The 55,477-nt window shown below is 35.2% G+C and carries 51 protein-coding genes, 1 rRNA gene, 1 pseudogene and 1 riboswitch; of the genes and pseudogenes, 22 read left to right on the top strand and 31 right to left on the bottom strand.

Annotation, left to right across the window (positions count from 1 at the left end):
- The first annotated feature begins 308 nt into the window (after positions 1-308).
- The gene (locus HF990_RS09300) at positions 309-1,088 is read left to right on the top strand and encodes a DUF4097 family beta strand repeat-containing protein (RefSeq protein WP_168412466.1); all 780 of its coding nucleotides are present in this window, start codon (positions 309-311) and stop codon (positions 1,086-1,088) included.
- Positions 1,089-1,150: 62 nt separating this feature from the next.
- On the opposite strand, the gene HF990_RS09305 is transcribed toward HF990_RS09300, so the two are convergent.
- The 5 genes from HF990_RS09305 to HF990_RS09325 form a co-directional block, all read right to left on the bottom strand.
- Complete coding sequence (locus HF990_RS09305; protein WP_168412467.1) at positions 1,151-2,506, bottom strand: IS1096 element passenger TnpR family protein; 1,356 nt, start codon at positions 2,504-2,506, stop codon at positions 1,151-1,153.
- A 142-nt stretch (positions 2,507-2,648) separates the two neighbouring features.
- The gene (locus HF990_RS09310) at positions 2,649-3,398 is read right to left on the bottom strand and encodes a hypothetical protein (protein ID WP_168412468.1); all 750 of its coding nucleotides are present in this window, start codon (positions 3,396-3,398) and stop codon (positions 2,649-2,651) included.
- 344 nt (positions 3,399-3,742) lie between these two features.
- Positions 3,743-4,240: a DinB family protein gene (locus HF990_RS09315; RefSeq protein ID WP_016837614.1), complete on the bottom strand. Its 498-nt coding sequence runs from the start codon at positions 4,238-4,240 to the stop codon at positions 3,743-3,745.
- Between the two features lie 191 nt (positions 4,241-4,431).
- On the bottom strand, positions 4,432-5,022 hold the full coding sequence (locus HF990_RS09320; RefSeq protein WP_311733638.1) for a hypothetical protein: 591 nt from the start codon (positions 5,020-5,022) through the stop codon (positions 4,432-4,434).
- A 369-nt stretch (positions 5,023-5,391) separates the two neighbouring features.
- Complete coding sequence (locus HF990_RS09325; protein ID WP_168412469.1) at positions 5,392-6,984, bottom strand: S-layer homology domain-containing protein; 1,593 nt, start codon at positions 6,982-6,984, stop codon at positions 5,392-5,394.
- Positions 6,985-7,450: 466 nt separating this feature from the next.
- Here HF990_RS09325 and HF990_RS09330 point away from each other — a divergent pair, with 466 nt between their 5' ends.
- Positions 7,451-8,221 carry a serine/threonine protein kinase gene (locus tag HF990_RS09330; protein WP_168412470.1) on the top strand — a complete coding sequence of 257 codons (771 nt, stop codon included), beginning with the start codon at positions 7,451-7,453 and terminating at the stop codon, positions 8,219-8,221.
- A gap of 158 nt (positions 8,222-8,379) precedes the next feature.
- Here the strand turns inward: HF990_RS09330 and HF990_RS09335 are convergent, their stop codons facing one another.
- The 3 genes from HF990_RS09335 to menC form a co-directional block, all read right to left on the bottom strand.
- Complete coding sequence (locus tag HF990_RS09335; protein ID WP_168412471.1) at positions 8,380-9,144, bottom strand: VCBS repeat-containing protein; 765 nt, start codon at positions 9,142-9,144, stop codon at positions 8,380-8,382.
- A 96-nt stretch (positions 9,145-9,240) separates the two neighbouring features.
- Entirely contained in the window at positions 9,241-10,287 is a 1,047-nt protein-coding gene (locus tag HF990_RS09340) for a YkvI family membrane protein (RefSeq protein ID WP_168412472.1), read from the bottom strand.
- A 47-nt stretch (positions 10,288-10,334) separates the two neighbouring features.
- Positions 10,335-11,441, bottom strand: coding sequence for an o-succinylbenzoate synthase (gene menC / locus HF990_RS09345; protein ID WP_168412473.1), 1,107 nt, complete (start codon positions 11,439-11,441; stop codon positions 10,335-10,337).
- 991 nt (positions 11,442-12,432) lie between these two features.
- On the opposite strand from menC, the gene HF990_RS09350 reads away from it, so the two are divergent.
- The 4 genes from HF990_RS09350 to fumC all read left to right on the top strand — a co-directional run bounded on the left by HF990_RS09350 (position 12,433) and on the right by fumC (position 17,432).
- Entirely contained in the window at positions 12,433-13,602 is a 1,170-nt protein-coding gene (locus HF990_RS09350) for an MFS transporter (protein WP_016837607.1), read from the top strand.
- Positions 13,603-13,848: 246 nt separating this feature from the next.
- On the top strand, positions 13,849-15,060 hold the full coding sequence (locus HF990_RS09355; RefSeq protein ID WP_016837606.1) for an ornithine--oxo-acid transaminase: 1,212 nt from the start codon (positions 13,849-13,851) through the stop codon (positions 15,058-15,060).
- Between the two features lie 168 nt (positions 15,061-15,228).
- A complete protein-coding gene (locus tag HF990_RS09360; RefSeq protein ID WP_168412474.1) occupies positions 15,229-15,783 on the top strand; it encodes a DUF1273 domain-containing protein in 555 nt (184 codons plus the stop codon).
- Positions 15,784-16,043: 260 nt separating this feature from the next.
- Positions 16,044-17,432, top strand: a complete 1,389-nt coding sequence (gene fumC, locus HF990_RS09365; protein ID WP_016837604.1) for a class II fumarate hydratase — start codon at positions 16,044-16,046, stop codon at positions 17,430-17,432.
- Positions 17,433-17,520: 88 nt separating this feature from the next.
- Here the strand turns inward: fumC and HF990_RS09370 are convergent, their stop codons facing one another.
- The 4 genes from HF990_RS09370 to HF990_RS09385 form a co-directional block, all read right to left on the bottom strand.
- Entirely contained in the window at positions 17,521-18,819 is a 1,299-nt protein-coding gene (locus HF990_RS09370) for a nucleobase:cation symporter-2 family protein (RefSeq protein WP_016837603.1), read from the bottom strand.
- A gap of 37 nt (positions 18,820-18,856) precedes the next feature.
- On the bottom strand, positions 18,857-19,429 hold the full coding sequence (locus tag HF990_RS09375; protein ID WP_016837602.1) for a xanthine phosphoribosyltransferase: 573 nt from the start codon (positions 19,427-19,429) through the stop codon (positions 18,857-18,859).
- A gap of 121 nt (positions 19,430-19,550) precedes the next feature.
- Positions 19,551-19,652, bottom strand: a riboswitch (purine riboswitch).
- 145 nt (positions 19,653-19,797) lie between these two features.
- On the bottom strand, positions 19,798-20,490 hold the full coding sequence (locus HF990_RS09380; protein ID WP_168412475.1) for a hypothetical protein: 693 nt from the start codon (positions 20,488-20,490) through the stop codon (positions 19,798-19,800).
- A gap of 124 nt (positions 20,491-20,614) precedes the next feature.
- Positions 20,615-22,060, bottom strand: coding sequence for an amino acid permease (locus tag HF990_RS09385; RefSeq protein WP_168412476.1), 1,446 nt, complete (start codon positions 22,058-22,060; stop codon positions 20,615-20,617).
- Between the two features lie 198 nt (positions 22,061-22,258).
- Here HF990_RS09385 and HF990_RS09390 point away from each other — a divergent pair, with 198 nt between their 5' ends.
- Complete coding sequence (locus HF990_RS09390) at positions 22,259-23,458, top strand: CynX/NimT family MFS transporter (RefSeq protein ID WP_168412477.1); 1,200 nt, start codon at positions 22,259-22,261, stop codon at positions 23,456-23,458.
- Positions 23,459-23,529: 71 nt separating this feature from the next.
- Positions 23,530-24,084, top strand: a complete 555-nt coding sequence (locus HF990_RS09395) for a restriction endonuclease (RefSeq protein WP_168412478.1) — start codon at positions 23,530-23,532, stop codon at positions 24,082-24,084.
- A gap of 38 nt (positions 24,085-24,122) precedes the next feature.
- Here HF990_RS09395 and HF990_RS09400 read toward each other — a convergent pair whose 3' ends face one another.
- Entirely contained in the window at positions 24,123-25,967 is a 1,845-nt protein-coding gene (locus HF990_RS09400) for an SLC13 family permease (RefSeq protein ID WP_168412479.1), read from the bottom strand.
- Positions 25,968-26,329: 362 nt separating this feature from the next.
- On the opposite strand from HF990_RS09400, the gene HF990_RS09405 reads away from it, so the two are divergent.
- Entirely contained in the window at positions 26,330-27,832 is a 1,503-nt protein-coding gene (locus HF990_RS09405) for a catalase (RefSeq protein ID WP_016837596.1), read from the top strand.
- A 190-nt stretch (positions 27,833-28,022) separates the two neighbouring features.
- Here HF990_RS09405 and HF990_RS09410 read toward each other — a convergent pair whose 3' ends face one another.
- Complete coding sequence (locus tag HF990_RS09410; protein WP_016837595.1) at positions 28,023-28,952, bottom strand: AEC family transporter; 930 nt, start codon at positions 28,950-28,952, stop codon at positions 28,023-28,025.
- A 254-nt stretch (positions 28,953-29,206) separates the two neighbouring features.
- Between HF990_RS09410 and HF990_RS09415 the strand changes: the two genes are divergently transcribed.
- Positions 29,207-30,658, top strand: coding sequence for a hypothetical protein (locus HF990_RS09415; protein WP_016837594.1), 1,452 nt, complete (start codon positions 29,207-29,209; stop codon positions 30,656-30,658).
- 39 nt (positions 30,659-30,697) lie between these two features.
- Here the strand turns inward: HF990_RS09415 and HF990_RS09420 are convergent, their stop codons facing one another.
- The 10 genes from HF990_RS09420 to HF990_RS09465 all read right to left on the bottom strand — a co-directional run bounded on the left by HF990_RS09420 (position 30,698) and on the right by HF990_RS09465 (position 39,409).
- Positions 30,698-31,882 (bottom strand): CaiB/BaiF CoA transferase family protein, encoded by a 1,185-nt coding sequence (locus HF990_RS09420; protein WP_168412480.1) that lies wholly within the window; start codon positions 31,880-31,882, stop codon positions 30,698-30,700.
- A gap of 407 nt (positions 31,883-32,289) precedes the next feature.
- Entirely contained in the window at positions 32,290-32,583 is a 294-nt protein-coding gene (locus HF990_RS09425) for a DUF6509 family protein (RefSeq protein WP_168412481.1), read from the bottom strand.
- 150 nt (positions 32,584-32,733) lie between these two features.
- Positions 32,734-33,549 (bottom strand): metallophosphoesterase, encoded by an 816-nt coding sequence (locus tag HF990_RS09430; RefSeq protein ID WP_168412482.1) that lies wholly within the window; start codon positions 33,547-33,549, stop codon positions 32,734-32,736.
- Positions 33,550-33,633: 84 nt separating this feature from the next.
- Positions 33,634-34,017: a Na+/H+ antiporter subunit G gene (locus tag HF990_RS09435; RefSeq protein WP_016837590.1), complete on the bottom strand. Its 384-nt coding sequence runs from the start codon at positions 34,015-34,017 to the stop codon at positions 33,634-33,636.
- Positions 33,995-34,279 carry a Na(+)/H(+) antiporter subunit F1 gene (locus tag HF990_RS09440; RefSeq protein ID WP_016837589.1) on the bottom strand — a complete coding sequence of 95 codons (285 nt, stop codon included), beginning with the start codon at positions 34,277-34,279 and terminating at the stop codon, positions 33,995-33,997. The genes HF990_RS09435 and HF990_RS09440 overlap by 23 nt, the downstream gene beginning before the upstream one ends.
- The gene (locus HF990_RS09445) at positions 34,279-34,761 is read right to left on the bottom strand and encodes a Na+/H+ antiporter subunit E (protein WP_016837588.1); all 483 of its coding nucleotides are present in this window, start codon (positions 34,759-34,761) and stop codon (positions 34,279-34,281) included. The genes HF990_RS09440 and HF990_RS09445 overlap by 1 nt, the downstream gene beginning before the upstream one ends.
- Positions 34,762-34,772: 11 nt before the next feature.
- Positions 34,773-36,254: a Na+/H+ antiporter subunit D gene (locus HF990_RS09450; RefSeq protein ID WP_016837587.1), complete on the bottom strand. Its 1,482-nt coding sequence runs from the start codon at positions 36,252-36,254 to the stop codon at positions 34,773-34,775.
- The gene (locus HF990_RS09455; protein ID WP_016837586.1) at positions 36,247-36,585 is read right to left on the bottom strand and encodes a Na(+)/H(+) antiporter subunit C; all 339 of its coding nucleotides are present in this window, start codon (positions 36,583-36,585) and stop codon (positions 36,247-36,249) included. Before HF990_RS09455 ends, HF990_RS09450 begins: the two co-directional genes overlap by 8 nt.
- A 3-nt stretch (positions 36,586-36,588) precedes the next feature.
- Complete coding sequence (locus HF990_RS09460) at positions 36,589-37,011, bottom strand: Na(+)/H(+) antiporter subunit B (RefSeq protein WP_016837585.1); 423 nt, start codon at positions 37,009-37,011, stop codon at positions 36,589-36,591.
- Entirely contained in the window at positions 37,001-39,409 is a 2,409-nt protein-coding gene (locus HF990_RS09465) for a Na+/H+ antiporter subunit A (RefSeq protein ID WP_168412483.1), read from the bottom strand. The genes HF990_RS09460 and HF990_RS09465 overlap by 11 nt, the downstream gene beginning before the upstream one ends.
- Before the next feature lie 229 nt (positions 39,410-39,638).
- On the opposite strand from HF990_RS09465, the gene HF990_RS09470 reads away from it, so the two are divergent.
- Together HF990_RS09470 and HF990_RS09475 are read left to right on the top strand one after the other, a co-directional pair.
- Entirely contained in the window at positions 39,639-40,322 is a 684-nt protein-coding gene (locus HF990_RS09470; RefSeq protein WP_026019010.1) for an adenine nucleotide alpha hydrolase family protein, read from the top strand.
- A 105-nt stretch (positions 40,323-40,427) separates the two neighbouring features.
- Positions 40,428-41,156 (top strand): DUF421 domain-containing protein, encoded by a 729-nt coding sequence (locus HF990_RS09475; protein ID WP_016837581.1) that lies wholly within the window; start codon positions 40,428-40,430, stop codon positions 41,154-41,156.
- 45 nt (positions 41,157-41,201) lie between these two features.
- Here HF990_RS09475 and HF990_RS09480 read toward each other — a convergent pair whose 3' ends face one another.
- Entirely contained in the window at positions 41,202-41,900 is a 699-nt protein-coding gene (locus tag HF990_RS09480; RefSeq protein ID WP_096549905.1) for a CBS domain-containing protein, read from the bottom strand.
- Between the two features lie 241 nt (positions 41,901-42,141).
- Here HF990_RS09480 and HF990_RS09485 point away from each other — a divergent pair, with 241 nt between their 5' ends.
- The 3 genes from HF990_RS09485 to HF990_RS09495 all read left to right on the top strand — a co-directional run bounded on the left by HF990_RS09485 (position 42,142) and on the right by HF990_RS09495 (position 45,585).
- A complete protein-coding gene (locus HF990_RS09485) occupies positions 42,142-43,062 on the top strand; it encodes an EamA family transporter (RefSeq protein WP_016837579.1) in 921 nt (306 codons plus the stop codon).
- Between the two features lie 67 nt (positions 43,063-43,129).
- Entirely contained in the window at positions 43,130-44,653 is a 1,524-nt protein-coding gene (gene argH / locus HF990_RS09490; protein ID WP_026019009.1) for an argininosuccinate lyase, read from the top strand.
- The gene (locus HF990_RS09495; RefSeq protein ID WP_016837577.1) at positions 44,650-45,585 is read left to right on the top strand and encodes an N-acetylglucosamine kinase; all 936 of its coding nucleotides are present in this window, start codon (positions 44,650-44,652) and stop codon (positions 45,583-45,585) included. Before argH ends, HF990_RS09495 begins: the two co-directional genes overlap by 4 nt.
- Before the next feature lie 84 nt (positions 45,586-45,669).
- On the opposite strand, the gene HF990_RS09500 is transcribed toward HF990_RS09495, so the two are convergent.
- The 4 genes from HF990_RS09500 to aceA all read right to left on the bottom strand — a co-directional run bounded on the left by HF990_RS09500 (position 45,670) and on the right by aceA (position 50,928).
- Positions 45,670-46,935: a transglutaminase domain-containing protein gene (locus tag HF990_RS09500; protein WP_016837576.1), complete on the bottom strand. Its 1,266-nt coding sequence runs from the start codon at positions 46,933-46,935 to the stop codon at positions 45,670-45,672.
- A gap of 153 nt (positions 46,936-47,088) precedes the next feature.
- Positions 47,089-47,805: a glycosyltransferase family 2 protein gene (locus HF990_RS09505; protein WP_016837575.1), complete on the bottom strand. Its 717-nt coding sequence runs from the start codon at positions 47,803-47,805 to the stop codon at positions 47,089-47,091.
- 183 nt (positions 47,806-47,988) lie between these two features.
- The gene (locus tag HF990_RS09510) at positions 47,989-49,161 is read right to left on the bottom strand and encodes a pyridoxal-phosphate-dependent aminotransferase family protein (RefSeq protein ID WP_096549907.1); all 1,173 of its coding nucleotides are present in this window, start codon (positions 49,159-49,161) and stop codon (positions 47,989-47,991) included.
- 474 nt (positions 49,162-49,635) lie between these two features.
- Positions 49,636-50,928: an isocitrate lyase gene (aceA, locus tag HF990_RS09515; protein WP_168412484.1), complete on the bottom strand. Its 1,293-nt coding sequence runs from the start codon at positions 50,926-50,928 to the stop codon at positions 49,636-49,638.
- A 219-nt stretch (positions 50,929-51,147) separates the two neighbouring features.
- Here aceA and HF990_RS09520 point away from each other — a divergent pair, with 219 nt between their 5' ends.
- A complete protein-coding gene (locus HF990_RS09520; RefSeq protein WP_016837572.1) occupies positions 51,148-51,813 on the top strand; it encodes a LytR/AlgR family response regulator transcription factor in 666 nt (221 codons plus the stop codon).
- 122 nt (positions 51,814-51,935) lie between these two features.
- Here the strand turns inward: HF990_RS09520 and HF990_RS09525 are convergent.
- Positions 51,936-52,160 (bottom strand): annotated as a pseudogene (locus tag HF990_RS09525) (transposase domain-containing protein); the annotation flags it as partial.
- Positions 52,161-52,288: 128 nt separating this feature from the next.
- Between HF990_RS09525 and HF990_RS09530 the strand changes: the two are divergent.
- The 6 genes from HF990_RS09530 (at position 52,289) to tnpC (ending at position 54,835) form a co-directional block, all read left to right on the top strand.
- The gene (locus HF990_RS09530) at positions 52,289-52,564 is read left to right on the top strand and encodes a hypothetical protein (RefSeq protein ID WP_168412485.1); all 276 of its coding nucleotides are present in this window, start codon (positions 52,289-52,291) and stop codon (positions 52,562-52,564) included.
- A gap of 262 nt (positions 52,565-52,826) precedes the next feature.
- Positions 52,827-53,207, top strand: a complete 381-nt coding sequence (locus HF990_RS09535; RefSeq protein WP_168412486.1) for a hypothetical protein — start codon at positions 52,827-52,829, stop codon at positions 53,205-53,207.
- A 303-nt stretch (positions 53,208-53,510) separates the two neighbouring features.
- Entirely contained in the window at positions 53,511-53,645 is a 135-nt protein-coding gene (locus HF990_RS15235) for a hypothetical protein (RefSeq protein WP_260320084.1), read from the top strand.
- Positions 53,642-53,995 (top strand): transposase, encoded by a 354-nt coding sequence (locus HF990_RS15115; RefSeq protein ID WP_247595872.1) that lies wholly within the window; start codon positions 53,642-53,644, stop codon positions 53,993-53,995. Before HF990_RS15235 ends, HF990_RS15115 begins: the two co-directional genes overlap by 4 nt.
- An 83-nt stretch (positions 53,996-54,078) precedes the next feature.
- The gene (locus HF990_RS15380) at positions 54,079-54,228 is read left to right on the top strand and encodes an IS66 family transposase zinc-finger binding domain-containing protein (RefSeq protein ID WP_247595873.1); all 150 of its coding nucleotides are present in this window, start codon (positions 54,079-54,081) and stop codon (positions 54,226-54,228) included.
- Positions 54,197-54,835, top strand: coding sequence for an IS66 family transposase (tnpC, locus tag HF990_RS15125; protein WP_409373614.1), 639 nt, complete (start codon positions 54,197-54,199; stop codon positions 54,833-54,835). The genes HF990_RS15380 and tnpC overlap by 32 nt, the downstream gene beginning before the upstream one ends.
- Before the next feature lie 516 nt (positions 54,836-55,351).
- Here the strand turns inward: tnpC and rrf are convergent.
- Positions 55,352-55,467 (bottom strand): 5S ribosomal RNA (gene rrf, locus HF990_RS09550).
- Positions 55,468-55,477: the final 10 nt, after the last annotated feature.

Below are 55,477 nucleotides of genomic sequence, written 5' to 3' on the forward strand. Positions count from 1 at the left end.
CACAAGTCATAGGTTATAGTAAAAAAATGGATGTTTACTACCCTCGCTTAGGTGTTTTCGTTTTTTCTCTAAAGTCCAGAAAAAATAAAACTGAAAATTCAGACATCATTTATGCGACGGTAGTGAATATGTATATATCCATTTTTTATCCATTCGACTTTTTACATTTTTCCCCTTTAATACTTACTCAATGCTTCTATTTCTTCTACACCTCGAGACCTATAAAGAAATAAACCCCCGGTTTGTTGTTGGCCATCCCCTTTTTATCTAATATGTTGATATAAACAAAAATATTTAGGAGGTTTTCTGTGAAGAAAATACTTTTAGCCATCGTCGTTATGTTATTGCTTTTTAGTTTAATTAGTATTGGTCACTTTTCATTCTTTTCAAAAGATTATAGAGCGGAAGTTACAAATGAAATTGATACAATCGAGTTAGATCTTGCAGGAGCAAATGCAACAATACTTACTAAAAATCAAGATTATGTTGAAGCGAAATTAAAAGGTAAAGGCAAAGTATCCCTTTCTAAAAAAGACGATACGATTGAAATAGAATATGATCGCAGATGGTATGAATTTTTCAATTTCGGGGATCGAACAGAGCTTATTATTACAATCCCTGAAAACTATAATCGTGATTTAGAATTTGATGTTCGTTCTGGAAACATTAACTTTGAATTATCAAAAGACATGGAACTCCATGAATTCAAAATGGATGTAAGATCAGGAAACATTCGCATCGATTCGTTACAAGCAAATAAAGCTGAATTGGATGTTAATTCTGGAAATGTGAATATTAAACATGTGACAGGCCAATTGGAGATTGATGTTTCATCCGGAAATATTTCCATTCAAGTAGATGATTTAATAGGTGATATAGATGCAGAAGTAAGTTCTGGCCATATTGCACTCGATTTACCAGATGATAGTGACTTTACATTATCTGGCGAAATTTCAAGCGGAAACATTCATAATCGTTTTCCTTTAAATAATGAAGTGAGAGAAAAAAATCGTTTACGAGGCACTCATGGAACTGGACAATACAATATCGATTTAGAAGTATCTAGCGGTAGCATTGAAATTAAATAAAATAAAAACCAAGGTGAAATAAATCTCTAAGAGATCTTGGCTGATCACCTTGGTTTTTTTAATTACCTACCACAACATTTTTTATATTTTTTCCCGCTTCCGCAATGGCATGGATCGTTGCGGCCAATTTTAGCACCAACTACTACTTTCGTTTGTTTTGGTTTTGAAAGATCTGTTAATTCCTTTGGAGTATACCCACGATTGTCCCAAAGTCTTGTAGTATTTGCAATGGAAAAAATCACCCTTGTTATTTCGTTAACCTGATTGACATTTTCAAACACAAATTGATTTAAAAATTCCCTCATGATGATATTAAATTTATAATTCATCACCTTGATTTTCCATACAAAATCATCCACTAACTCTTGAATCAATCTACTTTCTAGCCCTTCAACTCTTTCTAGTATTTTAATAAGTTCTCGATGATACTTCGTTTCTTCATAATAGAACTCATCTTTATAACGCAGTAATTCTTCTTTTTCAGGAATGTAAAATGGCTTCCCAACCACAAGTTGTTCCAATTTTTCCGTAATATTGTTCTCTTCAAGAGTTTTATGAATAAAACGATCTAATTTTACAACGACATTAGCTTCTTCAAGTAGTTTTTTATATTTTGAATCCGTTGTAATTGCTTGTAATTCTTTACTCGTAATTTTTGGCTTGTTTTGCAAATTGTAAATGTGTATTACTTTATAATTTGGAACAATTCCATATAAGTTCGTACAACTTACAATATAGTCATATATTAATTCTTTATTCGCTACTTTTTCTGGATCGATAACTTCAGAACCCCTATATTTGTCAGATATAATTAAATAATTTTCATGATGAATATGTTCCCATTCTGTCTTTTTGAATTTTACATGTTTTAAAAGAGAATTAATATGGTCTATATTTAACGGTTTATATCCGACCGATTCAGCCCATTCTCGAGTTGAAGTATATTGTGGATGAGTTGGGTCATGAATAATTTCTAAAAAATTCATATATCCAACTGGTCCCCCAACATCTTCTGGCGGTGCCATACCTCCGCCGTCTAGCAAAGTCGGATAGCCAAAATAATAATCATCTACGGTATCTTCTAACGTTATGGTGATTTCCCAATTATCCCCGAAATCATATTGATAAAGAATTTTACCGTTCTTCTCAATATATTGATCAATTTTAATGCGGCTAGGTTGCTTTACCTTTTTTCCGTTCAATTCTTTCTGTTCAATTAATTCTTCATTATTTGTGATCATAACATCTTCCAAAGGGAAGCAAAAATGATGATAGGGTTCCATATAGCTTTTAAAATTTGTTACGTACTGTATCGTTTCGTGCAGTCGATTAAAGGTTGCTCCAACCGGTATAATCACCTTTCGCCAAACTTCTGGTTTAATTCCTTCGAATGTCAATTTTAAAATATAAGCTCTCATTGTTTCACCTTACTTTCTAAATAAATTAGTGCTGACTCGCTTAAACCCTTTATAATTATATATAAATAACTTCACAAAAATAGAAGTTATCATTTTTTATATGAAACTAAAAGTAAAATATGAATAAAAAAAGTAGCCAATACTAGCTACTATAATTTAACCAGCGCTTTTCTACAATTATGAAAGCTTCTTCCAAATAATTTTTTAATTCATGGAATCGATCGATCTCTGGTGACTCATGGAAATCTTGCTTTATAATATTTAAAAACTTTAACAACTTATGCTCTTCTGTTTTTGAATTATTATAGTTATGAATTAAATCTTCTAATAAATGCAGTGGAATTTTATTTAAAAAGTGATGACTCCAAAGCCATTTATACGAAAGAATTTTTAACGATTCATCATTGCCTAAAATGGAAGTCAAAACGAAAGCAATTCCATAAATTTTTTGGCATTTTAATATGTTATTTAATAATTGCTCGTCTTTGAATTCGCTTTTTTCAATCGAATTATAAGCATGATCTAAATAATGATAGAACACCTCATAAGTCGCTAGATTTTTTGCCTCTCCTCGACCTTCAAAATACGCTGCCGAATTAAAGTAACGATAAAGCGCATTCATTAACTTCGCATTTCCATAACTAATCTTTTCCTGTATTTTACCTACGACTTCATCTGAACTAATTTCAATCATCGGTACCCCTGTTTCTTTGCGATGATCAGTTTTTAACTCGATAAATAATAACACTTCATTTAAATATGGCAGGACGAAATGTTGAGCAATTTCTTTATATTCTCTTGATTTTTCTCTACGTTTTGTTTGTATATATATAAAAGCTTGTGAAAGGATGAACAAAATAAGTATGGAAAATCCCATTTCCACCATAGGCAACTCAAGCCCTCCCCCCTTTTATATGTTGTTATAAAAATTTCCTTTTTCGTAATAAAATGGACACAACTTTATAGTATATATATTCATTTAGAAAAAAATTATTCTATGTTTGGGATATTTACTCTAGAATTGAGAATCACATTAATAAGATGTTACTAGTTTATTGTTGTGGTAATCATGCAAATTTAAACGAGGATAAAACGAGAAATAGTGGAAGAAACATAAGCAGTAGAGGAGAAACAGTTTTTTCAAGTTAACATTTCAGTTTCGACAACAAGCATATTACTTCTTCCTAAAATCTAAAAACACCTTCGATTATACCTACGATAATCGAAGGTGTTTCATTAATTAACCTTCTTTAATAACGTCCCTTTTATTTCTTCAATCTGTTGCAAATGACGCTCTTCATGATAGCCAATTAATGATACCCACTGTCGTATTGATAATAGCCCGTACCTTCTATGAATAAAAGATTTTTGCTCTAAATCTTCTTCACTAACACCTTCAATACTTTGCAACAATGCTTCTCTAGATTTTTCTAATTTTTGTATAAGCTCTTCTAATGTTTGAAATTTCTCTGAAGGTGTTAAATCATCTGGCGCTACTCGTTTCACCGTACGATCTAATATATGGTAAAGGGGTTTTTCTTCAGTTGGATTGTATTCATCTTTTGATAGCGTTTCCAATATTCCATCTACCGTATTCATTTCCATTAAATATAAATGCTCTAACACTTGAGCGATTGACCATTTCCCTTCTTCAGGTACTGCATTTAATTGTTCATTAGACAAGGAACGAACACTTTGCAAAAGCTTTTCACGGGTTTTCTGTATTTTTTCCACTCTTGCTACCCTCCTTCATTCTTTCTAATTATTATTCTTTCAAAATAAAAAAAAGAACTACTTATTCTTTTTATAATGAACGGAGTAGAACTATTTTTAGAGTTAACGGCCTATGTTTAAAAGTGACGCGGAAAATCGCTCACTTCAAACATAGGCATATCCATTGAAATTCAATATTGTATATCATTAAATTAATAGCATTGGAAGAATGCAATACGTTGACGATTTAATACATCGTAAACCCAACCTCGATTTCCTCTCCAACGGAAACCAATAATTGAGTTACCGAAAGCAAACATCGGATAGAACCAGAAGCTATTACCATTCGTTAACCAAATAAAAGTATTGCGGAACAAACATCTCCCAATTCCTCGTCCTCCACTGCGACGACCAAATTCAGCTGTTCCTTGGAATGAGCTAAGTTGAGGTGTGAAACTTGGAGGCGGAGCTGCAGGTGGAGTCATTTGTCCTCCAGGTGGTCTTCCTGGTGTACCTGGGAATCCCCCTGGTGCACCCGGGAATCCTCCTGGTGTACCTGGGAATCCTCCCGGTGCGCCTGGGAATCCACCTGGTGTACCTGGGAATCCTCCTGGTGTACCTGGGAATCCTCCTGGTGTACCTGGGAATCCTCCCGGTGCGCCTTGGCCTCCCCCTGGTGCACCAGGGAATCCTCCTGGCATACCTGGGAACCTTGATGGCTGGCCTTGAAACCCTCTACGCGTTACATCATCATCAAAATCAAATTGATTATTATTATCATTGTCGTTAAAAAAAGGATACACGCTTTTTCCCCCTTTTCTTCAAGCTAATTTCAATGTATGTAGCTATTTCAACGCTACATAGGCATATATTCATCTTCATTGAAAGAGGAGAAAAAGATGTGTTTGTATCCTAAAAACACCTTTTGTTGAATATTAACAACCAAAGTATACCAAGTTGTTTTATATGTTTTATTGTTATAATAACAAAAAAATCATTTTTATTAAAGTATTACTTAGCTACTTTTCACATTTATTTTATTTTTCTGTTTCGAATTAACTTAAATGTTTCTATTTCATCACTTCTCATTCTGAATAAAAACCGCACAGGACACTTAACATGCACTGTGCGGCAAAATGGACACTAAAAGACTCGTACTAAATTATTAGAAATTAATCTTCAATGACCCCTTCGAAGTTAATTAAATCTTCAAACTTAATAATCTTTGTCGCATCTGGTATACCAATCACAAAGTTTGGTTTTTCATTTACATTCGATTTACCCATTTTATAGTTTATTTTTAATCCGAATGTTTCGCCTTCCATTGTAAAGTCTATATCAAAATTTAACACATCATAGCCAATATATTTTTCTGGATGTACAGCAATATATTCTTTCAATTCATTTAATGTCACGTAATTATTAATTTCACCAACAATATCTTTAATATCTAATTCTGCAGCTTCCAGTGATTGTTTTAACATCTCGATATCTTCGGAAGTAACACCAAGTGCTTTGGCGTATTCTGGGTTTTCCAATAATGCAACGAATTCAGGTAAAATTTTATTAAATAGTTTTTGAATGAAAGGCGTTAATTCATCATTCGTCATTTCAAATTTAATTACTTTGTCTACTTCAATACCTTCTGGTACTTGAATTGCATCTTTAGATACTTCTTCATAATACTCCCCACCGAAGTGATCAAAGAAGAGATCGAACAATTCTTCATTAAGTTTTTGCTGTAATTCTATATCCATTACAGGAGCAGGTTGTCCAGTTACTTCTGAAAGCTCAGCAAAATCCATTTCAATAAATTTACCTTTATACTCTTCTGGAGTTGGGGCAAATGGCAGTTCAGGAATTTGAATCCACATTTTATCAGCAGTCATCACAACTGGCAGTTTAATATCACCAATTGGGAACGGTCCGTTTAGTTTAAATGTCATATCCATTTCAAGTTGTAATGGGTCTTTTTGATAAACCCCTTTGAAATCGACATGAATATCTTTAAACATATCAAAGATTGCAGTTGCTTCTTCAGTTGCTCCCTCAATTGTAGGGAATTCAAAACCGTAATTCATTGTTCCTTCAAATTCATAAGAATTCAATTCAAATTCTTTTTGATAAATTTCTTTTAGTTCTTGTACAATTGGATCATTTGCATATTGTTTATCCAATACTCTTGATAAGAATACTGCAAAGTGAGCACGTGTCGTAGGTTGATTTGGATTGAAGGCATTTTGTTCATTACCCGTTGTAATTTCATTTGCATACAGAGCATCAATTGCTTCATATGCATAGAAATCTTTCGCTACATCTTTAAAAGATGTTGTTCCATTACCTTTTAATTTGAAGGCATTTGTTAAAATAATCGCCATCTGTGCACGAGTAACATCATCATTCGGTCTGAATTCACCATTAGACCCTTTCATAATATCAGCGTTTGTTACAGCAGCAATAGCGTCATATGCATAATAATCTTTTGAAACATCCTTATATACAATCTTTGGATCTTTGCTTGTATCAAGTTTTAATACTCTTGATAATATAACTGCAGCTTGAGCACGTGTTATAGTTTGATTTGGCTTGAACGAATTGTCTTCATACCCTTTAATAACCCCTTTGCTTACTAAGCGGTTGATTTCGTATGAAGCCCAATGTTTACCACTTACATCTGTAAAGCCAGCTGCACCTGCACTCCCAAACGGGACCGCTAACAATAAAACAATTGCTAGTAAAATAGAAAAGAATCTTGTTTTCTTCATTTTTCTCCTCCTCCGACACATAATAGTTAGCCACATTTACAATAATTGTAACATATCCCTCTACTGGAAACCCTTATACTTTGTTACCAATTTATGTGACCTGTTTATAGATACGAAGATTCTATCAAAATGGTTTCAAAATTTTTTAAGTTTTTCTTTAATTCTACCTAATGGGTGATAAATAATATGTTGACTCCTGTCGTCGAATCGTTTTTTATGAAACTTCTTTATTGATAATTCGTACATATTCAAAAAAGGCTTTTTGAAAAGGAGGAAGTTTAGCATGATCGATAAATTTTTCAAGTCCATCATAGGGGGAAAACGTCATTCTTCTTCCAACTATAGAAGATTCACAAAAAGGCATAACTTTTACGGACATCATTATTACAAACGTGGACATAAAAGCAGTGGTATTTTTCGTTCCGGTAGCTTCTTCAGTTCAAGAAGTTTCTTCAGCAGTTAAACGATGATTCGATATTTTCTTGAAAACAAGTACCATCGAATATTTAAAAGGTATATAGATGAAAAGACAAATTATTGTTTTTCTGAGGTACTTGGTACTGGTACTTATGGTATAGCATATTTAATCATAGAAAAGCGGACCGGAAAAAAATATGTCCTGAAACGCCTAATAACGAAATATCGACATTCTAAGAAATTACGTCAAAGATTTCAAAAGGAAATCCAAATTCTTAAAGAATTGAATTTTCCCTTTGTCCCTTCCGTCATTGTTGAAAATGAAGTTGAAAATATCCCTTTTTTCGTGATGGATTATATGGAAGGCCGCACTTTTGAGCAAACAATCTTTGAAGAAGGTCATGTTTATTCTTTACCTGAATCCCTTCATATTTTAAAAATACTTCTAGAAATGGTCGTCCAAATTCATCATAAAGGTATTGTGCACCGCGACTTAAGAATCCCTAACGTATTAGTCCATCAAGGAAAGCTCTCTATTATTGATTTTGGATTAGCTACTTATTTAAACCCGAAGCAAAAGATTGAGGAAGTTAAAAATCCAAAAAAGGCTGCAAATCATTGTAGTGATCTTTATTTTCTCGGTCATTTTCTACTCTTTTTACTTTACTCATCCTATACTCCTACAGAAAGTAAAGAGAGAAGTTGGCAAGAAGAATTACAATTACCTGAAGAAGTAAAAAACTATATTGAACGTTTACTATTAATCCGGCCACCTTTCTCAAGCACAGAGGAAGCATTACATTGCATCCCTAAAGTCTAACCATATAATAATAGCCAATTTTGACAAGTATTTATTTCAACAGTAGACTATTATTTTTTTAAGAGAAATCAAAAAAAATCAAGTCGCTTCATTGAAGAAGCGACTTATTAATCGTTGACTATATTCAAAACCATTTTAACTTATTTGCAGAAAATATATTAGAAACTTGCTCCATTAATTGCAACATGTTGACTCACCGCTTCAAATTCTCGTCCATTCCAATTTAAAACGTTCTCAACGTATCCTAAACCATCTGCATGATATCTCCCGGCGATTTTTTCCATCGTTAATAATAAATACTTCCCATCTCCCGTTAGATCAATTGGATATATCCCACTAGCAGGATCTACCCAACCTTGAATAGGTTCCTTTAGCTTTCCATTGGAATCATATATTTCATTTAAATACTCTTTTCCTTTATAACGAATATTTAATAGATAACGTATGTTAGGATTCCTGCTCGTTACCATTACTTCTGCATTGTCTTTATAGTTTACTTCATACTGCCGTTCTTCATTAAACTTAATAGAATCAAAAATTTTCCCTAACTTGCCATGTAAAAACGAAAATACATAAGCAAAGACTATCGCTCCGCTTCCACCGGATTGAACAGTTACTAGAATATCATTTACCTGATCACCAGTTAAATCTCCCGTCCAAATCGTTGGATTATATCCTGCTACATCTCTTAAATGATATACGGATATTTCATGGGTGAAACCATTTTGAACAACTAGACTCATATTGCTTAAATAAGGACTATCGTCGAGTTTTGAGGCTATCAGAAAAATTCCATCAAGCACTCCATCACCGGTAACGTCACTCAATTGATAAGCTACTACAGAGGGGCCTTTTGATTGGTCAAAGGGGGGCATTAAGCTAGGCAAGATGTCAAACTGATGTGGTTGCCAATATGGATACATGTTGTTCCTCCTAACGAGTAAAATACCGTTACCCCATTGTATATGTGAATCATGACTGATTGGTTCTTTCATAAATAAAAAAACCTGAGAATTGCCTCAGGTTAAGCTCCCTTTTCTTTTTAGCCACATCCAACAAGTGATGATTATTACGACAAACCCAAAATATCCCATAATGGAATACACAGTTTTCACAATGGTAGTAAACCCGATAAAGCTTGCAAAAAATGCAATGAGGGCAGAAACAATGAGAAAATATTTATACGTTTTGGACTTTGGTGATACAAATCGAATGACAAAAGAATAAAGTACACCGACTGCTGTACTATAAATCATTATAATTAAAGTAATAGCCATCAGCACACCAATAATGGGATGTATATGTAAGGCAATTACTAATGTAGGCATCGGCTTCCCAAAAATCACATCCATTTTTGCCATTAGCGCCACATAAACTAATAGGATCAACATGCCCATTAATAATCCACCAATAATTCCACCCATTCCTGCCTCTCTTCTACTGTTCACAGTACTCCCCATTACCGCAAGCATTGGCAACCCTACCGCTAAATTATACGAAACATATAAAAGTGCTGCTAATAGCCAATGCCCTGTTGATAATTGATTCGCCATTTCTATATGTTCATTGAAACTACCATCCATCGTTAAAATTGAAGCTATCACTAGTATGAAAATCACGATGATTAAATAGGGGATTGCTAGGGCAAGTACACTTATAATTTTTTCTACATTGAGCATCAGTGTGAAAATTGTGAATATCATCATAAAGAAACTACCAATAAAACCATTTATTCCAAATAGCACTTCAAAAGCACTCGCTGCCCCTGCAAACATAGCAACCGTAATACAAAAAGAAAACACCGTTATGAGACAATCGATGATCGAGCCGAATGTTGAACCTGCAATATAAAGTACGACTTCTTTATGGGATGTTGTTTTCAAAGAATATCCTAATGTTGCTATATTCATTCCTAAAAAAGAAAATAGTACACTAGCAGCGATAACCCCAAACAGTCCATACCAGCCATGGGAAATAAAAAATTGTAATATCTCTTGTCCAGATGCAAAGCCTCCCCCGATCATTAACCCGACAAATGCTCCCCCAATTTTTAAACTATTCCTCACCATTTCCCCCATTTCTCTAATTCAATAATCGTTTGGAATGCTCTTATTCAATTGTAAACTTTCGAGGAAACTGTATATTTTTCAATTATCTTTCTATTAGGCTCGTACCCTATTCCTACAGTTTGTGGCACTTGAATGGTTCCATCTTTCACAACAACTTCGGGATTTATGATATCTTCCTCAAAATAATGGCTTGACCCTGCAGTATCTCCAGGTAAAACGAAATTTGATAGTGATGTTAAAGCGATATTATGCGCTCGGCCAATTCCTGCCTCGAGCATTCCACCACACCAAACCGGTATGCCCTTTGATTGGCAATAATCATGAATTTTGATTGCTTCAGACAAACCTCCAACTCGTCCAATTTTGATATTTATAACACCACAACTACCCAATTCAATCGCCTTTCGCGCATCTTCAAGAGATATAATACTTTCATCTAAACAAATAGGGGTCTTCAAATGCTTTTGAAGTGTCGCATGATCCACAATATCGTCATAAGCTAACGGTTGTTCAATCATCATCAAATTATACTCATCCAACTGTTTTAATAAGTCGATATCTCTTAAAGTATATGCTGAATTCGCATCTGCCATCATTGGAACATTTGGGAATGCTTCCCTCAGCTTTTTGATGACTTCCACATCCCATCCAGGCTTTATTTTGACTTTAATTCTTTTATATCCTTCTGCAATGTACTTCCCGACCACTTCAATCTGCTTTTCGATTGTCGATTGAATACCGAGACTCACTCCTACATCTATTTTTTCTTTATTTCCTCCAAGGACTTTTGCTAAAGGTTGATTAGACTGTTGTGCGTAAAGATCCCAAATTGCCCCTTCAATCGATGCAATGGCCATTTTGTTTTTCCGTATACCTGCAAACATTTTACTTACATCATCTGGATGATGAATGTTCTTCTGTAAAATCATTGGAATCAAAAAATCTTCTAGCATATGCCAACAAGTTTTTACGGTTTCTTCACTATACCACGGCGCTTCGAAAGCAACGCATTCACCAAATCCAACAATTCCTTCATCCGTGTGAACTTCCAACAATAAAAAAGATTTATCATGTAACGTGCCAAAGCTTGTTGTAAATGGATTTTTCATTGGCATTTTTACATGACGAACAATGACTTTATGAATTCTCATCAATAATTCTCCCTTTTTATACATATGTATTTCGTTTATACAAAATCATTTTCATTGAAAAGTATTTTCTCATCAAATGATCTCTGAATTAGTAATAATTAATTCTTTATTACTTGAAAAACCGAAAATAGTTGTAGTTTTTCTTAAGAGTGAAGTAAAGAAAACAGTTTAGTTCAATAATAGACTTTTATCTCTAATTTTTCTCGTTATGATTGTTTATTATTATCAAAATGTTGGCTAATTGTCCCTTCATATAAACTATTAAATGAATATGATGAAAACAAAAGGAGGTGAGAAATTTAATTATTGTAACGGGAATTACGTTATCCTAGGGATATATATGAACGGAAACAATTATTCCTTTCAATTTGATGTAACAAACTTTTAATTGGCATAAATCGAGGATACCCATTTCCTGTATTGTGATAATGAACAAATACAGCCTTCTACATTAAATCAATTTGAACTCCCTATATAACGATGTAAAAATAAGAGCCTGTATTTGTTTCATTGAAAAGGATCTGTAAAGTTAAGTCCACGGTGAATAGATCCCTTCACAACAGGAATGGTTTGGGCGCATATTGTATCCTTGACTTCTAACTTCTTAGGTTGGCATGAGGGTGGAGTTTATAGTTTGATCATTGTTATCTCCATTTATTTAGTTGGGAACGTCTCTCCGAATTTGCATTCCCAGTAACCATTGTACACCCCTTATTCGACGGCGAGTGGTGAGTGAGCACACATTTCTTCCACAAATCCCATTATCATTCATGGATGGCAAGTAGCCATCCTTTTTTTGTTATGTCTTTTCCCCTTTTACTATTTTATGTAAGTATTCTGAAACATTTGTGTTTCCTTGACTCAGTCTTTCGTAAAGGTTTAAATAGGAATAGACCTTTTTGCACTTTCAATTTCTGTAAATGTACCGTTACAATATCACTACTGCTATTTAAAAATAATTTTATAGATAAAAAATTCAAAGGGGATATTTATGCAATCAAAATCTCAAAAAGTTGCCTTAGCTCTATTACTTGGAAATATTTTTATTACCTTTGTTGGTATTAGCCTAGTTATCCCTGTCTTGCCTTCATTAATGAATGAATTATCCTTAAGCGGCACCGTAGTAGGAAACATGGTAGCTGCTTTTGCATTAGCTCAACTAATCGCTTCTCCCATTACAGGAAAATGGACGGATCAATACGGCCGGAAAATAATGATTATCATCGGTCTTTTTTTATTTAGTTTTTCAGAGTTGTTATTTGGTATTGCTAAGAGCCTTGAGATTCTTTTCCTATCAAGAATTTTAGGTGGAATTAGTGGCGCATGCATCATGCCTGCGATTACTGCATATATTGCGGATATCACATCTGAAAGCGAACGTCCGAAAGCCCTTGGATTTATGTCTGCCGCGATTAATACCGGATTTATTGTAGGGCCTGGTATAGGCGGATTTTTAGCGGAATTTGGAATTCGTGTGCCATTCTTTGCTGCCAGTGTTTTGGGAGCATTAGTAGCCATTGCCTCCATTTTTATTTTGAAGGAGCCTGAACGTAGAGAGCATCCGAAAGTGTTCAAAGATGAAAAAATTGGTTGGAAACGAATTTTTATTCCAATGTATCTTATTTCGTTTATTATTATTTTCCTATCGACATTCAGTTTAGCTTCCTTCGAGTCATTATTTAGCCTATTTATTGATCATAAATTTGGATTTACACCAAAAGATATCGCCATAATCGTTACAGGCGGTGGTATTGTTGGAGCAGTTGTGCAAATTTTATTATTTGATGCATTAACAAAGCGGTTCGGAGAAATTAACGTTGTTCGAATTAGTTTAATTATGTCAGGCCTATTAGTGTTCGTTATGACAATTGTAAATTCTTACTGGACAATCATGTTAACTTGTTGGATTGTCTTTGTTGGCTTTGATTTAATTCGTCCAGGAATTACATCCTATCTTTCAAAAATTGCAGGAAATGAACAAGGTTTTGTAGGGGGCATGAATTCCATGTTTACAAGCATCGGAAATATCTTTGGCCCTATCATTGGTGGTATCTTATTTGATATGAATTATAATTATCCATACTACTTTGCAACAATCATATTAATTTTAAGTATTATCATTGCAATGTTTTGGAAAAACCAACTGAATTCTTATCATTAATCAAAATGGTTATCCAGTTTAACACAGTTTCTGGATAACCTTCTATTTTTATCCTTCATAAGTCTTTGGAAAAAAGTTTCAATTGAACTCTAATGCCTAATAAAAAGAGCAAATTATTATAATATTATTGATAATTTAAATTCTTTCGATTAAAAAATCACATCTATCATATATAATGAATTTATAAGCAATTTTGCTAAAAAACACAATTTTTTTATGCTTCAGTACATTAAGGGGGATTTTTCAATGGTTAAAACAACAAAAGAAATTATAGAAATTACAGAAAAGCTTGGTGCTCATAACTACCACCCACTACCAATTGTGATTAGTGAAGCAGAAGGAGTATGGGTAAAAGATCCAGAAGGTAAAGAATATATGGATATGCTATCTGCTTATTCTGCTCTAAACCAAGGTCACCGACATCCAAAAATCATTCAAGCATTAAAGAATCAAGCAGATCGAGTAACTTTAACTTCTCGTGCATTCCATAACGACCAACTTGGTCCATGGTATGAAAAAGTATGTAAAATCACCGGAAAAAACATGGTTTTACCAATGAATACTGGTGCAGAAGCTGTGGAATCAGCGATTAAAGTTGCTCGCCGTTGGGCTTATGATGTGAAAGGCGTTGAAGAAAATAAAGCTGAAATCATCGGTTGCAATGGAAACTTCCATGGCCGCACTATGATTCCTGTCTCTCTTTCATCTGAGAAAGAATATCAACGCGGTTTTGGACCGTTAATTCCAGGAATTAAATTAATTCCATACGGTGATATTGAGGCATTAAAAAACGCTATTACACCAAACACTGCAGCTTTTATTTTTGAACCTATTCAAGGAGAAGCAGGGATCATTGTACCTCCTGAAGGATTCTTAAAAGAAGCAGCAAAACTTTGTAAAGAACATAATGTATTGTTTATTGCGGACGAAATACAAACTGGACTTGGCCGTACAGGAAAAATGTTCGCTTGCGAGTGGGAGAATATTGAGCCGGATGTTTATATTCTTGGAAAAGCACTCGGCGGAGGCGTAATGCCAATTTCTGCTGTGGTGGCAAACGATGATATTTTAGGGGTATTAAATCCTGGTTCTCATGGTTCTACTTTTGGTGGTAACCCACTAGCTTGTGCTGTTTCAATCGCTTCCCTTGAAGTCATCGAAGAAGAAAAATTAGTGGAACGTTCACTTGAGCTAGGACAATACTTTAAAGAAGAACTTTTAAAAATTTCATCACCTATTATTAAGGAAGTGCGAGGAAGAGGTTTATTCATAGGGGTTGAACTTCATGAACCTGCTCGCAAATATTGCGAACAATTAAAGGAAAAAGGTCTATTATGTAAAGAAACTCATGAATATGTAATTCGCTTTGCCCCACCATTAATCATTACGAAAGAACAAATTGATTGGGCACTTGAACGAATTAAAGAAGTTCTTGAGAATGCAGAAAGTGCAAATTAAGAGAATATATAATATTCACTAACATGCACTAAATGCAATTCATTTATGGCTGTTTAGAAAGTTAAAATTTCTAAACAGCCTTATTTATTGATTTTTTTATTCTCATTACATTATGATATTCAATTAATATATAGCAAAACTATTCCTTATATTAAGAGAGGGATTAGAATGATTCAATCGCTTTATGTGTCAGGATACAGACCCCATGAATTAGGTATATTTAACGAAAAACATCCTGGCATCCAAATCATAAAAAAAGCCATTGAGAATGAATTGAGAAGTTTGATTGAGGATGGATTAGAATGGGTCATCGTCAGTGGACAACTCGGTGTTGAAATATGGACTGCAGAAGTTGTCATTGAACTAAAAAATGAATTTCCTCAATTGAAATATTCCGTTATTACACCTTTTTTAGATATCGAGAAAAATTGGAATGAACAAAGACAACAACAATACGCTTACATTATTAGTCAAGCAGATTTTGTGACAAGTATAACAAAAAGACCATATGAAGCACCTTGGCAATTTGTTGAAAAAGATAAATTTATTATTCAAAATACCGATGCCCTATTACTTGTCTATGATGAAGAACATGAAGGATCTCCAAAATATTTAAAGCGACTGGTTGAGAAATACATGGAACGCAATCCATATGAGCTATTTGTGATTACGTCTTACGATTTGCAAATCATTGCAGAAGAATTAGAAAGAGCTGAATGGTGATTTTTTCAAATTATGATGAATTTCCTGTTGACAATTTAATTGATAATGATTATCATTATCGTAAATAGAAATTTCCGAGCTGAACCCCCCAAAATATATCTCGGGAACAATATTTTCCATTTTATTTTCTCCAAATTATGTCTATATCCCCCTATATATAGACATTTCTAGGCTGCAACTATTATGTTGCAGCCAAAATTCTATAATCAATACTATTTTTTATTTGAAATACATATACTAATACGAAGGAGTTGTACAAAATGGAATATCGTATAGAAAAAGATACGTTAGGTGAAGTACGTGTACCTGCTGATAAAATTTGGGGCGCCCAAACACAACGTAGTAAAGAAAACTTCCAAATTGGCGATGAAAAAATGCCAATAGAAGTCATTCGAGCATTTGCAATACTAAAAAAATCTGCAGCAATCGCCAATAAAAAATTAAATAAATTATCACCAGCAAAAGCAGATGCCATAATTTCAGCAGCAGATGAAATTCTAGAAGGTAAATGGGATGACCAATTCCCACTAGTTGTTTGGCAAACAGGTAGCGGTACTCAATCTAACATGAACGTGAATGAAGTTATTGCTTACCGTGCAAATCAATTATTAATAGAACAAGGATCATCGGAGAAAGTTCATCCAAATGATGATGTCAACATGAGTCAAAGTTCGAACGATACATTCCCAACAGCATTACATATCGCTGCTGTTGAAATGGTAGAAGACTATTTGTTGCCTCGATTACAACTTTTGAAAAATACATTAAAAGAAAAATCAGAAGCTTTCAAAGATATCATTAAAATCGGTCGTACCCACTTACAAGATGCAACACCTTTAACACTTGGACAAGAAATTAGCGGCTGGTATTATATGCTAGAACGCTCAGAACAAATGATTAAACATAATACCGAGTATTTAAAGAGCTTAGCCATCGGAGGTACTGCAGTTGGTACTGGCATCAATGCTCATCCAAAATTCGGAGACATGGTGGCAGAAGAAATTAGTAATATTACCGGCAAACAATTTGTTTCATCTGAAAATAAATTCCATGCATTAACAAGCCACGATGAAATTGTTGCTGCACATGGTGCTTTAAAAGCCTTAGCTGTAGACTTAATGAAAATTGCGAACGATGTTAGATGGCTTGCTAGTGGTCCTCGTAGCGGTATTGGTGAAATTATTATTCCAGCAAATGAGCCAGGAAGTTCGATTATGCCTGGTAAAGTAAATCCTACTCAATCTGAAGCTATGACGATGGTTGTTACTCAGGTAATCGGTAACGATGCAACAATTGCTTTTGCTGCTAGTCAAGGAAACTTTGAATTGAACGTATTTAAACCTGTCATTATTTATAACTTCCTTCAATCAGCCCGACTTTTAGCTGATGCAATGAAATCCTTCAACGACAAATGTGCTATAGGCATTGAACCGAACCATGAAGTACTTGAGCGCAACTTAGAAAATTCTTTAATGCTTGTTACTGCATTAAATCCTTACATCGGTTATGAAAATGCAGCAAAAATAGCGAAAAAAGCTCATGCGGAAGGCACTACTTTAAAAGAAGCTGCACTTTCTCTTGGCTTACTAACAGAAGAACAATTCGATGAATATGTAGATCCGAAAAAGATGATTTATCCAAATGCTTAAATTTCTAAATTTGTGTTTTCATCCCTTAACATACCCCTAAAAAAGAAATAACCGACGAGCAATTGGCTCGTCGGTTATTTCTTTTATATTACTCTTCTGCTGTTGTTGCATACATGGAATCTACTTTTTTTGGACCAATCATATTAAATATGATGTTTAACATAATCGCTGATAATGAACCGCAAACAATTCCATTAGACGTTAAAATGGATAGACTACCTGGCAATACTTCAAAAATATTTGGTACAAATGCAACACCTGCACCAAGGGCTACAGAAATTGCGACAATCATCGTGTTTTCTGGTGATTTCAAAATTTCAGGTGCAAGCATTGTAATACCTTGCGTCAATACCATTCCAAACATTGCAAGCATAGCTCCACCTAGTACAGCTGTTGGAATAATTGTTGTTAGTGCTGCGATTTTTGGTAAAAAGCCTAAAGCAACGAGCATTACCCCAGTAATAATGATGACTTTTCGATCTTTTACCCCTGTCATTTTAATTAATCCAACATTTTGTGAAAACGTTGTATATGGAAATGCATTAAAGATTCCACCAATGATTGAAGCCAATCCTTCTGATCGATAGCCGCGTGCCAAATCACTTGCTGAAATTGACTTTTTCTCAATATCACCTAATGCAAAATAGACACCACTCGATTCTACTAACGAAACCATCGCAACAAGCGTCATTGTAAGGATTGAAGCCAAGTCGAAGGTTGGCGTTCCAAAATAAAATGGTTGTACCATATGGAACCATCCTGCTTCTAATACAGGCGAAAAATCAACTTTCCCCATAAAAATACCTATAATTGTTCCGAACACTAAGCCTAATAATATGGAGATGGAACGAATAAAGCCTGTTGTAAATCTATAAATCAATAAGATCATTATGAGAGTAACTAACGCTAATGTGAGGTTGGAAGCCGAAGCAAAATCTGGTGCTCCCTGTCCTCCGCCCATGTTATTCATGGCAACTGGAACTAATGAAATTGCGATAATTGTAACAACAGAACCTGTCACAACAGGAGGGAAAAATTTTACTAACTTTCCGAATACTCCTGATATGAGAATAATAATAAATCCAGAAGCAATAATAGCTCCATAAATCGCACCGATACCTTTACTCTGGCCAATTGAAATAATCGGAAATACCGCAGTAAATGTACATCCTAATACGACAGGCAAACCAATTCCGAAAGCTTTCCCCCTCATTACCTGTAACAAGGTAGCGACGCCACACATCATAATATCAATTGCCACTAAATACGTTAGCTGCTGCTCATCAAACCCTAATGAACTCCCAATAATTAACGGTACTAAAATAGCTCCAGCATACATCGCTAATAAATGCTGTATACCTAGGGTAATTGCTTTTCCATTCGTCATGAAATCATGTTCCTCCTCGAAATAATTAAACAATCAATTATTCAGCAAACTCGATTGTGTTATTTTTTAAAGATTTGATAATGGCTAAAGACTCTACACGAATACCTTGTTCTCGCAACACTTTCCCACCATTTTGGAATCCTTTTTCAATCACAATGCCAACTCCAACGATCTTACACCCTGCTTGTTTAGCTATATCCAATAATCCTTTTACCGCCTCACCATTTGCTAAAAAATCATCGATGATTAACACATTATCGTCTGGGGATAAAAAGTCTTTTGAAACGGATATTTCGTTTGTTTCTTGTTTTGTAAATGAGTAAACTTGCGAAGTATATAAATTTCCAGATAAAGTTAATGATTTTTTCTTGCGTGCAAATACTACCTCTGCACCAATAGTCAAACCTAACATCGTCGCAGGTGCGATACCGGAAGATTCAATTGTTAAAATTTTTGTAATCACTTCATCCTTAAATCGATTCGCAAATTCTTCGCCAATTTCTCTCATTAAAAGCGGATCAATTTGATGATTCAAAAAAGAATCCACTTTTAGCACAGTGTCCGAAAGCACTTTCCCTTCTTGAGCTATTTTTTCTTTTAACAGATCCATTAAAAATTCGCCCTTTCATCATTCCTTTAATAAAAAAACTCGAAAGACCTTTCCTATGAGGAATAAGCCTTTCGAGTATATCGAAAGCACATAGACTTGTGCATATGTACTAACATCCGACAAATCTAGACAATCCCCTCATAGTCGACTTATTTACGGTAAGTCGGTAGAAACTTGCGAGCCATATTCCCGCGATTATATGAGTGTGGTATTTATTTTTGAATGTTTATTATTATAAACACGTCATATGTCGAATGCAAGATATTTCTTTAAAAAAACACATGTATTATTCGGAAATCGGTGAAATTTCAACTAATGAGCAGATGAATTGTTCGCATTTTCTGTTTTTTCTAAACTATCACAAAAAACTATTTCAATAGGCGGCCAATTACTTCTTTTACAGTTCCAAACGCTGCTCCTTCTTTGCCAAAGTAAGACATATTACGGCATGCAATAACTTTGACATTCTCACCGTTTTCGAGGGGATATTCTGCAATAACTCCTAATTTTTCAAGTTCTTGTACAGTACCTGTCTCAAACGTTTCTACTTTATGAATCAAACGTTCTTGATAAATTTCTCGAAATTCATCAAACGCTTTAGAACCTTGAATGATGATAATTTCTGGTGAAAATTCATTCAGCACTTTTTCAAACAACTGTTTTCCCGAGAGATATAGTAAATGATTTTCTTTTTTCATTTGCTTAAACTGTTTATAATCCTTTGCAAGAAGACAATTTACATTCGTCAAAACAACGTTTTCATTAAATTCTTTTTTCATCCATTGTGCAAAATTCAAGCTACCTTTATATTCCCGAGAAGCTGCAATGATTTCAAGTCCGTTTAATTGTTCAAACAATTCTCCATCAACGAGTGAATCAGCATACATTTTTATATCATTTAAATCAAAATAAGCTAGTGATTCCGGATATAAACCGACTAAAAATACTCTCGATTTATAAGGGTTCCCATCCACTTGAAATGGCCGATATTGAATATCGTCAGAATGCCCATCCACAACCCATTCGTATATTTTTCTGAAAAAACCCACGGAGACCGTCATTTTACTCATCCTTTACCAGTCTTTTGATCTTTTTCACTTGATTAGACAGAAAAACCCTTAAAACTTTCCATTTTTCCCATTATAACAACAGATTTAGCCTCTTATATATCCTTTTGTTGTTGGCTTACTTTTTCTCTACATCTAAATTACATTCCTCAAGCGGAATCAATTTTGTTTTGTGTTTAATCTTATACCCTAACCAAAAGATGATAAACAAAGGAATTCCGATGTACGAAACCGCAATTCCATACAAATCGATTGTTCCGATAAAAGCCGTATAATTTTGCCCAATAATGACGATTAAACATAAAGTTAATGCAAACAGTGACCCAAATGGATATAAAGGTGATTTGTAAGGTAAATCATTTAAGTCTCTTCCTTGTTTAATATATGCTTTTCGGAATCGATAATGGCTAATGGCAATACCAACCCAAGCAATAAAACCTGATAACCCAGATGCATTTAATAGCCACATATAAACTATTCCATCCCCAAAGAAGGAAGATAGAAAGGCTAAACAACCTACTGCAAGAGTTGCAAGTAAGGCATAAATTGGTACACCTCGACGATTTAGTTTGGCAAAAATCTTCGGAGCTTTTCCGTCTACAGCCAATTGCCATAACATACGTGAAGAAGCATATAAACCTGAATTCCCAGCTGAAAGCATAGCAGTTAAAATGATGGCATTCATCACAGAAGCAGCAAAGGCAATCCCTAATTTATCGAATACTAAAGTAAATGGTGATACCGCTACATCTTCTGATAATAGTCGTGGGTCTGTATAAGGAATTAATAATCCAATTGCAAGAATGGCTAATATATAGAATAGTAATATACGCCAAAATACCGAACGTACAGCTTTCGGTATATTTTTCCCAGGATCTTCAGTCTCTCCAGCTGTAATTCCTAACAATTCTGTTCCTTGGAAAGAAAATCCCGCAGCTAAAAAGATTCCGAATATCGCTAGAAAACCACCATTAAACGGAGCCTCATCTATAAAGAAATTTGTTAAACCGACTGGCTCTCCACCAATAATGCCAAAAATCATTAAGAAGGAAGTAATAATAAAGATGATCACTGTGGCTACTTTAATCATGGCAAACCAATATTCACTTTCGCCATACATATTGACTGATAATATGTTAAAAGTTAATACGACTACAATGAAAAGGATTGTCCACAAAGCTGATGAACTATTAGGGAACCAGAATTTCATAATTAAATTTACAGCTGAAATTTCTGCAGCAATTGTAATTGCCCAGTTGTACCAGTAGTTCCACCCCATTGCAAATCCAAAGGCAGGATCCACAAATTTTGTTGCATATGTACTAAATGAACCTGAAGAAGGCATGTAGGCAGCCATTTCCCCTAAACTTGTCATTAAAAAATAAACCATGAACCCGATTAAGGCATACGCTACTAAAGCTCCCCCTGGCCCTGCTTGGGCAACGGATGCTCCACTGGCTAGAAACAACCCTGTTCCAATGGTTCCTCCTAAACTAATCATTGTAATATGCCTACTTTTCAATCCTCGTCTCAGTTGTCTATCATTTTCAATCTCTTTTCCCATGATATATCTCCTTTTAACTCCATTTCCTCTATTCTTACATTATTTCCTTTTGAAAAAAATTTTTTAGTTATTATTGAAAAAGCATTCTCCTACCAAAATTTACAATTGAAAGGTATTATTATTCTTGTATCCGTTCAAGAAGGCACTTTATTAATATAACACTATTTTGGTTATTTTGAATTATTGGAGGTCTTTTTTATGAAGATAGAACAAGAAAGTTCTGTTAATAAACTCCATTTTACTTTTGCAACCTTTATTTTTTTCATAGCCATCATCTTTTTTGCTACGACCGTAAGAACTCCGATAACGGGAGTTGGGTCTATCATCTCCTATATTCGAGAGGATTTACGCATTTCCAATACTTTAGCAGGATTTTTAACGACGATTCCGCTTCTTGCTTTTGCTATTGTTTCTCCCTTCGCACCAAAGATTTCACGTAAATTAAGCATGGAATATACCTTGTTCTACTCATTGATTCTTTTAACAATCGGAATTATTTTGAGATCAGCCGGAAATATCCCCTTACTTATTATCGGTACGATATTAATAGGTGTTGCTATTTCTTTTGGAAATGTATTGTTCCCGAGTTTTTTTAAAGCAAAATATCCATATCATGTCGGATTGTTAATGGGAATATATACTGTATCAATGAACATCTCCGCCGCAGCATCTCTCGCTTTTAGCCAACCTATTGCGGAACATGCTGGGTGGCAAGGTGCTCTTGGATGTACTGTTATTTTCGGTTTGCTTACAATGATTGCTTGGATTCCCATTCTGCGCAGTGAGCACGTTGAACAAGGCAAAACAGAAAAAGAGGCCAAATTGGGGAACAGAATTTGGAAATCCCCTCTCGCATGGGCAATTGCAATTGCGATGGGAATGCAGTCTTTATTGTTTTACTGCTCCACTGCTTGGATACCAGAAATCTTAGTATCACAAGGTTTCAGTTTAGATAAAGCTGGTTTAATGGCATCTGTTTTTCAGCTCTCACAAATGCCCATGACATTTTTTGTTCCAATACTAGCTGAAAAATTATCATCTCAGCAGCCAATTGTCTATTTCTTTACTCTATGCTATCTCATCGGTTTTAGTGGTCTATTATTCCAATGGACAGATGCCATACTCATCTGGATGATGCTTTTAGGACTTGCGGCAGGTGCTTCCTTTGGGCTTGTTTTAATGCTTTTTACATTGCGTACCAGAAACGCTTATGAAGCATCTGAAATTTCTGGATTTGCTCAGTCTTTTGGTTATTTAATTGCTGCAGTTGGCCCCGTTTTGTTCGGATTCATTCAAGAAATAACAGGTAGCTGGACAGTGCCGAATATTCTGTTTATTGCAACTTCTATAATTTTATTTATATTTTCCTTCATCAGTTCAAAAAAACGTTATATTTAACAAACACAAACATACGTACCCTTTTTTATGATACTATATAGGTTGAGAATTGCAGTAAGGGGTTAAGACTGTTGGCAAAGAGAACTAAAAAGAAAAATCGATTTACTCGTGCATTGTTTAGGCTTCTGCTTATATTCGTAGGTTGCATCGGGTGGTACTTTACAAGAACTTGGAAAGGTACACTGATTTCATTAGGAATTTTTTTATTCACTGCTTTCCTTATAAAATTATGGTGGAAAACAAGAGGCTTTTTTCGCCTTCGAAAAGCCGGTATTAAGCAAATAGATGAAATGACAGGCGAAGAATTTGAAGAGTTTTTAGGCATGCTTTTTAAAAAACGTGGCTTTAAGGTAACGTATACAAAGACCTCTGGTGATTATGGCGCTGACCTCATTTTACAGGACCGAGAAAATACGATTGCCGTTCAGGCAAAAAGATATTCCGGAAGTGTAGGTGTAAAAGCAGTCCAAGAAGTAATCGGTGCTTTAAAAATGTACGATGCAACAGAAGCTTGGGTTATTACAAACAGTTATTATACAAAACAAGCACAAAAATTAGCAGAATCAAACGATGTATATTTAATCGATCGCGATGAATTGATTGAAATCATTTTAGATTCAAAATAAAGAGAGTGCATCATCTTCTTGATGACGCACTCCTTTTCTTATAATGGAAATATAAAAGGAATAACAAACATCATCACAATAAGCATAATCAATTGTAACGGTATTCCGATTTTTAAAAAATCCGTAAATGTATAGCCTCCCACAGTTAACACTAATGAATTCGTTGGTGAAGCAATTGGTGTCGCAAAAGCCATTCCACTTGCAGCGGCAACTGCAATCATAAATGTATATGGGTTTGCATCCATCGTCAAAGCGGCATTCATTGCAATTGGAGCAAACAAAACAGCAGTAGCAGTATTACTAATAAATTGTCCGAATACAATGGTCAGTAGATAAACCCCTACTAATACACCAAAAGAGCCAAAACCACCTAATACATGTATAATGCCATCTGCTAACAGCGTCATTCCACCGGTTTTTTCTAACGCTGTCGCCATCGGTAACATTGCCGCTACTAATACGATACTCTCAAAATTCATTTGATCATAAGCATCATCTACATTCCGTAAACAACCAGTAATAATCATTAACACTGCTCCAATTAATACACAAATTACCGCATCGAACACTTCAAAAACCATTAATGCAACCATAAAGAGTAAAATGGCAGCTGCTATTTTGGCTTTTCCTGTTGCTGCAATGTGTCCAGCCATTTCTTTTGGTTGTCCAACTACTACTACATCTTGCGTTTCCTTGGATAAAAATTCAATCGCATCCCAAGTTCCTTGAACTAAAATTGCATCACCAAAACGAAGCCTTTGAGAAGCAATGTTCTCTGTGAAATATTCTCCTTTTCGATTAATTCCAATTATATTTACATCGTATTTTTCCCTAAATCCAATTTCACCAACTTTTTTTCCAATCAGTCTTGAATGTGGAGTTAATAATACTTCCGCTACACCAATATCTTTTGAAACTAATTCATTCGATTCCTCTCGATCAAATTCACGAACTACCAAACCACAATCTTTTACAAAGTGATATACATCTTCTTGCTCCCCTTGAACATATAATACATCTCGAGCATGGATAATAGATCTAGGCCCTGCTACCATTTGATGAGGATAGGAAAATACTTTTGGTCCTTCTGTATGTTTCAGTATTTTCATCACATATACATTGAATGTCGAAGGCAATTTCAATTCAGCAAGGCTCTTCCCTACAATTTTTGAATTCATTGGAACGTAAACTTTAAATAATTTATCGTTTAGATGATACTCTTCTACAATCTTCTCCGGAGACAACTGATAAGCGTTATTTGAACTAATTCCTTTGTTTTTATTTGGTAGCAGCTTATTTCGCACGAATACTAAATAAAGGATCACCACTACCGCTGCAATCATCCCAATTGGTGTAATGGCGAAAAAACCCAACTTGTCAAATCCATAATCCACAAGAGTCTGGCTAACAATCAAGTTTGGAGGTGATGCAATGAGCGTCATTAGGCCGGACATGCTGGCCATATAAGATAGTGGCAATAAATACTTAGATGGACTTACTTGAATACTTAATGCAATACTTACTACAATCGGCATCATTAATGCCACCGTACCTGTATTACTCATAAAAGCACCGACAACCGCAACAATGAGAAGAAGTAATACAAACAATTTTAATTCACTATTTCCAGACCACTTCAATAACAATCTTCCTGCCATACCACTTAATCCAGTTCGCATTAATCCTGTTCCGATTATAAATAACCCCGCAATCATGATGACAACTGAATTAGAAAACCCTTCCAACGCCTCTTGTGGTGTAAGGATTCCCAAAGTGACAAACGCAAGTAGCGCCATGATAGCAATTAAATCTCCCCGAAAACGATTTAATATAAACAGGAATATTGTTACTACTAAAAGGGTAAAGGTAATTATCAATTGCATAAGAATACTCCTTAATCACATACCGTACATTTTTATATTGAATCAACCACACAATAGTTCATTGTACTGCAATAAATATCTTTTTTCACTGGAACACAATAATTTTTCATTTAGATTTATTCATTATCAATTATTTTGTCATGTATAGAATCAATACAACCATTTTTAGCTTCATTTTTTCTCTTTCACTTTTTTACTATGTTTTGTTACATTCAAGTAATTGAAGGAATTCAATTCAGATTAGAATATTTACCTCTTTATAAATTATTTCTAAAAATAATTATTCTAATTTAGTAGAAATTTTTATTTAGATTTGTTATAGTTAATACATAAGCGAAGAACAATTTAGGAGGTACAATGATATGACTAATATTAACGATAAACGCCAACTCTTTACAAAAGCAAATGGTGCACCCGTTGTGAACAACCACGATTCTATGACAGCAGGCAAACGTGGACCTGTCTTATTACAAGATGTTTGGTTAATTGAAAAACTTGCGAACTTCAACCGTGAAGTAATTCCAGAACGCCGTATGCACGCAAAAGGTTCAGGGGCACATGGTACATTTACAGTAACGCATGACATTACAAAATACACGAAAGCAAAAATGTTCTCACAAGTTGGGAAAAAAACCCCATTATTCATTCGCTTCTCTACAGTTGCTGGTGAACGTGGTGCAGCTGATGCAGAGCGCGATATCCGCGGTTTCGCAATCAAATTCTATACTGAAGAAGGAAACTGGGACTTAGTTGGTAATAACACACCTGTATTCTTTTTCCGCGATCCATTGCACTTCATCGATTTAAACCACGTAGTAAAACGCGATCCTCGTACAAATATGCACAATGCTAATAGCAATTGGGATTTCTGGACACTGCTTCCTGAATCATTACACCAAGTGACAATTACAATGTCCGACCGCGGAATCCCTGCAAGCTACCGCAACATGCATGGATTCGGTTCTCATACTTACAGCTTTATTAATGAAGATAACGAACGAGTTTGGGTTAAATTCCATTTCATAACACAACAAGGGATTAAAAACTTAACAGATCAAGAAGCAGCTGAATTAATCGGTAAAGACCGTGAATCTCATCAACGCGACCTTTACAATGCAATTGAAAATGGTGACTATCCAAAATGGAAAATGTACATCCAAGTAATGACTGAAGAACAAGCAAAAGAAATGCCTTACAATCCATTCGACTTAACAAAAGTATGGTACAAAAAAGATTTCCCTCTCATTCCAGTTGGTGAAATCGAATTAAATCGAAATCCAGATAACTACTTTGCAGATGTAGAACAAGCTGCATTCTCACCATCAAACATCGTACCTGGTATCGGTTATTCACCAGACCGCATGTTACAAGCTCGTATTTTTGCATACGCGGATGCACAACGTTACCGTTTAGGAGTAAACCATTATTTACTTCCTATTAACGCTCCAAAATGTCCATTCCGCACATTCCACCGCGATGGTGCAATGCGCTTTGATGGCAACTTAGGAAGCACGCTGAGCTACGAACCAAACAGCTACGGCGAATGGCAACATCATCCTGAATTGAAAGAGCCACCTTTAGCTCTTGAGGGAGATGCAGATATTTATGATTTCCGCGAAGATGACAATAACTATTTCGAACAACCTGGAAAACTGTTCCGCATCATGACTGCAGAAGAACAACAACGACTCTTTGAAAATACGGCTCGCGCTATGGAAGGAGTAGAAGAACATATTAAACGCCGCCATATTTTACACTGCTACTTAGCAGACCCTGCTTATGGTGAAGGCGTTGCAAAAGCACTTGGTTTATCATTAGATGGAATGGATTTAACAAATCCATATAAAGATTCTGTCAAAAAATAATTAATTATACTGTTCAAATAACCTATTTCAAATCGCTTACAAATGAATCTATCAATCTACTAATCATTGATAAAAAATCCTACCTTACCATCATCGGCAAGGTAGGATTTATTTTTGTCATCACTATCCTGAAATCCTGAAATTGATTTAACACTTTGGGGTAGTTAAGACCTTTTATTAAGCTTTCTTTTTATCCAAAAAAAATGTTGGATAGATATATCACGATTGTTACCGTAAAGCAACTTACAATCGTAGAGAATAAAACCGTTTGTGCGGCAGTATTGGATTCCACATCATATTCTAAAGCTAGACTTGAGCTGTTGCGGGATGTAGGAAATGCGCTTGCAATAAATAGAGATTTTGCAACGACCCCATCGATTCCAAGTAGATAAATGATTAGTAGTGCAATTGCTGGGCCTAGTATTAGTCGCGTAAAGCAGCTTGTAATAATCGTTTTGTTAATAATTGTGCGTATTTCAATCTGGGATAATTGAGCCCCTAACGTAATTAAAGCAACTGCAATAAATCCTTCCGCAACATGATCCAATGGAATGCGAAAAGTTTGGGGAATTTCAAAATCTGCGATATTTAAAATAATCCCAATGATTAATGCATGAACAATCGGCATTTTCAAAAAGCCCTTTAAAATTTCCAACCCTGATTTTGTCGCAGAAATTAAATTGTACAAGCCGTAAGTATACGTGGTCATATTTTGGAAAATAACGAGAATTACTTGAATGGCAACCCCAATCGGTTGAGTAGCAAAAACCATTTGTGCAACAGGTATACCATAGTTCCCAGAGTTGATGAGCACAACACTATTTTTGAAGACAGCCGATTCTAAACGATTAAGACCTAATAGTTTGGCTATGTAATGGCTAATCAGCATTTGACTTCCAATAAACAAAACAATAAATATTGCTACTTGTGCAAGTACCGACATGTCAATTGTCGTTTCATATATATTGACAAAGACTGCTGCTGGCATAAAACAGTATGTAACGAGCTGAGACAATGCTTTTAAGTTAAATTGAAATTTCTTCTGTAACAATGCACCTACTACAAGCAATACAAGAATCGGTGCAACAATTTGGAAAAAAATCATTGATAAGTAGTACATTTTGCGACCTCGCTTAGTTTAGATGGGTGGCTTCATTCAATATTACATTATACTAAATGTATCGTATTCTTCGAGTTGCTAGTCTTACTAAGAGATTGATTCTTCACCAATTGGTTTTCAGTGATACATGCAATATGATGGCTATTTCAACATGAATAGCAAACAAAACTAGCTAAAAGGTAAATCTTTTTTGCATTTTTTTTATTTCTAATCTTTGGTATATTCATCTTAAGTGATTTAGGAGGAGAGGCAGCATGCTCAAATTTGACGAACTGCTCTTTCAAAAGACGAAAGGTCAGATAGGTATACCTTTTGAAGAAGCGATTGAACAGCTTAGTAGTTATGAAATTGACGAAAAAATATTTGGCAACGTGATCCCTCTTAAACAGATTCTTTTCAATAAAACAGAAGCAACAAACGTTATTTATAGTACCGTTAAAAACAGCTGGGGAAAAATGGACTTATTTACACAAGAAATGTTTCGTTTATCGAATATAGAACTGCAAAACGTTGAAAAGAAACTCGACGCATTTTTCTCATCTCCAACTAGCAAAAAATTAATATTCGAGCATGCACTCATGAAAAATGTTTTTAACTTTTCACATTTTATTGAATTAGTTTTTGGGAAAAAGTCGAATTATTCAAAATCAATTACTAAATTGAATGAAATTCATTTATATAAAATAGGGAGAAAATATTTCATACATATACTATATAATCAGAAACCTGACTTTTGGCGTTATTTGTATGCCAAAAAAATTTATTCAATTTTCTTACAAACACCATTACATACGATTCAAAATCCCCTTGATTTAATGAATCAATTTAAGCAATTAATTCAATCTTTTCAAACGAAAAATCAAGTGGTCACAACAATGAATAAATTCATTCAAAAGATTGATTATAAAAATCCACGTTCCTATTTGTTAAAAGAGTTTCATTTATTAAATATCTCCCTTCATTTTATGGGAGGAAAACGGCACTATAAAAAAATCAATAAATTGATATCGGATGTAATTAGAACGTGGAAATCTGGAGAATGGGCACTGACCGAGAAAGAACAAACTTTACTATCGTATATTTTAGCAATTGATGGAGCAAAGCATTTTGATACGGAAAAAACCATTGCTCATGGAAAATATTTAATCATGAATGATCGTTTAATTAATCATTCCATCGAATTATTAATAGAATATGGAGAAATATTACCTAACTTAAAACCGGAGCCACAATCGTTAGTAAAACGATACGATAAAAATTACCTAGAACAAGTATTTTTTATTGTCATTGATGCTCTTGTAAAAAACGAACAATATTTCGATGTGCTACAATTGATGAAAGAGTATGAAATCGCTTCATGTACAAGCATCTATGATTTTTTAAATGCAAAAGTCTTCGATAAAGATTTATTGCTTAAAATTGAAGCAACTGTGCAACGGGATATTGCTTACATCGTTGATCATTCGCCTCAGCACGTATTACAATCTATCGAAAAATGGCTAAAACAATATAAAGAGATTGAAAGTCCTTTCTATCCTATTGCTAAAATGACATCCCAACATGTTTGCAATTTGTTGAAAGCTCTTTTCGCCACAGAACAATTTGAACTGTTTGAACAATTAATCAACATCTATATAAAATACTTAATACTACAAGAAGATTTTGAGGATTTGCGTAATTTCGTTTCCGGTTTTGTACAAAAATAAACGTCCCAAAAGTAATAGCCATTACCTTTGGGACGATTTTTATTGCAGCACGCCCTTTTGATGGAATGTTTCAATCTCCTCATCCGAATAACCAAGCGATTTTAAAATTTCTACTGTATGTTCACCGACTTTTGCACCAACAAATTTATAGGTTGGTTCGACACCGTCAAATTTTATTGCAGTTCCAATCTGCTTTTGTGTTGTACCGTCTTCTTTTGGAACATCGACAATCATATTTCGAGCTTGAATTTGCGGGTGATTGCAAGCCTCTTCAAAAGTTAAAACCGGTTCTACACAACCATGAAAATCTTCATTGAACACTTCCAACCACTCATCAAAAGTTTTCGTTAAGAAAGCATCTTTTACTGCCTCTTTAAATCTCTTTTGCGTATAAGTAGAGTCATTAAACGTGCTTTGAATTAATTCAGGAATATCTAATGCTTCACACAATAACTTGCGGAAGTGCGGCTCTAAGCTACCTACTGAAAAATAACGGCCATCCTTTGTTTCATAATAATCATAAAACGTTCCACCGTTTAATATTTCTTCTTCAGCCTTTGGTAACTCACCGCTTCCTAAAAAGGCTGTTCCATATAATGCATTCATTGTGAAGACAGCATCTGTCATGGATATATCAATATATTTTCCTTCTCCCGTTTTTTCACGATGTAGTGCACATGCAAGCACACCTATCGCTGCATGTAATGTTCCTCCAGCTATATCTGCAATTTGTATCCCCATAGAAACAGGTTTTTTCCCTTTGTGTCGTGAATAATCAAGTATACCTGCAATCGATAGATAATTATTATCATGACCTGGACGATTGCGATATGGTCCTGTTTGGCCATAACCCGTGACAGAACAATAAATCAGCTTTGGATTTACTTGTTTTAATGACTCATAATCTAAACCTAAACGTTCCATTACACCCGGCCGAAATCCTTCAATGACAATGTCATATTCTTGGATTAATTTTTTTACGATTTCCACTGCTTCTTGTGTTTTTAAATTTAGTTTGAGTGATTTTTTGGAGCGATTTAAATGCTGATGAATGTACGACTCTTTATTATCATCATATGGCGGCATAATGCGCATTAAATCCACTCTACGTGTGGACTCAACGTGAATGACGTCTGCCCCAAAATCTGCAAACATCATCGTCGTAAAAACCCCAGGAAGCATTGATGAAAAATCGAGAATTTTTAAATCTTTTAATATAGTCACTTTTCCCATCCCCTCTATGAACAAGCCAACTATTCATATAATTTTTGAAGAAACAAACTGCTATCATTACGAGCTTTATAACAGTTATATCTCAATAATTATAGTAATATTTTAAAATAATCTGAAAATTTTGTGAACCTCTTATTCAATATATGATAATTCATTCATAGATATTATTAAATCTATGAAAACGGAATGGAAATAGTAAAATCCATTAATAGTAATTATTAGATTCCTCTTGAATGATAGGGAATTTGATTCTATAAAAAAATGTATTTTTATAAAATATTTTCCTAGTATGCTAGTTTGTTCGTCAACATAACCATCTATATTAAGCGAACTCCTATTTATACATAAAAGACCCCGTCATCTCTATGAATGATAGGGTCTTTTTCTCTTATGATATACTATTCACCTTGTTGTACTAATCGTTCTTTACAGAAATCTAATAGGTACTGCTCTTCGTCTTCCTCTAATGCTAATTCAATATATTTTTCATCTTGCTTATCCATAATAAAATAATTGATAATAAATGGCCCTTCCCCATTATCGCCTACAAGAAGGCGGATTTGTGTTCCTGCACTAGAATATAGTTCGTCTTCTTCATCCACTTCTATGTCCAACAAAAATTCGTAGCGTCTTCCCTCAATTATACCAGTCGGATCAATTAATTCTTCCATTGTAAAATCAATGATATTCATATACATTTTCTCCTTTAAATTAGTCCTAAAAATTCTAATTACAATCATAATCAAAAATGAATAATGGTCAAATATCTTCTCATATTCATAAAACAATTTACAACAAAAAACCGCCTCAATTTGAGACGGTTATATTTTGAGCATAACAGCTTATTTCGTCTTTAACTCTACAACGACAATCTCAGGCAAATTAAAAATTCGATAAGGTACTCCACTATTGCCTAATCCTCTATTCACATTCATCGTCGTCCCATTTTCTTCATAAAATCCCGCAGTGTATACAGGGAAAAACCCTTGTCCAGGCGCTACTAAGCCTCCAACAAAAGGAATTCTAATTTGACCTCCATGGGCATGTCCTGTAAATATCAAGTCTAATTCATTTTTTACATAAATATCAAACTTTTCCGGACGATGGGCAAGTAGCATTGTAAACATATCTTTCGGAACAGTTGATAATGCAGTATGTAACATAGTTTGCGTATCAGTCCCATTGAGAGGATCTTCAATGCCCGCTATAGCAATTCTTTCTCCTCCCCGTTCAACCCATGTCGCAACGTTCGGTAAAATATGTACTCCTATTTCCTCAAGGGCATTATAAATTTCCGTTACTTGATTAATTGCTACTTCATGATTACCAATTACATAGTACACATCCGCGATTTTTACAAATTCACGGACAGCTAATAAACTCTGTTGTAAATTATAACGATTGCTGTCAATAAGATCTCCCGTAATAAAAATGACATCTGGATTTGTTTCCCGTACTTTTTCAACTAATTTTTCTTGATTTTCACCAAATAAAGCATCATGCAAGTCAGATACTTGAGTAATTCGAAAACCGTTAAATGAATCAGGAATTTCATCAGATTCATATATTTGTTCCGTTATGACAATCCAATGATTATTTACGTACAAAAATAAATATAAACCGACAATTAACAATATCAGTGTTAGTAACTTTTTCAAAACCATTCGCTCAATTCTATTCTTAGTTTTCCAAATGTCCATTCATTATATTATTTCTTTACAATTAGACAATCAAGTACGAACTTACTCTGATTGTTTAGTTGGTAAAGGTTCTTTCTCTCCAAATAATACTGGCTTTAATTCGTCTTCACCTGAACCCTCAGCTAGTGGCACACCAGAGCGATAGGCTGCTCGTATCACAAGATGTGTGGATACCGGTGAAGTGATAAATACAAATAGAATTCCTAACAACAATCGAACACTTATATATCCATCTTGAACCCAAATGTAAAAGAATGAACCCACTAAACACGATAGAACAGCTAGTGTAGCGCTTTTTGCTACAGCGTGAGCACGAGTATATACATCAGGAAAACGAAGCATTCCAAATGCGCTAATCACACTAATGATTGAGCCAATAAAAATAATGATAACACTGAACCACTCAATGATCTGACTTACGATCAATAATGACACCTCTCTCTATATATTTAGAAAAAGCAATTGTCCCAATAAATGCTAAAATCCCTAATATTAATATCGCTTCTAAAAAGGCTGTCGTTTTTAATAAGATTGAAAGTATGGCCATTGATGAAATCAAATTAACACCAATTGTATCAAGAGCAATTGCTCGGTCGGGCATTGTTGGGCCTTTAATAATTCGAATTAAATGCAGTGTAATAGCAACCATAAACAGGGCTAGAGAAATTAGCAATATCATATCGATCATTAACGGGACACCTCCAATATTACGGTCTCAAATCTTCCTAATGAACGAATTAAGTCTTCCTTCTGTCCAATATCCATCGCATGAATATACAATTCATCACCAGATTCTGATATCTCCATTACTACGGAACCAGGAGTTAATGTTAACAACAACGAAAGAGCCGTTACTTCCCAATCATTTTTCAATATTGTCTTGTACTTAAATATACCCGGTGTAATTTTTAAATTGGGGGTTAAAACTTGCTTCATTACAACAAAACCTGAAACAATAAGTTCTCTAAAGAAAATCACCACAAGTTTCATAATTTTCATTGCTCGAACTAAATAAAATTGTGTGCCAAAAAATCGATGCATTACATAAAGAATTCCTATCCCAACGATAAAACCGGTATTAAAAGTCGAAAGTGTCGGTGTAGGCTCGTCTTTGAACAATAGCCAAAGAAGCGCTATAAACAAATTTAAAATAAATTGGGCAAAAAACACCTTCCCACCCCCTAACTTTCACTTAAAATAGCATCAATATAGATAGATGGATTAACAAGGATATTTGTCGCATCTTGTACATAAACTAATAGCTGTTCTGCACCTAGACCAATTGCAATCATGCAAAGGGCTAAAGCAATAAAGGAAGCCATTGAAGCAATCGGAAGCGGTTTTTTATCTTCATTTGTTATAATCGTTTCTCCAAAGAACGAACTTAAGAAGATTTTTAATAATGAAAATAACACGACAAGACTTGATGCAAATCCAAGAAATAATAATACATAGGATCCAGCTTCAATCGACCCTTTACCAATCAACACTTTCCCTACAAACCCGCTAAGCGGTGGGATTCCTACTAAAGCTAACATCGTTAAAAAATAAATCCAGCCAAATAATGGATAATTTCGAATGAGTCCACTCATATGATCTATTAACTTTTCACCCGTTAAGTAAACCATCATCCCTACCAATAAAAACAATAACGCTTTTGCTACCATGTCATGTATTAAGTAATATACAGAACCTGCAATTGCTGATTCCGTGCCAACTGCTAAACCAATTAAAATGAAACCTACAGCAATTACAATATTGTAGGCTGCAATTGTTAATACATTTCGTGAAGCAAGCGCACCCATACATCCTAAAATAATAGTTGCTCCTGCAAAAATTCCGATAATTGTATGAGTCACTTCTGGTTGATGCGGAAACATTAATGTAAAAGTTCGAATCAATGCATACACGCCAACTTTTGTTAGCAGCGCTGCAAATAATGCTTGTACAGCAGTAGGCGGCACAACATAAGAACCTGGCAACCAGAAAAATAGCACTAAACCAGCCTTTAAACTGAAAACAATAAACAATACAAGCGCCACAGTTGTTAGCATTGGATCTTGGCCGGCTTCAGCAACTCGCTCGGCTATATGCGCCATATTCAGCGTTTTCACTGTACTGTATAAATAAGCGAGAGCAATTAGGAAAATAGAAGATCCAATAACGTTTATTAATACATATTTTAATGACTCTCGAAGTTGTACCTTTTCCCCTCCCAATGCCACCAGCACGTACGACGCCATTAACATGACTTCAAAACAAACGAATAGATTAAAGATATCCCCTGTTAAGAAGGATCCATTTACTCCGCCAACTAACAATAAAACAAACGAATAGATGAACATATTTTCATGCCGTTCGCCTATCGTTGAAAAAGCGTAAAGTAAACAGAACACCGTGACAATGCTTGAGGTTAATACCATTAACACTGAAAAAGTATCGGCGACAAACAAAATTCCAAAAGGTGGTTTCCAGCCACTAAAGTCCAATTTTATAATTCCTTCTCTTTGTACAAGCTCTAACAAAAAGAATGATATGATACTAACTGCAATCATCGTGGTAATCGTAATCATTCTTTGTACTACTATATAATTTCTCAAAAATACCAAAATAACTGCAGTAAATATTGGAATAATCAGTGGCAATACTATGATGTTATTCATCTGACATTCCTCTCAATTCGTTAAAATCATCTGAGCCATTCGTTTTATATGTTCGATAAGCTAAAACAAGTAAAAATGCAGTCGTAGCAAAGCTAATAACAATGGCAGTTAAAATCAACGCTTGAGGCAATGCATCAGTAAATGGACCATCTCCATGTCCAAGCAGTGGCACGTTGCCTGTTTTTAATCCCCCTGACGTCATAATGAGCAAATTAACTGCATGGGATAGCACCGCAGTGCCGATAATGATACGAATCATATTTCGAGAGAGGATTAAATAGGTTGCCACAGAAACGAGAATTCCAATAAGTATAATCATTACTTGCTCCATTCACTACTCATCCTCACTTATACTTAAAATCATCGTAACTAGCGTACCAATTACGGTTAATGCAACCCCCGCCTCAAACAACGTTACGGTTGTTAAGTGTTTATCACCTATAAACGGAAATTGAAAATGCCCGTCTGTTTGAGATAAAAAAGGCACGTCTAAATAAATTGCTCCAAGACCTGTTCCCGTTGCAATCAACACACCAAGAGCAGCTACTTTCTTAAAATCAAAGGGCATTTTTTTTTGGATAGTGTCGATATCGTACGTTACATAGAGCAAAATAATCCCGGAAGCGAGAACAAGCCCCCCTATAAACCCTCCTCCCGGTGCATTATGACCCGAGAAAAAAAGATATACACCAAGAGTGAGGATGATGAAAATTACTACTTTTACAACCGTCCGCAATATCACATCATTAATTCTCATTCGTTCCCCCTCCTTTTGCTTTTAGCTTGATGAGGGTGTATACGCCTAAACCTGCGATAAATAATACAACCACTTCGAGCATCGTATCGAATGCACGGAAGTCTCCTAAAATTGTGTTTACAATATTTTTCCCACCAGCTAACTCATACGAATCGTTAAAGAAATAAGAAATGGTGATAAATTTTTCATAATTGAGAGCAGCAAAACCTACTAAAGTTACCGTTGCCCCTACAGCTAACGATATGAAAATATTTCTCATTTTTATCCATTTCGGTTGAATCTCTTTTCTTATTTCTGGCAAATGTCTAAAACAAATTAAATAGAGTACCGTTGAAACGGATTCAACGACAAGCTGTGTTAAGGCTAAATCAGGAGCTCGGAAAACAATAAAGAAAAAGGCAACTGAATATCCTAATACACTACTAAGAAATACGGTTGTTATACGAGATTTCGCAAACAATATACCAACGGACGAGGCAATCATAATCAACACTAAAATGATTTCAAATACTTCTAATGACTCCCTATCGACAGGGCTCCAAGAAAATATATCAGTTTGGAGGAAATATCCACCGACAATCATTAAAAACGCTAGAAAAATGTAGACAAAATAATCTGTCAAATTACCTGTCATGTATCGACCGGTAACGCGATTCGAAAAAGATTCACTAAATGAAATGCCATTATTAAATAGTGAATTTAATGATAAATTTTGAGGAAGTGCTCGATAAATTGGCTTCCAACGTTTCAATAATCTGTAAAGTAAAATTCCGACAACGATTACAAAAATCGTCATCCATAGTTCAGGACTAAATATTCCATGCCAAGCATGTATATGCGGCGTTAATTCTTGCGTTGTTGGAAAAGTAGGATAAATACTTGCCATCGCAGGTCTTAAAATATAATGGCCTAGTAGATTTGGGAAAAAGAAAATTCCAACCACAAAAACGATGAGCGTATAAGGAGATATTAACATTCCAATCGGTGCTTCATGAGGATGTTTTGCTAATAGATGCAGCTGAACTTTACCAAAGAATGTTTTACCCACAATGATTAAACAGTAAACAAAAGTAAAGACGCTCGCAATCCATGCAACAATTGGAATTAGAAATCCTATACTATCTAAAGAAAAAATATTTAATTCTTGTATATGAAGGGTTGCAGCAAAGAACATTTCCTTACTTAAAAATCCGTTAAACGGAGGAAGCCCTGCCATTGAAAAACTACCGATAAGTGCGATTGTGAAGGTTAACGGCATAAACGACATAAGTCCACCGAGCCTACGAATGTCGCGCGTCCCTAATTCGTGGTCGATAATTCCGACCATCATAAACAGTGCACCTTTAAAAGTGGAATGGTTTATTAAATGGAAGATGGCTGCAAATGCCGCTTGTGTATAAATAATCGTTTCCGAAGAATTACCTAAGTAGACTGCCACAGAACCCATACCTAATAAACTCATGATAAGCCCGAGCTGACTTACTGTCGAAAAGGCGAGCAACGCTTTTAAGTCCACCTGTTTTACAGCATTGAAGGAACCCCAAAACAACGTAAACAACCCAACGCCTGTTACTAACCAGAACCATAACGCCTCACCACCAAAAACAGGTGTGAGTCTTGCCACTAAATAAATTCCTGCTTTTACCATTGTCGCAGAATGCAAATAAGCACTCACAGGTGTTGGAGCTTCCATCGCATCCGGCAACCAAATATAAAATGGAAATTGTGCAGACTTTGTAAATGCACCTAATAAAATCAATACAAGTGCTGGTACAAACAATGCGTGTTCTTGTATCGCTTCCACATTTCCAATAATCTCACGGATGCTTAATGTTTTTGACATCTCATAGAGCATCAAAAAACCTGCTAGCATAGAAATACCGCCGGCAACCGTAATGATCATTGATTTTCTTGCTCCAGCTCGTGAAGCTTTTCGGTGATGCCAATATGCAATTAGTAAAAACGATGAAACACTTGTTAGCTCCCAAAATCCATATAAAACCATTAAATTATCAGAAAGAACAACCCCTAACATTGCCCCCATAAACAGTAACAGGTAACAATAAAAATGGTATAGCTGTTCGCTTCTGGATAAATAAAAAATCGAGTACAAAATAACTAAACTTCCTACTCCGGTAATGAGTAAACTAAAAATTAAGCTGAGTCCATCTAAATAAGTAGTGAAATGAATACCTAACGAGGGGATCCACTCATGAGTGAAAGCAACAACTTCACCGTCAGATATACGAGGGATGTATGTAGTTAAAAAAAGGAATAATATAAAAGAGACACTCAATACGAGCCATCCTATATATTTTTTGCTAATAAACCTGTATAATACAGGAGTCAATGCAGCAAAAATAAACGGAGTAAGGATGATGGCAACATCAACTGTCACAAGTTCTCTCCTCCCATTACTATATTTACTTGACGAAAACAAATCTACGTAGCATAATAATGTGTCAATAACAATATATACTATTGAATTAAAATGCTAATAACTTAGAAAAATTTAATCCTAGCTACAATTTTAAGTATATAATAAAGCAATTTGTATTTCATTGATTTTGACTGAAAAATAAAGAAGTCTGTTATGATATTAATTTAAGAGGTGCTAATATAAAATGATGAATGGTGTCAAAAAGCAAGCGGATGAAAGTATTTTAGTTTGCGTTTATTATGGATTAAACGGTGAGCGACTCATTCGTAGAGGTCATAAGCTTGCTAGTTTGCTTAATTGTCCATTATATATATTAACGGTTGATTCAAAACCTCTAGACAATTTTGATGCTGAAAAATCCGGTTATATTGAACGTTGGACCGAGTTAGCAAATGAACTAGGGGTTGAAGAATTTATCATTCGGGACAACGAAAAAAGACCGATTCAAAAAGTAATAGCTGAAGTAGCTAGAGAATATAATATTTCCCAAATTATTGTTGGTCAAAGCGCTCAAAGTCGATGGGAAGAGATCACAAAAGGTTCCTTTCTCAATGTATTATTAAAAGAAATTCCTTTTGCAGACTTCCATATCGTTGCAGTAAGCCGACCTACTGAAGATGAGGGCATCGACATGTATGAAAAAGGTGTCCGCGCTTTCATCGTGTCGGAGGGTGAACAATATAAAATTGTATTTACTTGCCCAAAATCCCGCTTTATAGAAGGAATCTTCTTTAAAGAAATTGGCACAGACTTTGATAATGGGATTTTCCGTTTTTCTTACAACAATAAAATGCATGAGTTGAAAATTGAAGAAGACTTCGTATTAAATCCTGAAAAAATTCCAGATGAATATAAACATTACTTAGTGTAAATTTCTCCATTAAAACAGAAGCGTAATAGCGCTTCTGTTATTTTTTTGCATAATCTTGCTTATTCAGCTCATTCTAAATTGAGAAATGAAAGGAGTGGATTCACAATGGAAAATTTTTGGGAAGTTAATTTTTGGCAAATTGTTATCCGAAGTATTGTTGCCTTTAATGTCATCTTAGTGTTAGCAAGAATTATTGGAAAAAAACAATTAAGTCAACTAACTTTCTTCCATTACATCACTGGTATTACTATCGGATCAATTGCTGGTGAAATTACAACGCAAATTGACACTCCTTTTTTTGACGGTATCGTTGCCCTATTATGCTGGACTGCTCTTACTCTCATTATGAGTTTTATTGCAATGAAATCAACTAAAATTCGTGTTCTTGTTGATGATCGTCCTACAATTTTAATTCAAAATGGCGTCATCAATCAAAATGGTTTAAAAAGAGCAAGACTTCACACCGATGAATTAGCAATGTTATTACGTGAAGAAGGCGTTTTTTCATTTGATGAGGTCCATTATGCAGTGTTTGAAACCAATGGTGAATTGAGTGTATTAAAAAAACCTGCTAGAAGTCCCGCTACGAAACAAGACGTCAAAGCGGATTGTTCAATTCCCCCTTACTTCCCAACCGAAGTCATTTCCGATGGGAAGATTGTGAAGAAAAATCTCTCCGAATTAAACTTAACTGAAGAATGGCTGCTAAATAAGCTAAAAAAGAAGAACATCAAAAATATAAAAGATGTTTTTTTCGCACAAGTTTTAGAAAACGGTTCTTTATATGTTTCACTTTATAATGATAAGAAAGGTTTGTCCAAAAAAGCCAATTAAGGACAAACCTTTTATTCATATTGTCTAGATTGGAGATATGTATAATTATGGCACTTTCATCAAATCAAGGGGGGTAATGATACCTATTAACTTCTGATGAGGTTTACCATGTTCCGTAATGAGCAAAGCGTCATATCGCTTACCCCTTTCAACACCTTCTTTAAAAAGCTCCTTGGCATGATATACAGTTAAATACCGACTAATAAACTTATAGTTTACCCGCTTTTTTTCGTAATGCAATATATCTTTCATAGTTGGCATTTCGTAAACTAAGATTTTATGATTTGCTACATCCGCTAACCAGTTGGTAATACCTACTGTAGTAACGAGACCTTGGAATTCCTTCCCTTCATATATCGGGAATTGAGTATATTTTCGTTGTTGAACGATGTCTAATGCTTCTTTTAATGAATCTGTCGTCTGAAAAGTAACTACTTTTTTTCGAAAAACTTGTCCTACTATACTTGGTCGATCTAATAGTTGATCTATGTACTCGATGCGTTCAACAACTTGTATATGAGGCTCAGCAATGACAAACTCCTCAGATACTCGATGATGCACAATTACATTTCGCAAATCTGCAAAAGTACGTAAATCATCTTCATATTTTTTTACTAACGGACTTTTCTTTTTTGCCAATTCAATTAGGCGATAAAAGGGCAAGTGCTCTCTTGCCTTTACGATTTTTCTCAAAGTGAATGTAATTCGATTAAACGCTAACAGGAAACGATCGGAATTTTTCAATTTTGATACACCACTTCCCTAGTAGATTACTAGTTTCTATTATATTCTAAAATTTTAATCAATTAGAAATCTGTTATTATACTAGCACCCTTATTTTCCGAAAATATCAAAATTTGCTATACTTTTAATTATGATAAAGCAAGCTTTCAACAATCATTAAAGAATGCTTCATAAATGAAATTTGTATCGATTATGAAGGAATTCTAGACGACAAAAAAATTGTTAAGTAGGTTAAGACATCATGAAAATGAATTTTATTTACCCTTTACTTATCATTATTGGAGCTAGTAGTTACGGAATACTTTCAACCATTATTAAAGTAGCAATGGGTTATGGATTTACACCCGATGAAGCTGTCACAAGCCAATATCTGATTGGATTTTGTTTAGCGTTGTTATTATTTGTCTTTACTAAAAGAAAAGTTCCTAAGCTTAAAAAAGAGGAATTCATTACCTTAATATTTGCTGGAATTTTTACAGGTACAACCGGCATTGTTTACGGTAAGTCTTTAAATTACTTACCGGCATCTCTCGCCGTTGTATTGCTCTTCCAATTCACATGGATTGGCATCCTGATAGACTGTATCTTGCGAAAAAGATGGCCGAACCGCCCGGAAATCATTTCCCTAGTCATTCTTTTTATCGGAACGCTGCTTGCCGCTGGAGTGTTTGATGCCGATTTATCAAACATTCACTGGCTAGGTTGGTTTTTTGGTTTTTGTTCAGCTATTAGCTTTGCGATTTTCTTACAAATCAATTCAAAAACAATACAAGGTATTACAACAACCGAAAGAACACTATTTACATCCTTTTTCGCCCTTATCTTGATTAGCATCTTCTTGTCACCAGAAATAGTATGGAACGGTATATTAATAAGAGAGGGGCTTTGGAAATTTGGCTTAATACTCGGTTTCTTTGGAACGATTTTGCCGATTTTCCTACTTGCAACTGCTGTGCCAAAAGTCGGCGGAGGTCTTGCTTCCATCTTAAGCGCCATGGAATTACCAGTTGCTGTCATCGCTTCTGTCATTGTATTGCATGAACCTATTACTCAGTTACAAATTATCGGCATTATTCTTATTTTAACGGGAATCGCGCTGCCAACCGTCATCTCTCAAAGGCAGTCAATGAAATATATTGAAGAGAAGTCAGAAGCCAGTTAATTATTTAGAAGCCAATACCTCTCTTCAAATTACCTTTTTAGCAATAATACTGGGGGCGATTATTGTGATGTTCCATGAGTATAAAAGCCGCATCCATGAATACGAAGGCACTCAATTTCCTTCAAATAGTTATCGAAAAATCGTGCTTCAACCTGCCTATGAAGAAGCAAAAAAACATTTCCTAAAATCAATGGTGCAAATACATATTGCCCATTTAAAAATGCTGGAAGAACAACAACTTGTATCAAAAGATGATGTAAAAAAAATCGGTTTTGCCATTAGTCAACTCGACTTGGAATATTATGAAAAGCAAGATTACAAACCTCAATTTGAAGATTTGTTTTTCCGAATTGAAAATAAACTGATGGAGATTGCTGGAGATGTAGCGGGAAATTTGCATATTGGAAGAAGTCGAAACGATATGGGGATTGCCATTTATCGTATGACAATACGAGAAAAACTTCTTGCCCTTATGGAAGAATTAGTAACTTTGCGAACTTCACTCATCGCCTTTGCATTAGAACACGTAGATACCATCATGATCGGCTATACTCATACACAACAAGCCCAACCAACAACTTTCGCTCACTACTTAAAGGCTGTTATTGACCAACTTACAAGAGATTTTAAACGCATGCAACATGCTTATGCAACGGTAAATCGAAGCAGCATGGGAGCCGCCGCATTAACGACAACAGGTTTCAACATTAATCGCCAACGAATGCAAGAACTGCTCGCTTTTGATGATTTAGTGGAAAATGCATGGGATGCTGTGGCCGGAGCTGATTATATTGCTGAAACAGCTAGTGTTGTGCAACTTGCCGCATTAAATCTTGGACGTACCGCACAAGACTTCTTACAATGGGCAACACAAGAATTTAATGCAATCAGTCTTGCCAGTCCATATGTTCAAGTCAGCTCCATTATGCCACAAAAGCGAAATCCCGTTTCAATAGAACACACCCGTTCACTACTCTCATCGGTTGTAGGGGATGCTTCCACAGTCTTACAAATGATTCATAACACTCCATTCGGGGATATTGTTGATACGGAAGATGATATGCAGCCTTACATTTGGCGTGCAATGGAGAAGCTGCGTGGAATCTATAAACTATTTGGCAGTTTAGTAGTGACAATGGATGTCAACAAAGAAAAATTATTAGAGCGAGCTGAAAGAAGTTTTGCCAACGTTACCCAACTAGCTGATACCCTCGTCATTACTGAAAACATTTCCTTCCGACAATCACATGCAATCGTTTCAAACTGTGTTCGTGCTTTGCTAAAAAATAATAAAGATTCCATTGAAGATTTAACATGGGAGCTAGTCAACGAAAAATGCATTGAACTGACTGATAAGCCATTAAACATTTCTAAAGAAGAATTCTATCAATCTTTAAAACCTACACATTTCGTCAATATTCGAAAATTACCAGGTGGCCCTGCTCCCATGACAATGAGAAAATCGCTCTTAAAAGCAAAAAGGGAAACCCCTTTACTGAATAGATGGATTCAGATTAAAAAGGATGCAATTTTACAAAGTGAAAAACGTTTACAACAATATTTAGATGAATGGAGCAAACAGGAAACATGAATCAGTATATTTTAGCCATTGATGGTGGAGCGACAAAAACCACTTTGTCATTGAGAGATGCTAGTGGAAAGGTATATTTCGAAAAAACATCAACAAGTACAAATTACCAAGCCATTGGCGCAGAAAAGGTAGAAAAAGTATTAACTAATCTATTAAATGAGGCTTATAAAGCTACAGGCATACTGGACATTGCAGTTGCTACCTTTGCCATTGCAGGTGTTGATACACAAAACGGGCTTGCAATAGTTCAACAAATTATCCATCGAAGTTGTGGAAACTCACCCTTCTCTATTCGTCGTACAATTGTTGAAAATGATGTACAGTCCACATTAATAGGATTAACTGGCGGAAAAGCAGGTGCCCTCCTCATTTCAGGTACTGGTTCTGCTGCTTATGCTACAGATGGTCAAGGAAGGATTGAACGCTCTGGTGGATGGGGACATCGGGTTGGAGATGAAGGAAGCGGTTATTGGATTGGAAGAGAGATTTTAAATACGATTTTTCGCTCTGAAGATGGCCGTCTTGAGAAACCTACCGTCCTCACTGACCTAGTTTACGACATGTTACAAATAGACAATATTGAACAACTTAATGATTGGATCTATCAACCAGATTATACAAATGCTCAAGTCGCTAACATTTCGAAAATCCTAACGAAAGCTATTTCCCTTGGAGACGAGCAAGCCATTCAAATCGCTTGCAACGCGGCGAAAGAATTATCGATCATGACAAACGCGGTATTACGGAAAATTGAACCGATTGGTGAAGATTTTATCGTTTACTTAAACGGTGGCATATTGAAACATAATCCGATCATCTTAAATGTCTTTAAAGATTATGTGAAAAAAATATATCCATATATTTCTTTCCATTTATGCACTCAAAATCCGATAGACTATATTGCCAACAGGGCACTTAGTTCATTAAAATAATAGTGGTTTTTCAATTTCGATCAAGTCGGTCGGTACGTTATGACTGGGGCTAACTGGAAGCCCCTTTTTTGTTTCGGTAAATCATCAAAAATTTCGTATCTCCATTTTTTTCAACCCTTCGTCCGTTGCGAATATTAAATAACCATCTTCAACCAATAAGTCACTAACCTTTTCCCGATAGATAATGGATTCATCTGAACCATCAGTGCGTATTCTTGCAAGGTATGCACCCTTTGAATAGTTGCTGAAAAAAATCCATTCACCTAACCCCACGATATATTGTGCTCTACTCTTTGTTAATCGTTTATTTTCCCCGGTCGATAAATTTAATCGATATAAACGATGATCATCCGCAATATTGCTGTAGTAAATATAACCATCCTTTTCATAAGCATGGTCAATTTTCGACATCACAGTGTATTTTTTACTTATCGCCTTAGGATAATCCGCTTCATTCCAACGATGATCAAGTTTCATTGTCGCATCATCAAGGAGAAAATATTGATATCTCACTGCATTACCACGATCAGGTACTGGATCATTCCATGTAGTATCAAGATGATACCATTCCCCATCTACTTTCACTAAGTTCCATGCATGAGGACCTGTATGCACTTCTCCAACTACATATAACGTTTCAATCCCTAAATCTCTTAGCATTTTTAATGCAAGAAGCGCGTATCCTTGGCAAACTCCTTTATTTTCTTTTAACACTGCACATGCACTATGAGGACTTAACGATGTGTCCGTACTATAAACTGTATTTTTTACTATATAATCATTAACAAATTTGACCTTTTCAAAGTCCGACATGGAGTTTACATCGACGCTTGCTAAAATGGCTGCTATTCGTTCATCCACATATTGCTCATGCACAGCATTTGTTAAATATTGTTGCTGCACTTTAATTTTCGCTTTATATTTTCCATATTCATATTCAATTTTTCGATCACTCAAATGCCCTAAAATATAATGATCTCGATTAGAAGCTTCTTCTACTGCTTGTTGAATGATATGTTCAATATCGCTTGTGCTTCCAACATAATGTATTTCAAAGTTTGTTTCCCAATGACTAAAATGATAAAAAAATGCATCTGCTAACTCTTCAACAGATTGCACTTTTTCCGGTAAGTGAACGGTAGCTTGTAAAGCGGATATGGTTGAAGCTGTTTCGTAAATTGTTTCCTTCGCCGTTTTTCCTATCTCTGAAATATTTATGTTCTCCATGGTTGTTATAGCAGAATTGATATCAAGCCAGTTAACTATTTCATCCCAAATTTGTTTGGACAAATCATATGCTGGTTTAATCATGACAAGGAGAATAACAAGAATTATCAATCGCTTTAACAATTACCTTCACCACCTAACACAATAAATTTCTAAGTTCCTTCTCTTTCCTACAAGTATTGCCATTTATAAAAAAAGAAGTACTACCAAAAATGAAAAAGTTGGTAGCCCCTTTGGTAGTACTATAAAAATGTACGATTTTTCGAACAAAAAGTTTCATTCCTGATTTTTTTTATGATACTTTGTGAAGTTTGCAATAATTTGCTGTATGATTTTTTGAGAATTAGTGATCTCATCATAGTGAATAATCGAATTCTTCCTTATTTTAACTCGTCCAATAGGAATTTCGTAAATTGGGATTTTTCTTTTGATTGCTTCCACCAGCATATTAATATCATAATCATAAGAATCCCCGTGTACCTTCAATAACCACGATAATTCTTTTGTCGGAATGGAACGCAATCCTGTTTGAGTATCTAATATTCGCCGATGGAATAATAATTTAAACAATAGTGAGGCTGCTCGGTGACCAATCGCGTTGGATAAAGGCAAGTCTTTTGAACGAAAGTTACGAACACCTAATATAATACCATTAGAAAATACTCTTAAATTTTGTAATATGAGCTTTACATCATCTAATGTATGTTGGCCATGAGCACCTACCGTTAATACGAAATTTGTCTTAGGAAAATATTTTAACACGTAACCAAACCCGGTTTTTAATGCTCTCCCTTTCCCTTTATTATCCTCATGCTTTAATACAATACAATGATCAATCATCGATAGTTCTTGAAAAATATATTGATATTTTGGATCGCTGCCGTCATTCACAATGATCACTTTGTAAATATTTAATTCTAATAAAGCCTTTGTATAGTTAATAAGTGTTGGTAGTGGGTTTAGTGCTGGTATAATAACAATTGGTCGTTCCACAGCTTATTCTCCTTAAAAAGTTTATTAGAACCTATTAATCTATAGTATACTACTTTTATTTATATTTAAGAGATTGATATTAAAATGGCTGTAACATTTCTTTATATGATAAATATGGCCGCCTCAAAAGAGACGGCTTTTTCTATGAATCCTTTTGCATTGTATTGCATCAGTATATGAAAACTAATTTCGTACTGCTTGTTCTATTTCTTCTTTGAATGCTTTAATTGCTTTTTCAATATTGGCCGTATGACCGAGCTCTTGAAGCACTTCACCGATTGCTTGGATTGCCTTTTCTAACATTTCAGGAGTTGTATTCCCCATATGACCGATGCGGAATGCCTTCCCTGCTAAATGAGCTAATGCACCAGCAACGATAACTCCACGAGAAGCTAAACCACTACGAAATGCGACATCATCTACTCCCTCAGGATATAAAATGCAACTCAATGTCGGAGCAGCAACTTCTTCATTTGCTAACGGTCTCATACCGTAGGAACGCATCGCCGCTCGAACCCCTCGTCCATAGGCAATATGGCGGTTTTCTCTCTTTTTCATCCCCTCATTTAAAACGATTTTTAACGACTCATTATAGGCATAAATCAAGTTAACAGGAGGAGTCGCAAAATATTTTGAAGGGTCTCTCATAATTGGTAACCAATTTTTTATGTCGCAATAGTAAGCTTGAACTTGTCCTAAATGCTCCCGAGCCGCTAGAGCGGTTTTATTAAACGCAACAATAGCAAGCCCTGGTGGCATACCAATAGCTTTTTGTGAACCAGTAAGGACGACATCCAGTTTATAGTCTGGATGGCCATAAGTTTTACTCATATTTTCATCGATTGCAGCACTAGCCACAACACCATCAACAATGACAAGGGCACCTGTTTTTTTGATAATTGGCACCAATGTCTCTAAATCTGAAACAACACCTGTAGATGTATCTGCATGTGTAATCGTCACGGCTTTATATTGTTTACGTTTCAACGTTTCTTCCACTATTGATGGATCAATTTGTTTTCCCCATTCTGATTGTAAAACATCTACATGTATATCGTATGCCTGCGCTAATGGAATAAAACGGTCGCCAAAATATCCGTGACTTAAAACAAGTAGATTTTCCCCTTTTCCAACCGTGTTGACGATAGCCATTTCCATTGCTAAAGTTCCAGTACCAGCAATGACAAATACTTCTCCATCCGTTTGAAACAGCTCTTTTGTTTGCTGTAACGCATTTTTATAAACTTCTACAAAGCGTGGATCTGTATGCCCCCTTGTTTCTAACGCTAAAGCATCGTAAATTTCATCCACTACCGGAGTTGGTCCAGGAATCAATAGTAGATCTCTATTTCTCATTTTCTTTCCCCCTTTGAAAACTTATTAAACAAACGAATTCTTTGAACAATAACTTTTTTCTTCTCGTTTATCAATATTAAAAAAAGACCTTACTCGCTCTGCTCTCGAGACAAGTAAGGCATAACCATCCCCAATTTACTTAATATTTAATCCCTTAACATAAACCCCTTTAGCAATAAATCGATCAATATAGGAGGCAACCTATATTAATTTAACGATCCCCTTTGTAAGTAAGCGATTTAATAGGTTCAAATAACTTGTTCATTATGTCAAAAATTGAACAAACTTAAAACACAAGTAAGCTACATCAAAACGACCAAAAGTTTACAATCCTTCAACAACTTTGTTCAAAGTTTATCAAGCTCAGACTAAAAACTTTCAACTTCATTCGTCATTTCGCCAATACCTTTACTGTTTGTATTGTTGCCTGTTCTATATAAATATCCCCCGTTTTAGACTAAGAAAGAAATTTTATTATACGAATTGTTCAGCTTCTGTTGAACCTGCCATTGCAGTTGTAGAAGAAGTACCTCCAGAAATAACCATTGATACTTCATCGAAGTAACCTGTACCAACTTCACGTTGGTGTCTTGTAGCTGTATAACCTTTTTTCTCTAGATCAAACTCAGCTTGTTGTAGTTTAGAATAAGCTGCCATACCGTTGTCTTTGTAATCAACAGCCAATTCAAACATTGATTTGTTAAGTGAGTGGAATCCTGCTAATGTTACGAATTGGAATTTATAACCCATTTTTGCAATTTCACGCTGGAATTCTGCAATCTCTTTATCTGTGAGATTTGCTTTCCAGTTGAAAGATGGTGAACAGTTGTATGCTAACATTTTGCCAGGGTATTTTTCATGAATTGCTTCCGCAAATTCTCTAGCTTCTTCTAATGAAGGTTTTGATGTTTCGCACCAAATTAAATCAGCATATGGCGCATAAGCTAAACCGCGAGCAATTGCTTGTTTAATTCCTGCTCTTGTTTTAAAGAAACCTTCAGGAGTACGTTCACCTGTAATAAATTCTTTATCTCGTGGGTCAATATCGCTCGTTACCATGTCTGCTGCATCAGCGTCAGTTCTAGCAATTAAGATTGTGTCTACACCCATAACATCCGCAGCTAAACGAGCAGCAATTAAGTTACGAATCGCATTTTGTGTTGGAAGTAATACTTTACCACCTAAGTGACCGCATTTTTTCTCAGAAGCAAGTTGGTCTTCTAAGTGAACTCCAGCAGCACCCGCTTCGATCATGGCTTTTACTAATTCAAACACGTTAAGTGGTCCACCGAATCCTGCTTCAGCATCTGCTACGATTGGTGCAAACCAATCAAAACCATCATCGCGACCTTCAGCATGTTCTATTTGATCAGCACGTTGTAAGGCTTGATTAATACGTTTTACGACAGCTGGAACTGAGTTAGCTGGATATAATGATTGGTCTGGATACATATGTCCTGCTAAGTTAGCATCAGCCGCTACTTGCCATCCTGATAGATAAATAGCTTTTAAACCTGCTTTTACTTGTTGTACTGCCTGATTACCTGTCAATGCACCTAACGCATTAATAAAATCTTCTTCATGTAAAGATTTCCAAAGTCGAGCAGCACCACGTTTTGCCCATGTATGCTCTACGACTACAGACCCCTGTAATTTCACTACTTCTTCAGCAGTATATGGTCGTTCAATTCCTTTCCAACGTGGATTTTCAGCCCAATCTTTTTTTAATGCCTCAACTCTTTCATTTCTTTCCTGTTGCGTCAACATTTCATTCACACCTTCCCCTTTATTTCAATACACTCTGTTAGAAAAGTAATTTACATTCTGTTTCATAACAGGTATATTAATGTTAAACCTAATATATAACAGATAATAAAAAAATGTATTATTTTGTGACGAAATACTAAAAATTCAGGATAAAACAATTATTTCCAAAGATAATTTAGCATGATTCTGAATTTTTAATAAGGGGGAAGTAGTGTAGAGATGTTATGTGTGGATATTTCAAATGAGGGATTAGAACAATTAAAAATTATATTAGAAGATTGGATTCCTAAAAATGCATCCATTGCTGTAGCTTCCGAAGATTCTTATATTTATTATTCACCAAGTATCGAACATTTACATCTTACTATCGAGGACAAAATCCACCCAGAAAGCGTTGCATCTCATGTATTACAAACTCGAATGAAAACTGGAATTGTATTGGATTCAACAATATTTGGAAAACCCTATTTCGTAATAGGCTACCCTATTTACTTAAGTCAAAAAAATGCCGCACTCATTATTATTTTCCCATCTTCCTATACTCCAGAAAAAAAGGAACCTTATAAATTTTTAACTGGTAAGCAGGAAGATCTGTGGACACCCGTACCTGTAGAGGAAATTTCTCATATCGAAAGCTTGCAAAAACGAACTTGGTTTTATGCAAATGATGAACAGTTTAAAACAAATTATACGTTAAAAGAGCTTCAAACAAAGTTACCGGAGTTTTTTGTTCGAGTACATCGTTCATATATATTAAACATTTATTTTATTAAAAATATCACGAAGGATATTACGACAAACTTTATCATTCAATTAAAAAATGGCACCGAATTACCTGTTAGTCAATCATATATTAATGATTTAAGAAGATTACTTGAATTTTAATGATTTAAATGTTTGTTAATTATGTTCCAAAGTAATCCCGAAATATGTGAGATAAATAAAAAAATGCCTTCTGGTACACACGACGAATAGCCCTTCAATCCCAAGTTTTTTCGGATTGAGGGCTATTTTGCCATTGCACATGATTCACAAATTGTTTTCGACCATGGCAAATAGCGATCTAATATTTCTGGCTGTTGATGGATTGGTAAACTTGGGAGTTCCGACAATACTTTCACTAAGTATTGATAAAAATCAATTCCATTAGCTTTTGCCGTTTCAGCCAAGCTTAAACAGATGGCATTTGTATCGGCTCCCGATTCACTCACGGAAAACAGCCAGTTTTTTCGTTGATATGCGTCGTTTGAATTCGGGCTTACTTTTTGTGTAGGCTATGTTAAAACTCATTGTTGATATTCGATTTATACGAACATATATTCTATGATATTATTAAGAATATACGTTCGGAGGGATGACAATGAAATTAGTTGATATTATTAAAGCTGTTCAAAGTTTGAATACTACCGACCAACAACGTTTATTGGATTTTTTCACAACTAACTTAAAACCGTTTCTTACATCAGAACCGATTTTTAATGATATTCTTGAACGTAAAAATGCTGATGGCTATACTTGTCCTCATTGTTCATCCAAAGAAGTAGTTCGTTTCGGAAAATACATGGTAAAAGTCAATTCAAAAGATGTAGAACGTCAACGCTATCGTTGTAAAAAAACTAAAGGGATGGGGGCGTAAATTTAATGGAGCAGCAACAAAATATCTCCAAAATTACCTTGCTTGGTTTACGTATCTCGATAGCATCCAATTTAAAACAGATGATGTATTTATTAAGGAGTTTCTTGTTCAAAGTTGTATTCATAGAATGACGGAAACTAACACATCTCTTCGCTTAAAGAAATTTGCTGTGTGAGAGAAGTATGAAGGTAATTGGGAATAATTGTCGAATATTCTATATATGATTGGATTGCCTTGAAAGATTGTAAATAGGAGGTATTTTATGAAAAAGCTGTTATTAGCAATCGGATTGATGATTGTATTTGTTGGGGCTTTTGTATTCTACAACAAACTCTACTATCCTTCACTTCCGATAGAAAACATGAGCAAAAAAGAGGTCATAGAAAAATTAAATAATTCTGATGAAAAAATCGTTAAATTATTAAACGAAAACGGTCAGCAATGGTATATTATAAGCGAACGAAATATACCCATAGCTGATGAAATTATCAAGGAAATGGTTAGACAATATGGTTGGGTTTTCAAACAAAAAGATGGAAATGGACTCTTCTTTGAAAAGCAAGGTGAAAATTTGATTATATCGACACAAATGTGGACTGGTGACTATGTGTTAGTTAAAATTCCACCCACTCTAAAAGAGTAAAAATAGGCTTGTTCTCTAAAATGAGACAAGCCTATTTTATATAATCATAAATTCAACAATAAAGTTTAACAGAGCCTTTGTGTAAAAAATGGTGCTGGTTGTATCTACCAACACCAAATATTATAGAGCCTCACTTTAGAAACCGAATATTCATTACCCAAAACTTAGCGAAAATAAAAACAGCTTAGGGGAACCTCGAATTTCCCCTAATCCATCGTAAGCCCGAAATCAAACAACGCCTATAAATCAATGACACCTCCCTGTAAGATGAAAGTAACAATTTCAGAGGAGGTGTTCTTTTTTTTGGCAACGGAAAAACTCAATATCGTGCCTGTAAAATTAGAGTCCAAATCTGATCCAACTCCATCCCCAGCAAGTCATGGTCCACTCAGACCAATATGCGTCATTAATCTAAAAAAGGTGTCTTTTAACCAATGATTACTAGTGATATAATCAAGACATTATTGAATTTATACGGAAATGTGGTGAATGATGTGATCAATGATTCGAATGAAAAATTAATTCAATTATTAGAAGAACAACTCGCGCAATCCAATAAGAGAAATGAAGAACTGTTGAAACAAATTGAATCGTTGTCACAACAAGTTCGCTATTTAACAAAGCTTCTTTATGGCTCAAAATCAGAAAAATCAAAGTACCAAGCTCCAGATGGACAATGTTCTTTATTTGATGATGACTCTTTTTTTAACGAACCTGAGCACACAGAAGAACAAAGCACGGACACTGTTACCTATACAGTTGTTCGTAAAATACATAAAAAGAAATGAAACGATTTCTTCGTGGATGGTTTAGAAATTGAAGAAATTCATCATCACCCTGAAACTTACAATGCGAGTGTTGTCAATCTCAGATGACAGAGATCGGCAGCACGATTGTTCGTGAGGAAGCAAAATTTATACCGGCTATTGTGAAGCGTGTTCGACATATCGAACACGCTTATGAGTGCAGGAATTGTAAAAAAGATCTTCGTGGAAAAGTTCAAGGGAACCATCATTTGTGACGGATATTCTGCATACGCTGGTTTACCTAACGTCACATTCGCCAATTGTTGGGCACATGTGCGTAGAAAATGGTTAAAAGCCAACAGTAAAAACGCCGAAAAAGGTGTAGAATATTGTAATCGACTCTACGAATTGGAACGAAAGTTTAAGAAACTTTCACCAAGCAAACGTCGAAAAGAACGAAAAAAATATTCCAAACCGATTGTGGAAGAATTCTTACAATGGGTAGATGAATCTCCTTTTTACGGCAAAAGTGCCCTTGCGGAAGCGGTAAACTATACTTTGAAACATGCCGAAGGTCTAAAAGCATTTCTATATGACGGTCGAATTGCGATTGACAATAACCCAGCAGAAAATGCGATTCGTCCGAGTGTGATTGGTCGGAAGAACTGGCTTTTCTCTGTGAGTGAATTGGGAGCTGATGCCAATGCCATTTGTTTGAGTTTAGCTGAAACGGCAAAAGCTAATGGAATTGATTGCTATCAATACTTGGTCAAAGTATTGACAGAACTCCCGAACCTCCCAATCCATCAGCAACCAGAAATAATCGATTGCTACTTGCCTTGGTCTAAAAATATACGTGAATCATGTGCAATAGCAAAATAGCCCTCAATCTGAAAAAACTCAAGATTGTAGGGCTATTAGTCATGCGTACTAATAGGTACGCTTTTTTAATCCCTGTTTTAAGTTTTTCAATGCGTCATTTGAATTCGGCCTTACGATTGATATGCGTCGTTTGAATTCGGGCTTACCTTGGTAGTAAGGGGCTTCAATTTTTGCAAAAAAAAAGCACCACTATTGTGGTGCCTTCTGCGAAGCGCTCGTCTATCTCTCACAAGGGGACCCCTTAACTACCATCGGCGCTAACTCCGAAGCACGTTGACCAGCGATTTTCTGTGTCAGCTTCGGCAGTCCGGTGCTCACGTACTTAGTACGCTCCGCTCCGGGCTGCCTCGCTTCCTTGAACTTCTTGGTCCCCGTGCTTCTCGTCTCCTTCAAATATTTATTTTACTTTTGTTTAGCATGTGGTTTCTGTATCGCGCCGATCGGACTTTCAGTCCTTGTTAGTAAGGGGCTTCAATTTTTGCAAAAAAAAAAACCACCACTATTGTGGTGCCTTTTGCGAAGCGACGTCCTACTCTCACAAGGGGAAGCCCCTTACTACCATCGGCGCTGAAGAGCTTAACTTCCGTGTTCGGTATGGGAACGGGTGTGACCTCTTCGCCATCGTCACTTCACTATATGAGA

Origin of the sequence: Ureibacillus thermosphaericus, from assembly GCF_012396605.1 — a bacterium.
GTDB lineage: Bacteria > Bacillota > Bacilli > Bacillales_A > Planococcaceae > Ureibacillus > Ureibacillus thermosphaericus.

Bases quoted from the DNA above. Each gene is read 5' to 3' on its own strand.
- HF990_RS09380 (WP_168412475.1), bottom strand. From the start codon at position 20,490: ATGACGGTCTCCGTGGGTTTTTTCAGAAAAATATACGAATGGGTTGTG.
- HF990_RS09520 (WP_016837572.1), top strand. From the start codon at position 51,148: ATGTTATGTGTGGATATTTCAAATGAGGGATTAGAACAATTAAAAATT.
- HF990_RS09330 (WP_168412470.1), top strand. From the start codon at position 7,451: ATGATTCGATATTTTCTTGAAAACAAGTACCATCGAATATTTAAAAGG.
- HF990_RS09460 (WP_016837585.1), bottom strand. From the start codon at position 37,011: ATGAGAATTAATGATGTGATATTGCGGACGGTTGTAAAAGTAGTAATT.
- HF990_RS15380 (WP_247595873.1), top strand. From the start codon at position 54,079: ATGACAGAGATCGGCAGCACGATTGTTCGTGAGGAAGCAAAATTTATA.
- HF990_RS09475 (WP_016837581.1), top strand. From the start codon at position 40,428: ATGGAAAATTTTTGGGAAGTTAATTTTTGGCAAATTGTTATCCGAAGT.
- HF990_RS09325 (WP_168412469.1), bottom strand. From the start codon at position 6,984: ATGAAGAAAACAAGATTCTTTTCTATTTTACTAGCAATTGTTTTATTG.
- HF990_RS09350 (WP_016837607.1), top strand. From the start codon at position 12,433: ATGCAATCAAAATCTCAAAAAGTTGCCTTAGCTCTATTACTTGGAAAT.
- HF990_RS09390 (WP_168412477.1), top strand. From the start codon at position 22,259: ATGAAGATAGAACAAGAAAGTTCTGTTAATAAACTCCATTTTACTTTT.
- HF990_RS09485 (WP_016837579.1), top strand. From the start codon at position 42,142: ATGAAAATGAATTTTATTTACCCTTTACTTATCATTATTGGAGCTAGT.
- HF990_RS09450 (WP_016837587.1), bottom strand. From the start codon at position 36,254: ATGAATAACATCATAGTATTGCCACTGATTATTCCAATATTTACTGCA.
- aceA (WP_168412484.1), bottom strand. From the start codon at position 50,928: ATGTTGACGCAACAGGAAAGAAATGAAAGAGTTGAGGCATTAAAAAAA.
- HF990_RS09495 (WP_016837577.1), top strand. From the start codon at position 44,650: ATGAATCAGTATATTTTAGCCATTGATGGTGGAGCGACAAAAACCACT.
- argH (WP_026019009.1), top strand. From the start codon at position 43,130: ATGTTCCATGAGTATAAAAGCCGCATCCATGAATACGAAGGCACTCAA.
- HF990_RS09415 (WP_016837594.1), top strand. From the start codon at position 29,207: ATGCTCAAATTTGACGAACTGCTCTTTCAAAAGACGAAAGGTCAGATA.
- HF990_RS09405 (WP_016837596.1), top strand. From the start codon at position 26,330: ATGACTAATATTAACGATAAACGCCAACTCTTTACAAAAGCAAATGGT.
- HF990_RS09385 (WP_168412476.1), bottom strand. From the start codon at position 22,060: ATGGGAAAAGAGATTGAAAATGATAGACAACTGAGACGAGGATTGAAA.
- HF990_RS09335 (WP_168412471.1), bottom strand. From the start codon at position 9,144: ATGTATCCATATTGGCAACCACATCAGTTTGACATCTTGCCTAGCTTA.
- HF990_RS09510 (WP_096549907.1), bottom strand. From the start codon at position 49,161: ATGAGAAATAGAGATCTACTATTGATTCCTGGACCAACTCCGGTAGTG.
- HF990_RS09455 (WP_016837586.1), bottom strand. From the start codon at position 36,585: ATGGAGCAAGTAATGATTATACTTATTGGAATTCTCGTTTCTGTGGCA.
- HF990_RS09305 (WP_168412467.1), bottom strand. From the start codon at position 2,506: ATGAGAGCTTATATTTTAAAATTGACATTCGAAGGAATTAAACCAGAA.
- HF990_RS09530 (WP_168412485.1), top strand. From the start codon at position 52,289: ATGAAATTAGTTGATATTATTAAAGCTGTTCAAAGTTTGAATACTACC.
- fumC (WP_016837604.1), top strand. From the start codon at position 16,044: ATGGAATATCGTATAGAAAAAGATACGTTAGGTGAAGTACGTGTACCT.
- menC (WP_168412473.1), bottom strand. From the start codon at position 11,441: ATGAGAATTCATAAAGTCATTGTTCGTCATGTAAAAATGCCAATGAAA.
- HF990_RS09375 (WP_016837602.1), bottom strand. From the start codon at position 19,429: ATGGATCTGTTAAAAGAAAAAATAGCTCAAGAAGGGAAAGTGCTTTCG.
- HF990_RS09410 (WP_016837595.1), bottom strand. From the start codon at position 28,952: ATGTACTACTTATCAATGATTTTTTTCCAAATTGTTGCACCGATTCTT.
- HF990_RS15115 (WP_247595872.1), top strand. From the start codon at position 53,642: ATGATTACTAGTGATATAATCAAGACATTATTGAATTTATACGGAAAT.
- HF990_RS09355 (WP_016837606.1), top strand. From the start codon at position 13,849: ATGGTTAAAACAACAAAAGAAATTATAGAAATTACAGAAAAGCTTGGT.
- HF990_RS09400 (WP_168412479.1), bottom strand. From the start codon at position 25,967: ATGCAATTGATAATTACCTTTACCCTTTTAGTAGTAACAATATTCCTG.
- HF990_RS09425 (WP_168412481.1), bottom strand. From the start codon at position 32,583: ATGAATATCATTGATTTTACAATGGAAGAATTAATTGATCCGACTGGT.
- HF990_RS09470 (WP_026019010.1), top strand. From the start codon at position 39,639: ATGAATGGTGTCAAAAAGCAAGCGGATGAAAGTATTTTAGTTTGCGTT.
- HF990_RS09535 (WP_168412486.1), top strand. From the start codon at position 52,827: ATGAAAAAGCTGTTATTAGCAATCGGATTGATGATTGTATTTGTTGGG.
- HF990_RS09440 (WP_016837589.1), bottom strand. From the start codon at position 34,279: ATGATCGATATGATATTGCTAATTTCTCTAGCCCTGTTTATGGTTGCT.
- HF990_RS09370 (WP_016837603.1), bottom strand. From the start codon at position 18,819: ATGACGAATGGAAAAGCAATTACCCTAGGTATACAGCATTTATTAGCG.
- HF990_RS09360 (WP_168412474.1), top strand. From the start codon at position 15,229: ATGATTCAATCGCTTTATGTGTCAGGATACAGACCCCATGAATTAGGT.